Genomic DNA, 56,526 nt, shown 5'->3' on the forward strand with positions numbered 1-56,526 from the left:
CGGCCGGGAAATTTTTCTGAAAGCCCGTGTCGGCGCTGGCATAGTCACCAGCGTCCTTGAACATGAACGGGGAGAACCGCCCATGCTGTACGCGATCCTTTGCTATAATCAGGAAGATGTCGTCGGTGCCTGGAGCAGCGACGAGGAAGCCTGCGTCATGGAAAAACTGGGCCGGGTGCAGGAAGGCTGGGCCCATCAGGGCCGGCTGGGTCCCGTCGCGCGCCTGATGCCGACCAGTTCTGCCACCACCCTGCGCAAGGGCAAGGACCAGCCGCTGGTCATTGACGGGCCGTTCGCGGAAACCAAGGAACAGTTGCTGGGCTTTTACATCGTCGATTGCGAGGGGCTGGAAGAAGCCATCGACAGCGCCAAGGAACTGTCCGCCGCCAATCCTGGCACGGGCTGCTACGAAATCCGGCCCGTCATGCTGTACAATCCATCGGAACCAACGAAATCATGACCGACACGGCCTGGATCAGTGCCGCGCTGGCCGCGGCCCGGCCCCAGGCCATGGGGGCGCTACTGCGCTATTTCCGCGACCTGGACCTAGCCGAGGAGGCATTCCAGGAAGCAGCCCTGCGGGCACTGACATCCTGGCCGAAGAACGGGCCGCCGCGCGATGCGGCGGCCTGGCTGATCATGGTGGCCCGCAATGCCGGCATCGACCGGACCCGCGTTGCGGCCCGGCATGTGGCCCTACCGGAGGATGAGGCGGCGCTTTCCGATCTGTCGGACCATGAGACGGCGATGGCCGAGCGGATAGACGCCGCCGATTACCGCGATGATGTGCTGCGCCTGCTGTTCATTTGCTGCCACCCCGACCTGCCGGCCACGCAGCAGATTGCCCTGGCCCTGCGTATCGTGTCGGGCCTGTCGGTGAAGCAGATTGCCCGGGCCTTCCTGATCGGCGACAGCGCCATGGAACAGCGCATCACCCGCGCCAAGGCGCGCATCGCCGCCAATCCCGTGCCCTTCGAACCGCCGGGCGGGCCGGAACGGGCGGAGCGGCTGTCGACCGTGGCGTCCATGGTCTATCTGGTCTTCAACGAGGGTTATTCGGCCGCGGCCGATGAAAGCCGGGCCCGCGCACCGCTGTGTGATGAGGCGATCCGCCTGGGCCGGCTGCTGCTGCGTCTGTTCCCGACCGTGACAGAGGTGATGGGCCTGCTGTCCTTGATGCTGTTGCAGCATGCGCGCCTGCCTGCCCGTTTCGGTCCCGACGGGTCGGTGATCCTGCTGGAGGATCAGGACCGGGGATTGTGGCGGCGGCCGCAGATCGACGAAGGACTGGCCCTGCTGGACAAGGCCATGCGCCACCGCCGCCCCGGCCCCTATCAATTGCAGGCCGCCATCGCAGCCTTGCATGCCCGCGCGGCCGGACCGGCCGACACCGACTGGACGCAGATCGAGCTTCTGTATGGCGGGCTGGAGCAACTGACCCCGTCGCCCGTCATCACCCTGAACCGGGCCGTGGCTGTATCGAAGGTGCGCGGAGCAACGGAAGCGCTGGCCCTGGTGGAACCGCTGGCCGGCGCCCTGTCGGGGTATTTCCATTTCCATGGGCTGCGCGGGGCGCTGCTGATGCAACTGGGCCGGAACGGGGAAGCGCGCGACGCCTTCGGCCGGGCCATCGCGCTCGCCCACAGTCCGGCGGAGGCGGCGCATATCCGCCAGCATCTGGACCGGTTGCAGGCCGACTGCGGGCCCATGTGAATTTTTCGGGAGTCCCTGTCGGAACGAACCCGCGTCGCCCGTCCTTGGGTTATCGTTCATTCACCAAACCGACCGGAGGAAGCCATGACGGCGCAAACCGATACCGTGCACAACACCACGGGCGTCATTCCCCACCTGATCGTGAACGGGGCCCGCAAGGCCATTGAGTTCTACATCGCCGCCTTTGGCGCCACCAAGATCATGGAAATGCCGGCACAGGATGGCGAGCGGCTGATGCATGCCCAGCTTCTGGTCAATGGCGGCCCGCTGATGCTGTGCGACGATTTCCCGGATTTCTGCGGCGGTCAGGCCACGGAATTCCCCAAACGCGCACCAGTGACCCTGCACATGGCCGTGCCGGACGTGGACGCGACCTTCGCCCAGGCCGTGGCCGCCGGGGCCGAAGCGGTGATGCCACCGGCCGACATGTTCTGGGGCGACCGCTATGGTCAGGTGCGCGACCCGTTCGGCCATCTCTGGTCCCTGTCCACGCCCAGCACGCCGGGCGCCGTGGTCGAGATGTGCGCACCCGGAACGGCCCCGGCGTGACGCCTTGCGACTGACATGATCGTGGCGGAGGATCGGGGCTTCCCTGCCCCGATCCGAGGCCATGACCATGCGCACCCCCGTCATTCTTGCCACCGCCCTGCTTCTGTCCGCGGGCATTGCCGCTGGCGGCTATCTGGCCGGACAACAGACAGCCCGTTTCCGGCTGGCCGACCGGGTGGTCAGCGTCAAGGGGCTGGCGGAACGCGAGGTGCGCGCCGATCTGGCCATCTGGCCGCTGCGCTTCGTGGCCACGGGCAATGAACTGCCGCAGACCCAGGCCAAGATCGTGAAGGACGAGGCTACGGTGCTGGCTTTCCTGGCCCGCTACAACATCAATGCCGACGCCATCGCGTCGCGCGGGGTGGAGGTGGTGGACCTGCTGGCCCAGCAATATCGCCAGGGCCCCGTCGACAGTCGCTATATCGTCACCCGCACCCTGGTGCTGCGCACCAATGATGTCGACGCGGTGGTCAAGGCCAGCCAGAACATGGCAACGCTGCTGGACCAGGGCGTCGTGCTGGCCGGCGATGGCAGCGGGTCGGGCAATGGCCCCACCTTCGCCTTCACCAAGCTGAACGATATCAAGACCGCCATGATCGCGGAGGCGACGAAGAATGCCCGCGCCGCCGCCCAGCAATTCGCGGCCGACAGCGGCACGCATCTGGGCGCCATCCGCCGCGCCAATCAAGGCGTGTTCCAGATCCAGGCCCGCAACGAGGTGCCAGGCAGCTTTGAGGGCAAGGAGGTGGACAAGACCGTCCGCGTCGTGTCCACCGTCGACTGGGAATTGGCCGACTGACCCTGTCCCATTCCTGTAATCGGACCCACGGGACGACGATTGATGGTTGCGGTGCGGCAACCGGATGGTGACAATCGCCGCCAGCCTTTCCCGGAACCCAGGGTCACACACGGGTGCAGCATCATTTCGACCTGACCGGCATCGCCATCGTCACCTCCGTCGCCCTGTTGTGCGGTCTGGTGCTGTCGCGCCTGCGGCAACCGGCCATTGTCGGCTATATCGTGGCCGGCATCGTGCTGGGGCCGGGCGGCTTTGGCCTGGTGGAGACGTCGGACGGCATCCAGACGCTGGCCGAACTGGGCGTGCTGATGCTGCTGTTCCTGGTCGGCATGGAATTGTCGGTGAAGGCATTCCAGGCCGTGTGGAAGCTGGCGCTGGGGGCCGTGGCCTGCCAGATCGGCCTGTCGCTGGCCGTTACCGGGATGGCCGGATTGCTGCTGGGCTGGCCATGGCCGCGCGCCATCGTCATGGGCTTCATCATGGCCCTGTCCGGCACCGCCGTCGCCATCAAGATGCTGGAGGATGTGGGGGAGCTGAAGACGGAGACGGGCCGCGTCACCGTCGGCGTGTTGATCGCGCAGGATCTGGCCTTCGTGCCCCTGCTGCTGATCACCAACGGCATGGGCAGCGGTGGTGGCCTGTCGGTCGCCGTGCTGGCCAAGCTGGGGGCGGCCATGGCGGCCCTGGGCGGGCTGGTCTGGTTCCTGTCCCGTCATGACCGGCTGACCGTCCCCCATGGCGAGTGGTTCAAGCGCAACCAAGAGGTCATTCCCCTGGCGGCACTGGCCTTCTGCTTCACCATGGCGGCGGCCACGGGCGTCGTCGGCCTGTCGGCGGCATTCGGCGCCTTTATCGCCGGCTTCATGCTGGGCAATTCTGACGGCCGCGCCCTGTCGCTGCGGGCCACGCGCCCCATCCAGTCGGTCCTGATCGTCGTCTTCTTCCTGTCCATCGGCCTGATGATCGATCTGGGCTTCGTCTGGCGGAACCTGGCGGAGGTGCTGCTGGTCCTGTTCGCGGTGACGGCGGTGAAGTCGGCCATCAATGTCGCCACCCTGCACCTGCTGGGCGAGCCGTGGGAACGGGCCTTTCCCGCCGGGGTCATCATGGGCGGCCTGGGCGAATTCAGCTTCGTGCTGTCGGCCGCCGGCCTGTCGATCGCCGCCATTGACGCCCAGGCACACCAGCTGGCGGTGACCGTGATCGCGCTGTCCTGGCTGTTCAGCCCCATCTGGCTGGTCAGCGCCCGGCGCTTCCACACCCTGGCCGAAAACGGCATCGGCAGCATGCGGGCCGCCCTGGCCCAGATCTATCGCGGGGAAATCGCCATCATCAACCGGGCGGCCACGGCGGCCCTGCACGCGGCAGCCGTGGCCGTGGATGCGGTCCGGCGGCTGGGGCGCAACAAGCCTTAAACCGTGCCATCGGGATCGAACAGATAGCCGCAGCCGCGGATGGTCCGGATATAGCCGGGATGCGCGGGGTTGATTTCCAGCTTCTTGCGCAGGCGCGTGATACGCACATCAATGGCCCGGTCGAACGGGTCGGCGCGGCGGGTATGGGCCAGGTGCAGCAGATCCTCCCGCGACAGGACCTGATGCGGGCGCTGCACCATGACCAGCAGCAGATCGAATTCCATGGCCGTCAGATCGACGACGCGCTGTTCAGCCTCATGGATCAGGACACGTTCATCCCGTTTCAGCAGCCAGGGGCCGAAGCGCAGATGCAGGTCCTGCCCGGCGCTGCCGACGGCGGTCTTGGCCGGTGCCGTCCGGCGCAGGACGGCCCGGACCCGCGACAGCAGTTCACCCAGATCGAACGGCTTGCAGACATAATCATCGGCGCCACGATCCAGCCCCATGGAACGGTCCTGCGGGCTGCTGGCGCCGGTGACGATGATGATGGAGGGACCGCCGGCCGGCCGTTCACGCAGCCATTGCATGATCTCATAACCGCTGGCATCGGGAAGCCCGATATCCAGGATGACCAGATCCGGCTCCTGCACAGCCAACTGCTGGCGGAAGGTCGCCCAATCCGGGGCCGCGACAACCCGATAACCATGACTGTCCAGGAATCCGGTCAGGAGTTGACGAAGATCGACCTCATCCTCGATGACCGCAATGGTCTGCACCCGATCCATTCCCCAATCCTCGCCACCCGTCATTCGTCCGCGGGGGCCTGATCCCGCCGACAGGCGGGGAACTGCATATGGTTAACAACATTGCAGCTTTTACGGACCAAAGCCCGGCCGCGTCAACGGGCAAGCGGGGAACGGTACGCCAATGGGACAAAAAGACATCGATTACAGCGCAACAAATGCAAACGGCCCGTCATGGGGACGGGCCGTGCCGCACAGGATGTCGAATGGGGCCTGTCCAGGTCAGAGACCGGCCGACGGCGGCAGGGTCAGGCAGTTCTGGCCAGACTTGGCCAGTTGCGCGCAGGCACGGCGGGCCGTCTTTTCATCCAGCCCGACCAGTCGGGCGCGGTAGAGCAAACCCTTAGACGTGGACACTTCCATCACCTGCGGTGTGGCATTGTCCAGCAGCGTGCCGGCCCGCTGTGTGGCTTGGCTGACGGCGCGCTGGCCCAGCGACTTGTCATTATAGGCGCCGACCTGGATGGCCCAGCCCCCGGCCGCACGCGGGGCGGCGGCAACGCTGGCCTGAACCGGGGCGGCATTGGCGGTGCCGACAATGCTGCTGGACACGGCGGCCACCACGCCTTCATCGGCTGCCGGTGCCGGCTTGCGCGCCTTGCCCTTGGCGGGCTTCGACTGGTTGGAAGCCACCAGCATCGGGGCCACCCGCTTGCCGGTGAAGGCATCGTCCAGCAGATCAGCCATGTGATTGTCGCGCCAGGTCCCGGTCTGGCCACCGAACACGACGCCGATCAGTCGCCGTCCGTCACGCACGGCCGATGCGGCCAGATTGAAACCGGAAGCCCGGATATAACCGGTCTTCAGACCGTCCATGCCGTCATAGCGCGTCATCAGACGGTTATGGTTGATATTCACCCCACCCTTGTAGGTGAAGCTGCGGGTCGCGAAGTACGGATAGTATTTCGCGTGGTCATAGATCAGGCTCTGCGCCAATCGGGCAAAATCCCGCGCGGTGGACAGCTGGCCGGCATTGGGCAGGCCCGAGGCATTGCGGAAGGTGGTCCGCGTCATGCCCAGCTGCCGCGCACGCTCCGTCATCATGCGGGCAAAATTCGGCTCGCTGCCGCCCAGGGCTTCGGCCAGGACGACGGCGCAGTCATTGGCCGACTTCGTCACCAGGGCCAGGATGCATTGTTCGGCCGTGATCGTGTCACCCGGCTGCAGACCCAGCTTGCTGGGTTCCATCGAGGAGGCATGGCGCGACACGGGCAAAGTCTGGTTAAGGCGCAGCTTGCCGGCATCCAGGGCATCGAAGGCCAGATGCAGGGTCATCATCTTGGTCATGCTGGCGGGGAAGTTGCGCGTATCCGCGCTGGCTTCGTGCAGCACTTCGCCCGTCTTGGCGTCGATGACGATGGAGGCGTATTTGGCAAGGGCTGCCAGGGGCGAGGCGATGGCGACCAGGGCGGCAAGCGCAGCGGCCGTAACCAGCCGCTTGGAAGAGGTAGCCGATCGCCGCCAGATGGTCGTCAATGCCATGCCCCAATCCCCCTTCGACCTGAAAAACGTCCCGCGTTGTCGCCAAGCTAAAGGCGATGATTATCAATGTCTAGCAGGAAGTCGTTGAGAAATCGCCTTTACCAAAGCCGAATTATGGCCGCATTTCAACAACCTGTCCGATGGAGATACCCGGATAGGATTGTTCAGGCCGCCGCCGACGGCCGTGCCGATATGTCATCCAGCCAGCGACGCACATGCGGATAACGGTCATCGATGCTGATACCACACAGGCGTGGGAAGAAGGTGAGGGTGGTGAAGGCTGTGATGTCGGCAATCGTGAACCGGTCCCCGGCCACGTACCGGGTCAGCGACAGGTCGCGGTCCAGCCGGGCCAGCCGTTTTTCCGCCTGCGGCTTCTGCACCTCCGCATAGGCAGGCACCTGCTGTTCCAGGGCCGCCATCTTGGGGTGGGTATGGCGGAAGACGCCGGCAAAGGGCAGCAGCAGCTCGAACTCCATCCGCCGCTGCCACATCTCGATCAGGGCGCGTTCCTTGGCGTCACGGCCCATCAGATTGGGTTCGGGATGCAGTTCCTCGATATAGCGGCAGATGGCGACGCTTTCGCTGATCACCGTGCCATCGTCCAGTTCCAGGGCCGGCACCCGGCCGCTGGGCACCTTGGCCCGGTAATCGGGGGACAGATGTTCCCCCTTGCCGATGGTGACCGGCACCCGGTCGATCTCCAACCCCTTCTCGGCCAGGAACATGCGCACGCGGCGCGGTGTTGGTGCGATGGCATCGTCGAACAGGCGCATGGTCACCCCCTCCCCGCTCTTATTGCGGATGAACACCCATCATGCCCGTCGGCCGGCCCTCTGCCAATGGCGCAGCGGTGGCGGGATTAAGGCCAATCCGGCCAAAGCAAGGTGATTTCATGACATCGACACCGGGCCGGGAACCCAGCCATCCGCCTGATGTTGGGCTGTTGACGCCGCCCGACACCGGGCGGGCTGGTCCGAGAAGCGAGGAGGCAACAATGAAGACCATCAAGACCGCCCTGACCGCCACGGCCATCACCCTGGCCCTGCCCGTGCTGGCCCTGGCCGCCAGCGCGCCGGACAAGGCATTGGACAATCTCAGCGGCGTGGGCCAGGAGGCCATCGCATTCTATGAAAAGCTGCCGGGCCACAAGGCACTGGCCATCGCCGATGACGGTGCCGTGGGCTACAGTTCCGGCGTGGACAGCAGCGAGGCGCGCGTGGCCGCCCTGGCGCGCTGCGCCGAGGTGTCGGTCGAAACCTGCCGCGTCATCTCCGTCGATGGCCAGGCGGTGGCCGGCGGTACGGCGCTGGGTGAAGTCGCCCGCAACCATATCGACGCCGCCGACCTGAAGGGAGAGGTCCTGGCCGATTACGAAAAGGCGCAGGGGGCCAAGGCCCTGGCCACGTCCGACGACGGCGCCTTTGGCTGGGTCGTGCGCGACAGCGAGGAGGAGGCGCGTGCCGCCGCCCTGCAGCAATGCGAAACCCGCGGCCAGAACTGCCAGATCCAGGCCTCTGCCGCACAGCAGTAAGGGGCGGCATCCTGCGTCAAAGCCAGGGCCGGGTGGCCGATGTCGCCCGGCCCTGTTTATTTTTGTCTGTCCGCGCGCTAAGCCTGTGCAGGAACGGGCGCTGCCATGCCCCGGATGAAGTATTGGAAGAGGGGAACGGACCCATGCGGCGCATCGGTGTGATCGGGGCGGGAGCCTGGGGCACGGCATTGGCCATGGCGGCGGCGCGCGCCGGGGCCGAGGTGGTGTTGCAGGCCCGCGAGGCCGACGTGGTGGAAAGCGTGAACAGCCGGCACGAGAACAGCCTGTTCCTGCCCGGCATCGCGCTGGACCGGGCCATCCGGGCAACGGCGGACTTGTCGGAAGCGGCCGACGCCGACGCCATCCTGCTGGTCACCCCGGCCCAGCATCTGCGCGCCGCCTGCCGCACGCTGAAACCCGACCTGAAGCCGGGCGTGCCGCTGGTCATCTGCGCCAAGGGCATCGAGATCGATACAGGCTGCCTGATGAGCGAGGCGGCGGAGGCGGAACTGGGTGACCATCCGCTGGCGGTGCTGTCCGGCCCCACCTTCGCGGCGGAAGTGGCCAAGGGCCTGCCCACGGCCGTGACGCTGGCCATCCGCGACACAGGGCTGGGCCAGAAGCTGTTGGCTGCCCTGGGCGGGCGCACCTTCCGCCCCTATCTGTCCGACGATCTGATCGGGGCGCAGGTGGGCGGGGCCGTGAAGAATGTGCTGGCCATCGCCTGCGGCATCGTCCATGGCCGCCATCTGGGCGACAATGCCCGCGCCGCCCTGATCACCCGCGGCCTGGCGGAGATCGCCCGCCTGGGCGCACGGCTGGGCGCACGGGCCGAAACGCTGATGGGCCTGTCGGGTCTGGGTGACCTGACCTTGACCTGTTCATCCCTGCAATCGCGCAACATGTCGCTGGGTGCGGCCCTGGGCCAGGGCCGCACGCTGGGGGAGGTGCTGGGCGAGCGGCGGTCGGTGGCCGAAGGCGTCTATACTGCCCGCGCCGTCACCAAACTGGCGGCGGCCAAGGGCGTGGACATGCCGCTGTGCCAGGCGGTCGATGCCCTGCTGAACCATGGCGCGCAGCTGGACGATATCATCGACGCGCTGATGACAAGGCCGTTCAAGACGGAGACGGTTTAAGCGAAGAGAACCGGGGACCCCGGTTCCCATCCCGGCGGCGCCATTTCGAACTTCGAGAATTCGAAGCCCGGGACCACGGTGCAGCCGACCAGGGTCCAGCCCCCCAGACTGGATGCTGCCTGCCAATGGCCGGCCGGGACCAGGATCTGGGGCCGCTGACCGGCGGCCAGATCGGCGCCCAGATACCGGGTTTCGCTTTCCCGCCCATCGGCCGACAGGCGCAACGCCAGGGGCGACCCGGCATGGAAATGCCAAAGTTCGTCCGCGTCCAGCACCCGGTGCCAGTGCGAGCACTCCCCCGCCCGCAGCAGGAAATAGATGGCCGTATGCGCCGCCCTGCCGCCGCCTTGCGCCGCAGCCCGGAAGGTTTCCACATAATGGCCCCCTTCCGGGTGGGGCTTCATGCCCAGCAGGTCGATGATCTGTTCCGGCGTCAACATGTCCATCTTCATTCCGTTGGCGGAAGGGTAGCCAGGAAACTGGTCCGTTTCGATACCGTTTCAAACCAGTGGGCTAGGGCGGAGCGCCCTGTGCGCCAATGTTCATGACCGAAACGGAAATCCAGATAGCCCAGGGCCGCCAGGATGGACAGGCCGCCGATGGTCGGCTGGTCGGCCGGCGGCAGGTCCTTTGCCTCCACCTCCAGCCGGTCCAGGGCGCGCAGCGTGGCCGTGCGCTGCCGGGTATCCCAGTCGGCGGATTGCAGGCTGTGCGGGCGCAGGCTTTCCATCCGGCGCAGCACGGCCGCATCGCAGATACCATCGCCCAGCGCCTGCTGGCGCAGCGCCACCCAGCGATCATGCCCGGCGGGCGGGAACAGTTTGCGGCCGTCATGCAGGCTGTCCAGATATTCGGCGATGACGGGGCTGTCGAACAGCACCAGGCCATCTTCGGTCAGCAGGGTCGGGATCTTGGACAGGGGATTTTCACGCGCGACGGTGCTGTTGGGGGACCAGACATCGGTGGGGCAAAGTTCGATCCGGTCGGCGATGCCGATCTCATAGGCGACCATCAGCACTTTGCGCACGAAGGGGGAGGTCTGGCTGTAATGCAGCTTCATGGGTCAGCTCTGGATTGTCTGGGGGTGGGAAGATGGGACTTCGGCATCAGCCCCGGAAGTCGTCCTTCGCCTTGCGGATGGCGGCGAAGACGGACGTGACAGGCGCTGCGGACAGGCCCAGGCGGGTGGCAATGCCCGGATCGTCGGCGCGCAGGAAGGGATTGGCCGCCACCTCTTCCCCCAGACGCGAGGGCACGGTGGGCAGGCCCTTGGCGCGCAGGCGCCCCACCTCCTCCACCCGCGCCTTCAACGCGTCATTGTCGGGATCGATGGTCAGGGCAAAGCGGCCGTTGGCAGCCGTATATTCATGCCCGCAATGGACCATGGTGTCGCCGGGCAGGGCCCGCAGCTTCAACAAACTGTCCCACATCTGGGCGGGCGTGCCCTCGAACAGGCGGCCGCAGCCCAGCGAGAACAGGGTATCGCCGGAAAAAAGCCGCCGCGCCTGCTCGAAATAGAAGGCGCAATGGCCGCGTGTATGGCCCGGCGTATCGAAAACATGCACCGTCTGGCTGCCCAGCTGGAAGCTGTCGCCGTCGCCATAGGTGGCGTCCATCTCCGGAATGCGGTCCAGCTCCGCCCGTGGGCCGATCAGCATGGCATGGCTGTCGGCCCGCAGGTCGGCATTGCCGCCGATATGGTCGCCATGGTGATGGGTGTTCAGGATATGGGTCAGGCGCCAGCCTCGGGCGGACAGGAAGGTGCGCACCGGCTCCGCCTCTCCCGGATCGACGACGATGGTCAGGCCGTGGGCGGCGTCATGCACGACGTGGATGTAATTGTCGGTCAGCGCCGGGATGACATGCACCTCCACCATGGCCCACCGCCTTTCTCACATCCGCGCCGACAGGATTGGCACGTCATAGGTTGGAATGATGCGATCGGCCGTCACCAGCATCAAAGCCTCTATCCTGGCCTGCGCGATCAACATACGGTCGAACGGGTCATTGTGGTGCGGCGGCAGGGCCGCCGCAGCCAGGGCGTGGGGCATGGTGATGTCCAGCAAAGTCAAACGCTGCGCAGCCAAGGTCTGTGAGAGCTCTGCCAGCGGGAAAACCAGCCGATTGCTTGCCACTTTAATGGCAATCTCCCAGACGCTCGCAATACTGAAATAAAGCTGATTCTCCGGCGCGGCCAACACCTGCCGGAGCGTCAAGGATAGGCGATCAGGGTTGCCCGCCGTCCAAAGCAATATATGCGTATCCAGCAACAGCCTCATGGCCCTTCGCCCCGGAACGCCTTCGCGATTTCCTCCGGCAAGGGATCGTCAAAGTCATCCCGGATCACGATACGGCCAGCCAATTGTCCGAACGAGCGGGGGCCCTGCGCCTGGCTGGCGGCCAACTCACCGGCAGCCGGCAGCAGCCGGGCCACGGGGCGGCCGGCGCGGTAGATGATGATCTCCTCCCCCGCTGCCGCCCGCTCGATCAGGCGGTTCAGGTTGCTGGCGACATCGGCAAGGTTGACGCTATCCATGGCCGCCTCTGGCAGGTGATCGGCTGTGACAACAGAGTGGGTTGTCGGCGGTTTGACGTCAACCGGCGCCGTATCGGCTTGACCGGGGATTGAGAGGAAATCTAAGTAACCCACCTGAATTCAACCTGAATGAGATACCGCCGATGCGTTTGCCCTGGCTGCTGGCCGCCGCCCTGCTGCTCGCCCCGCCAACGATCCAGGCCCAAGACGCGCCGCCCGCCTATCAGATGGAGCGCAGCGCGACCCACAGCATCCGCGACACCGTGTCGGGCCGGACCTATGAGCTGTTCGTGCGGGTGCCGCCAGGCTATGCCGAGCCTAAGAATGCCGGAAAACGCTACCCGGTATTGTACATGACCGACGGCGGCTACACCTTCCTGGTCGCCACCGGGATCAGCGCCCTGGGCCACAGCCAGAAACGGCTGGAGGAATTCATCATTGTCGGCATTGCGAACGCCAAGGGGGAGCCGCCGGCCGACGCGCGGCGCCGCGACCTGACACCCTGGGTCGACACCAGCCTGTCAGGTGTTTCGGGCGGGGCAGCGGCCTATCTGGATTTCCTGGTGAAACAGACCCTGCCGGTGATCGAAGGTGCCTATCGCATCGACCCCACGCGCCGCACCCTGGTGGGGCAGTCCTATGGAAGCCTGTTCGGCCTGTGGGTTCTGTTCACCCAGCCCCAGCATTTCAGCAGCTATATCCTGACCAGCCCGTCCATCTGGTACGCCGACCATGCGCTGTGGAGGCTGGAGACCGACTATGCCAAGACACACAAGGACCTGAAGGCCAGACTTTATATGATGACCGGATCGTTCGAGACGGTGAAGCCGGGATCGAAGGACAGCCGCTATAACCGTGAAAACGACATGGTCGGCGACCAGCAGGAAATGGCAAAGCGCCTGCGCGCCCGAAAATATCCGGGTTTGCAGGTGATATCGGACGTGTCCGCCGGCACTTTCCACGAAACGACCTTCCCTGTCGGGCTGATCCAGGGACTGCAATGGCTGTATCCGGTAAAGTAACGCCGGACGGAAGCACGGTTCCGGGTGCCGCCATGTGCCCGGAACCGCCCTTTCATGCGCCGAACCCGGCTTGTCTGCGCGCGCGCTTATTGGTACCAAGCCCGCCATGACGACCATGCCCGTGAAGATCGCCCCCAGCATCCTGTCCGCTGACTTTGCCCGACTGGGCGAGGAAGTGCGCGCCATTGATGCGGCCGGTGCCGATTACATCCATATCGACGTGATGGACGGGCATTTCGTGCCCAACATCACCATCGGCCCCGGTGTCGTGAAGGCCCTGCGCCCGCACACAGCGAAGATTTTCGACGTGCATCTGATGATCGCACCCGTCGACCCGTTTGTGCAGGCCTTTGCCGACGCCGGCGCGGATATCATCAGCTTCCACCCCGAGGCCGGCCCGCACCCGCACCGCACGGTGCAGCTGATCCGCAGCCTGGGCAAGAAGCCGGGGATCGTGCTTAATCCGCACACGCCCTTGTCCATGGTCGATTACCTGCTGGGCGATGTCGATCTGGTGCTGGTCATGTCGGTCAATCCCGGCTTTGGCGGGCAGAGCTTCATCACCTCGCAACTGCCCAAGATCACGGAACTGCGCCGCCGCATCAATGCGGTGTCAGAGGCCCAGGGCGGCCGCGCCATTGATCTGGAGGTCGATGGCGGCGTGAATGTCGAGACGGCAAAGCTGTGTATCGCGGCCGGTGCCGATGTCCTGGTGGCGGGCACGGCCACTTTCGTCGGCGGGCCATCGGCCTATGCGGCCAATATGCGCGCCCTGCGCGGCCAGAACGGTTGATCGGACACGATGACGGCGGGTGCTGCGCATAAGCGTTTCAAGCCCGGCTCCGGCGGCTGGTACCGCGGCACCGCGCTTTACCAGATGATGGCCCTGTCCGGGCCGGCGCCGGCGCAATTGGGCTTCGTGCCGCCCGACCCCTGGCCCGGTGACGCCCATCGCGGCCAGGAACTGCTGAACAACCGCTTCCGTTTCGCCGGGCAGAGCTTCGCGGGCGAATTGCCGCCCTGGCTGGAGCCGTCGGCCTCGGCGCCCTGGCTGGCGGAGATGCACGGGTTCGACTGGCTGCGGCATCTGCGCGCCACGGGGGGCGACGCCGCCCGCCGGCAGGCCCGCGTGCTGGTCAGCCATTGGCTGGACCTGTTCGGCCGGCGCTGGCACCCCGTGGCCTGGGCCCCGGATCTGGTGGCGACGCGCATCACCGCCTGGATCGGCCAGCATGATTTCTTCCTGGCCAGCGCCGATGACCAGCTGCGGTTGCGCGTGTTCGACAGTCTGGCGCGGCAGGTCCGCTTCCTGGAACATACCGTTCCCGGCCGGCTGAAAGGGGAACCCCTGATCACTGCCATCAAGGGCATGGTCTATGGCGGCCTGTGCCTGCCCGGCCTGTCGCGCGTGACGGAACGCGCCCGCGCCCTGCTGACGCGGGAGTTGCCCAAGCAGGTGCTGCCCGATGGCGGCCATGTCGAACATTCACCGGCCAGCCAGCTTCTGGTGCTGCGCCATCTGATCGATATGCGCGGCTGCTTCCGCGCGGCCCGTGCCGACGTGCCGGAGGCGCTGCAGCACGCCATCGACCGCATGACACCGACCCTGCGTTTCTTCCGCCATGGCGACGGGGGCCTTGCCTTGTTCAACGGCGCGCAGGAAGGCGAAGCGGTGCTGATCGACACGGTCCTGGGCCAGGCCGATGCACGCGGCCGACCGCTGAAATCCACGCCGCATATCGGGTTCGAACGCATCACCGCCGGCCGCACCTGCGTGCTGATGGATGTCGGCGTGCCGCCGGCCCCTGGCCTGGACGAGCATGCCCATGCCGGCACCCTGTCGTTCGAGATGAGCATCGGGCGCGAACGGCTGATCGTGAATTGCGGCGCCCATCCGGGGGACCAGGGTGTGTGGCGCGCAGCGCTGGCGGCGACGGCGGCTCATTCCACGCTGACCATCGACGACATCAACTCCAGCGGCATCAATGACGAGGGCGGGCTGGGCCGCCGGCCGCAGAAGGTGACCTGCCTGCGCCAGGATGCGGAGGAAGGCACGCTGGTCGATGCCCATCATGACGGCTATTTCGACCGGGGCGGCATGATTCATCACCGCCGCCTGTTCCTGGCCGAAAGCGGGGAGGATCTGCGCGGTCAGGACAAGCTGACCGGCACGCCGGGCCATGAATTCACCGTACGCTTCCACCTGCACCCGGGCGTGCGCGTGGCGACGCTGGAGGATGAGGCGGCCTTGCTGCTGCGTCTGCCGTCGGGAGCCTTGTGGAAGTTCCGCGCCAGCGGGGCGGAGATCGAAACCACCGACAGCATCTATCTGGGACAGGGCGCCGAACCGCGGCCGACCACCCAGATCGTGCTGCGCGGCTTCACGCAACTGGGCGAGACCCTGGTCAAATGGGGCCTGCGCCGCGAAGGCAGCGATATAGACAGTTAACGCCGATCAGGTCGGCATTCACCCCGGGCCGGTCCAGATGGATCGGCCCGGTCCTCTTTGCATCCCGTATCATCCGCCAGGATCCACGACCATGAGCATCGATCTCGTCCCCATCCGCCGTGCCATCATCTCCGTCTCTGACAAGACGGGCCTGATCGATCTGGGCAAGGCACTGGCCGCGCGCGGCGTTCACATCCTGTCCACGGGCGGCTCCGCCAAGGCGCTGGCCGATGTCGGCATTGCCGTGACGGAAGTGTCCGACCATACCGGCTTCCCGGAGATGATGGACGGCCGGGTCAAGACCCTGCACCCGAAGATCCATGGCGGCATCCTGGCCCGCCGTGATTTCCCGACCCATACCGAGGCGATGTCCACCCATGACATCCCCGGCATCGATCTGGTCGTCGTGAACCTGTACCCGTTCGAAGCCACCGTGGCCAAGGGCGCGGATTTCGAGACCTGCATCGAGAATATCGATATCGGGGGCCCGTCCCTGATCCGCGGTGCGGCCAAGAACCACGACTTCGTGTCCGTCATCACCGATGCGTCGGACTATGCCGAGCTGCTGGCCCAGCTGGACGCCCATGACGGTCAGACGACCCTGTCCTTCCGCCGCAAACTGGCGGCCAAGGCCTATGCCCGTACCGGTGCCTATGACGCCGCCATCTCCCGCTGGTTCGCCGGTCAGTTGGGCGAGGATTACCCCCAGCGCCTGACCTTTGGCGGCGAACTGCGTCAGACGCTGCGCTATGGCGAGAATCCGCACCAGTCGGCGGCTTTCTACACGAGCGGCGCCCAGCGCCCCGGCATCGCCACGGCCACGCAGTTGCAGGGCAAGGAACTGTCCTACAACAACCTGAACGACACGGATGCGGCGTTCGAGCTGGTGTCGGAATTCGACCGCCCGGCCATCGCCATCATCAAGCATGCCAATCCCTGCGGCGTGGCCGAGGGCGAGAACCTGCTGGACGCCTACACGCGCGCCCTGGCCTGTGACCCCGTGTCGGCCTTTGGCGGCATCATCGCCATGAACCGCACGCTGGACGCCGCCACGGCCGAACAGATTGCCAAGCTGTTCGCCGAAGTGGTGATCGCCCCCGACGCGGACGAAGCGGCCAAGGCCTTCCTGGCGACGAAGAAGAACCTGCGCGTGCTGCTGACCGGGTCCATGCCGAACCCGGCCGAGCCGGGCCTGTCCGTGAAGTCGGTATCCGGCGGCTATCTGGTGCAGACCCGCGACAATGGCCGCATCACCCAGTCCGATCTGAAAGTCGTCACCAAACGCGCACCGACCGAGGCCGAGCTGGCCGACCTGCTGTTCGCCTTCCGCGTGGGCAAGCATGTGAAGTCGAACGCCATCGTCTATGCCAAGGCCGGTGCCACCGTCGGCATCGGCGCCGGCCAGATGAGCCGCGTGGACAGCAGCCGCATCGCCGCGTGGAAGTCCGCCGACGCCGCCAAGGCCGCCGGCCTGAGCGAGGCGGGCACCAAGGGGTCCGTCGTGGCCTCTGACGCCTTCTTCCCCTTTGCCGACGGCCTGCTGGCCGCGGCCGACGCCGGCGTGACGGCTGTGATCCAGCCGGGCGGGTCCATGCGCGACGCGGAAGTCATCGCGGCGGCCGATGAACGCGGCCTAGCCATGGTCTTCACCGGCATGCGCCACTTCCGGCACTGAGCGTCAGGCGGGGCGGCCCTCCGGGTGGGGCCGCCCCGCATTTTCCGTTATCGAACTCAACGGCTGACGTTGAAGATAAAGTGTATATATATGCACGATAAATTTCCAAAATTTGGGACAAAACGATTTTGGGTATTTGTCATAAATGCAAGCCTGATATATTCTATAATAATGGCCATTTATTTTGGCAGCCAAAAGGCATTTTTCGTGTGCTTAGTTATTTTTCTCCCTCTAATTGTCATTTTATTATTTCTTATAGAAAAGGCGAAAAGTAAGTAATACGAAACTCCCTTGATCGTGACCGAGCGAGGGAGTTTTCGTATTCCCTCAAACGCCGGGCGGCGGCATCCGCCGACGCCGCCAAGGCCGCCGGACTGACGGAGGCGGGCACGAAGGGATCAGTCGTGGCGTCCGACTCCTTCTTCCCCTTTGCCGACGGCCTGCTGGCCGCGGCGGATGCCGGCGTGACGGCCGTGATCCAGCCGGGCGGGTCCATGCGCGACGCGGAAGTCATCGCGGCGGCCGATGAACGCGGCCTGGCCATGGTCTTCACCGGCATGCGCCACTTCCGGCACTGAGGAATGGTGCGGGGCGGTCCCATGGGGCCGCCCCCATCCGATCTAGCCGAAACCTATAATATGGCTGTGGATAACCCGGCCTTATTAAAGGTTATGCCTATGCCGCTACGACCCGATCGACGGCCTCGGGTGACTGGTCGATCACTTTCAGCAGGGTTCGGGCGATCGGGTCGGGGGCATAGCGCCCCTGCTCCCAGTTGCGGACGCTGTCCAGCTCCAGACCGAAGCGGGCCGCGAACGCCGCTTGTGTCAGGCCAAGCCGCCCACGGATGGCCTTCACATCCACCTTGTCCGGTGCGCGGCGCCATTCAACTCCGACACCCAACCGCCAAAGGTCCGCAGCGGTAGCAACCGGATCGGCAACCATGGGCAGGCTGACGACAACCGCTTCATCAGCCACCAGCCGATTCAGGATCGTATGGGCCTGGCGCAGGGTCAGCCCCAGATTGCGCAAGGTCTCCGCCACCGTCACGGGCCGATCCAACGGACCCTGCCGCGTCAAAACCGCATGGGCGGATGAGCCGGAAGGCAGCGGGGCGGCGGCCGGGACGGGCACCGGTTGTTCTAATCGCTCCCTGAACGACAAGTTCGTCGACATCGGCAACCTCCATCAACGCATAGCCCAGGGCATTCAAACCGGCGCGCCCCAAAGCCCCCGGCGATAGCCCTTCCACATGCACATTCTGGATGCGCAACCGTCTTCCCTACATCTCCACCAAACCCAGCAGGCGCAGGATTCCAGCCGACATGCGGGCCGTAATCACCCAAACCGGATGCTCAGATAAATGATCCAAGTCGATTTCTATCCTGTCCCAATCAGGCATCGGCGTCCATCATTTTGTACGCGCAGAGCGTATTGGTTACGTCAGGATATACACCCTATAGAACTATATTAATTATGCATTAACAACCAGACCGAGGATCACTCCTGCCTGAATGCCGGCTTCCTTGAAACCTCCCCATCCCCCCTCAAAACCGCGGGATCGCCTCGAACGCCTGCGGCCCGCCATTGCGCATCCAGCCGTGATCAGCGCAGCGATGCAGGGTCGGGAACTGCTTGCCGGGGTTCAGCAGGCCCGCCGGGTCGAAGGCGCATTTCAGGCGGGTCTGCACGGCCAGGTCGGTTTCACTGAACTGAACCGGCATCAGGTCGCGCTTTTCGATGCCCACCCCATGTTCGCCGGTCAGCACGCCGCCCACTTCCACGCACAGGCGCAGGATGGCGGCACCGAACGCCTCCACCTGTGCCAGTTCACCCGGCTTGTTGGCATCGAACAGGATCAGCGGGTGCAGGTTGCCGTCGCCGGCATGGAAAACGTTCGCCACGCGCAGGCCGAATTCCGCCTCCATCGCCGTCATCCGGGCCAGCACCTGGGGCAGTGCCTTGCGCGGGATGGTGCCATCCATGCACATATAGTCCGGGCTGATGCGGCCCACAGCTGGAAAGGCCGCCTTGCGCCCCGCCCAGAAGGCCAGACGTTCCGATTCGGATGTGGACAGGCGCGGCGGACGGCCGCCATGGGCGCTGGTGATGGCGGCCACCTGGGTGATCAGCGCATCCACCTCCGCCGCCGGCCCATCCAGTTCCACGATCAGCAGGGCATCGACATCGCGCGGATAGCCCACCTGCACGAAATCCTCCGCCGCATGGATGGCGGGACGGTCCATCATCTCCATGCCCGCCGGGATGATGCCGGCGGCGATGATGGCAGCCACGCTGTCAGCGGCATCATGGGTGCGGTCGAATCCGACCAGAAGGGCGCGTGCCGTTTCCGGCCGGGGCAGGATGCGCACCGTCACCTCCGTGACGACACCCAGCAGCCCCTCCGACCCCGTCAGCACGCCCAGCAGGTCGTAGTGGGCCGAATCGAGATGCTTGCCGCCCAGGCGCAGCACCTCCCCCGCCATGGTCACAAACTCCACACCCAGCAGGTTGTTGGCGGTGACACCATATTTAAGGCAATGCACGCCGCCGGAATTTTCCGCGACATTGCCGCCGATGGAACAGGCGATCTGCGATGAAGGATCGGGCGCGTAATAGAAGCCGCGCGCGGCCACGGCCTGGCTGATGGCCAGGTTGGTGACGCCGGGCTGGGCCACGACGACACGGTTGTCGTAATCGATCTCCACGATTCGCGACAGTTTCGACAGGACCAGCAGCACCCCGTCGGCCAGTGGCAGGGCACCGCCCGACAGGCCCGTGCCCGCCCCGCGCGGCACGACCTTCACGCCCATCTGGCGACAGATGCGCAAGGATTCGGCCACCTCGCCCGTGTTGCGGGGCAGGACGACCAGCATCGGCATCTGCCGATAGGCCACCAGCGCATCCGTATCATAGGCGCGCAGCGAGGTTTCGTCGGCGATAACGCCGCCGGGCACGGCCGCACGCAGGCGGGCCAGCAATACCGGTCGCTTGGCGAGAATGTCAGGGTCCGGCGGCGGCATGGACGGCATGAAGGGCTTTCCCGATCAGGATCGGGCCGAATCATGCGTCAGCGCGGGCGCGAACGGAACCCCAAACAGCGAAAACCGCGCCCAGGGGCGCGGTTCCTCACATGCCGGGACGAAGCCGCCCCGGCCAATCCAAACACCCTGACCTCAGCCCTGACGGGCCTTGAAACGGGGGTTCAGCTTGTTGATGACGTAGACCCGGCCCTTGCGGCGGATGACGCGGCAAGCCTTGTGACGGGTCTTCATCGACTTCAGCGAATTGACGATCTTCATGATTAAAACTCTGGCGCTGGAGGCGGTTCTTTGCGAGGCGCGGAACATAGTCGCGGCGATGCCCCCTGTCAACCGCATGCACCCATGATGGCGCGCAACCCCCACCCGCATGTGTACTTTGCCCCCTCAGGCGCCGGGCGCCGCCATCCGGCGGCTTGGCTTGCGCGCCATGTGGCGCGGGCCGGCGGTCGCCGACCTTGGTATGTATTTGCCCCCTCAGGCGCCGGGCGCCGCCATCCGGGGGATCAGGTCAGTTCCGCCGGCTTCATGGCATAGAATCGGTAGTAGCGCAGGCCCGATGACAGGGCGGCCAGACGGCGGGCCCACATCTCCACCTCTTCCACCACCGCCAGCTTGGTATCGCGGTCCATGGCCACCGTCTCCAGATGCCGGGCCAGTTCCTGGATGGCGGTCAGGATCAGGCTGCGCTGGATTTCGGAATTATCCTCGGTGATGCGGATGTCCAGGTTCCGTTGGGCCAAGGCGGAAGCATATTGCTCCACCGTCCAGGGGTGGGGCTCCACCGGCTCGTGGTTCATCCAGCCGTCGAAATCGCGCCCACGCGCCTGTTCCCGGTCGATGACATAATCGGTGAACAGCAGCTGCCCGCGCGGCTTCAGGATGGCCTCGATGCTGTCGATCAGCTTGTCCTTGTTGCGGATCGTATAGAAGGTCTCCTTGGAGAAGATGGCATCCACCCGCTTGGTCCAGGCGAAATTCTCCAGGTTTGCCGACTGAACGGGGGCCTGACGTGCCAGTCCGGATTTCTGTGACCGGAACATGCCGGCTTCCGCCAGGACCGGATTCGCCTCCAGCCCCGTGACCCAGGTTCCGTACTGCTTGGCCATGGCGCGGCTGGCGCCGCCCAGACCGGCGCCGATATCCAGCACGCTCATGGCCGGGTTCAGGCCCAGCGGCTTCACGATGGTGGGAATGAACTCGTCCCCGCCGGGGGAGGAGAAGCCCGGCCCCCAGATCTTCTCCACCACCTCGATACGGGTGGCGGTCCATAGCGGTTTGCCGCGACGGTTGAAGTTCTTGCCATCCGCAGACGGCACCTCGCCGGGTGCCGTCACCTCGTCAGAACCGTCATCCCCTTCCCGCCGCGGCAAGTCGATACCTTCCCACCACGCCAGGAATCGCTCCTTCAGCGTCGGGGTTGGGGAAACCGTGTCTTCGGTGGTGCGGGTGGCGGCCATGCGTGCGTGGGGCGCGGACCTTGGTTGACCTTGGTTAAGAGTAGCCTTTCCGCCAGCGGCGGGAAACAGTCTTGGCGTACGAACCGACGCCGAACCTGAAATCCTTTTAGCGCCTTTCTAATAGCCGTTCCAGTGAAGAGCGACCACAAGTTCTGGTATTTTCCAGCAAAAATATGGAAAAATTCGACATAAGCGCGGGCAAAATCAGGTTGCGGTGCCATGCGGTCCTTGCGTGGCGGCGGCCTCAGCCCTGCTATCATTCGGTAACAATCGGCGGCTTTGATAGTGCATCCGCGCGATATCCAGTGTAGGGTCAAGTTGGGATGGCTGCTTGACCGGCTCCTCGCGGATAGGCTTTCCGCGCGGCGCGGAACAGGGTACTGTCCTTGCAGCCGGTCCGCCGGTGAAGTTCCCTACACTATGACAGTCGAGTTCGAGACCACATGTACGAGCGCCGTTCTCCGCAGAGCCCGCAGATCACCCGCCGGAGCGTTACCGCCACGGTCAAATGGTACAACCCCACGAAGGGCTTCGGCTTCGTGACCCTGTCCGACGGGTCGCCCGATGCCTTCCTGCATGCCTCGGTCGTCCAGGCCGTTGGTCATGACGCCCTGGCCGATGGCACGACCATCGTCTGCGATCTGTCGCAGGGTCAGAAGGGTCCGCAGGTCGCCTCCATCCACAGCGTTGACACCTCGACGGCCCAGCCGGCCCGTCGTGGCGGTGGCGACCGCTTTGGTGGCGGCGGTGATCGCTTCGGCGGTGGAGACCGCTTCGGCGGTGACCGCTACGGCGACGCCCCGCGCGCCCCGCGCGTGGCCCGCAGCTTCGACAACGGCCCGACCGAGACCATCGAGGGCGTTGTGAAGTTCTTCAGCGCTGACAAGGGCTTCGGCTTTGTCACCCCCGACGGCGGCGGCAAGGATGTGTTCGTGCACATCACGGCGCTGGAGCGTTCGGGTGTGCGCGCCCTGACCCCGGAGCAGCGCGTGCGTCTGCACACCAGCATGGGTCAGAAGGGCCCGCAGGCCAACCGCGTCGAGATCCTCTGATCTCCTGACCGGTTGCCCTGACGCTCTTGCGTCAAGTGGTTGAAAGGTTTGGCAACGTCATCCCGGCGGATGGCGTTGCCGGACTTTTTTGCCGTTAAGCACCTTCTTTCCAGTCCTTCTGTTGCGTTCGTTTTCCGGTTTCCGCGCTCGAACTCAATTCTGTTGAAAGACTGTCCAGAAGCGGGCCCTCGTGGCCCGCTTTTCGATTCGGGGGGCCCGGGCGCCCCCTGGCGTTGCTGATGGCGGACAGCACACCCTTTTGCCACCGTGCATGCTGTATTTTCCGCCTTCCGCTTGCCATCGGTCTGTTACCGGGCAACCATGGGCCGTCGCCCCTTGCCCGGACAGGTCATGCCGTTCCCCGTTTCCCGATCGATCACTCGCCGGCTGCTGACCGGCCTGCTTTCCGTCTGGCTGGCCCTGCCACCGGCAATGGCCCAGCCCACCCCGGCACCGGAGCCGCCATCGGCACCCCGGCCCAAGGAGCTGGTGACGGCGCAGCGGCACATGGTGGTCGCCGCCAACCCGCTGGCGGCGGAAGCGGGCCGGGAAATGCTGCGCCGGGGCGGCAATGCCGTGGACGCCGCCATTGCCACCCAGCTGGTGCTGGGTCTGGTAGAGCCGCAATCGTCGGGGCTGGGCGGCGGTGCCTTCATGCTGCTGGCGGAACCGGGCGGCAAACTGACCAGCTATGACGGGCGGGAAAAGGCGGGTGCTGCCGTCACCGCCAACCTGCTGATGGGGCCGGACGGCAAGCCCATGGCCTTTCCCGACACGTTGCCGCGCGGGCGTGCCGTGGGCGTGCCGGGGGTGGTGGCCCTGTTGGCGCAGGCCCATGCCGCCCATGGCAAGCTGCCCTGGGCCACCCTGTTCGAACCGGCCATTGCGCTGGCCGATGCCGGCGTGCCGGCGTGGCCCCGAATCGTCACCGTGCTGACCGACTGGCAGAAGATGCTGGGGCGGTCGACCGACCTGACACACTATTATTATCATGATGGCGCCGGCCCGCCGGCGCTGGGGGAACGCATCCCCATGCCGGAACAGGCCCTGACCCTGCGCCTGCTGGCCGCGGCCGGTCCCGACGCCTTCTATCGCGGCCCCATCGCCAAGGCCATCGTCAAGCGGCTGCAGGAAGCTGCCGGCGACAGCGGCACCCCGGTGTTGAGCCTGGAGGATATGGCCACCTACCGGTCGGTGGAGCGGGACGGAATCTGCGTGCCCTACCGGGTCTGGAAAGTCTGCGGCATGGCCCCGCCCTCGTCCGGCGGCATCGCCATCCTGCAGATCCTGGGCATGCTGTCGCAATATGATCTGAAGGCCCTGGGCAAGGATAATCCGCAATCCTGGCACCTGCTGATGGAGGCCAGCCGTCTGGCCCATGCCGATCGTGAAGCCTTTGTCGGGGATCCCGATCAGGTCTCCGTGCCTGTGCGCGGCCTGATCGACCGGGGCTATATTGCCGGCCGGGCCGGGGCCATCGACCCGGTGCAGGCGGCCAAGGGGCCGGTGGCACCCGGCAATCCGCCCTTCCGCACGGGCGCGCTCTACCCTGCTGCGGACGGGCCGGACATCCCCTCCACCTCGCATTTCTCCATCATCGATGATGACGGGCGGGTGGTGTCGATGACGACATCGGTCGAATTCGCCTTCGGGTCAGGGATCATGGCTGCCGGCTTCGTGCTGAACAACCAGTTGACCGACTTCACCTTCATCCCCACCAAGGATGGCAAGCCCGTCGCCAATGCGCCGGGGCCGGGCAAGCGTCCCCGGTCCTCCATGGCGCCCACCATTGTGTTCGACAAGGACGGCAAGCCCATCATCGCCGTGGGCTCACCCGGCGGTACAGCCATCATCGGTTATGTCGTGGAAACGCTGGTCGCCATGCTGGACTGGGACCTGGACCCGCAGGCGGCCGTGAACCTGCCCATCCTGCTGAACCGCAACGGCCCCACCATGGTGGAAAGCACAGCCGCTGCCGACAGCCTGGCCGCCGCCCTGACCGCCATGGGACACCAGGTAAAGCGCGACGGCACCAACAGCGGCATCCACGTCATCCGCGTCACCCCCAAGGGCATTCAGGGTGGCGCCGACCCCCGCCGCGACGGGGCAGCCCTGGGGGATTAAGCCTTCACGCCCGCGAACGGCGCAGCCTTGGCGCCGGGGTCCAGGGGCCAGCGCGGACGGGGCGCGAAGTCCAGCCCGTCCGTCAGGCCCAGCCGCAGCCGTTCCAGCCCGGCCCAGGCGATCATGGCGCCATTGTCGGTACACAGGCCCAGCGGCGGGGCCACGAAATCAAAGCGCTGCCGCCGGCACAGGTCCATCAGCCGGCCGCGCAACACCTGATTGGCCGCGACACCGCCGGCCACGACCAGGGTGCAGCCTTCGGGAAAATCCGCGCGGAACTGCGCCATGGCCCGCTTGCAGCGGTCGATCAGGCTGTCACCCACCGCCTGATGGAAGGATGCGGCCAGATCGGCGCGGTCGGCATCGGTCAGGGTCCCACCCAGCATCTCCACATGCCGGCGTACGGCCGTCTTCAGGCCGGAGAAGCTGAAATCACAGTCGGGCCGGCCCTTCATGGGCACGGGCAGGTCGAAGCGACCGGGATGGGTGGCACTCGCCGCGGCCTTTTCCATCAAAGGCCCGCCAGGATAGCCCAGGCCCATGATCTTGGCCGACTTGTCAAAGGCCTCACCCACCGCATCATCGATGGTGGTGCCCAGACGGCGGAACTTCCCCACCCCTTCCACGGCCAGCAACTGGCAATGCCCGCCCGACACCAGCAGCAGCAGGAAGGGAAAGGCGACCCCGTGGGTCAGGCGCGCCGTCAGGGCGTGGCCCTCCAGATGGTTGACGGCGATGAAGGGCAGACCGGTGACGGCGGCGATGGCCTTGGCCGTCATCACCCCCACCATCACCCCGCCGATCAGGCCGGGCCCGGCCGTCGCTGCCACCCCGTCCAGGTCACCCAGGCCCACACCGGCATCGTCCAGCGCCTGACGCACCAGCCGATCCAGGTGCTGGAGATGGGCGCGGGCGGCGATTTCCGGCACGACGCCACCATAGGGGCGATGATCGTCCAACTGGCTCAACACCACATTGGACAGGACGCGGCCCGGCCCTTCCCCATCGCTTTCCACGATGGCGGCGGCGGTTTCATCACAGCTTGTTTCGATGCCGAGGACTTTCATGGCGCAGAACCTAAGCGTCCGCGTTCGTAACGGCAAGGTTGCCGCGACAACCCAGCCAAGGCCGAATCGGATGGCTCGCGGCGCATTGCGACCTAGACGAGAATGTCATATATCTTTCGCGACCATCCGAGACTGCCCTCGTTCTGAAAGCACCGCCATGATCTCCATAATGAAGGCCCGCGTCGACAATTTGAGGCAGGAGCTTGAAAGCGGAAAGCAGCAGCGCCAGGCCCTGGAACAGCGGCTGCGCGATCTGGATGCCACGATGATGCGGATCAGCGGGGCCATCCAGGTAATAGAAGAATTGATCGCCGAGGAAGAGCAGCGGGGAACCGGCTCCGTGGCCTGATCCGCCTTGACGAAGCGCGCCGACTTCCCCGCGCGCCGAATCCGCGCTAATGAAGGGCCCATGACAGCCCTACTCCGCATCGGCACGCGCGGCAGCCCCCTGGCGCTGGCGCAGGCCCACGAAACAAGCGACCGTCTGGCCGCCGCCTTCCCGGAACTGGCGGGGGAAGGCGCCATCGAGATCGTCACCTTCAAGACGGAGGGCGACCGCATCTTGGACCGCACCTTGAGTGCGGCCGGCGGCAAGGGCCTGTTCACGAAGGAGATCGAGCAGGCATTGCTGGATGGCAACGTCGATCTGGCCGTGCATTCCATGAAGGATGTGCCGACCAGCCTGCCCGATGGCCTGGGCATCATTGCCTATCTGCCGCGTGAAGATCACCGCGACGCCTGGTTCAGCCCCAAGGCCGCCAGCCTGGATGAGCTGCCGGCCGGGTCCCTGGTCGGCACGGCATCCTTGCGTCGGCAGGCCATCGTGCTGATGCGCCGGCCGGACCTGCGCGTGGCGGCCCTGCGCGGCAATGTCCAGACCCGCCTGCGCAAGCTGGAGGAAGGGCATGTGGATGCCACACTGCTGGCCATGGCCGGGCTGAACCGGCTGGGCTTGGCTGACCGCGCCACGGGCGTGCTGTCGGAAGACCAGATGCTGCCCGCGGTGGCCCAGGGTGCCATCGGCATCGAAACCCGCCTGGATGACGACCGCACCAACGGTTGGGTCCGCGCCCTGAATTGCCGCACGACCGAACTGCGGGTGACGGCGGAGCGCGGCGTTCTGGCCACGCTGGACGGGTCGTGCCGCACGCCCATCGCCGCGCTCGCCCTGATCAACGGCGAGGCCTTGTCGCTGAAGGCGCTGGTCATCCGGCCCGACGGGCAGCAATGGTTCACGACGGGCCGCGCCGGTCTGGCCACCGACGCCCTGGCCCTGGGTGTGGATGCGGGGCAGGAACTGAAATCCAAGCTGCCGGCCGCCTTCTTCGCTGGGATCAACCCCGACGGGCCGGTGGTGTGACCGGCGTCCTGGTCACAAGGCCCGAACCCGGTGCGGCGGAGACGGCCGATTCCATCCGGCTGCTGGGCCATCAGCCCGTCCTCGCCCCCATGCTGACCATCGAACCGGTGCCGGGGCCGCCCCTGGACCTGACGGGGTTCGACGGCGTGGCCGTCACCTCGGCCAACGGGGTGCGGGCCCTGGCGGGGCGCAGCATGCGGCGCGACCTGCCACTTTACGCGGTGGGCGCGCGCACGGCGGTCCTGGCCCGCGATCTGGGTTTCGCCGATGTCCACAGTGCCGATGGCGACGTTGCCGACCTGTCGCTACTGCTGACAGGGGCCGGGTTGCGCCGCGTGCTGCATGTGGCCGGGGCCGATCTGGCGGGTGACCTGACCCCGGCGGGCGTGGAAATCACCCGGCTGACCGCCTATCGCGCGGTGGAGGCCACGGCCCTGCCTGACGCGGCGCTGACCGCCCTGCGCAACGGGCAGGTGGCCTATGTGACGCTTTTTTCGCCGCGAACGGCCGCCAGCTTTGTTAGGCTGGCGGAAAAGGCCGGGCTGTCACCGCTGGCAAGCGGCTGGACGGCCCTGTGCCTGTCGGCCGCCGTGGCACAGGCCGCCAACGGTTTCGGTTTTGCCGACCGGCGCATTGCGGCCAGACCGGACGCGGCCAGCCTGCTGGCCCTGCTGCCGGCGGTGAAGGGGAGTTGAGGATGAGTGACGCAGACAAGACCGGCAATACGGGCCCGCGCATGAGCCTGGAGGATCTGGAACGCGACATCGCCGCCAGCAGCCCCCCGCCCTCTCCACCGCCGCCGCCCGCTGCGGCCAGGCCCGCGCCAAACCCGACGCCGGCCCGTCCGGGTGGTGGTGGTGGCGCCCTGCTGGGTGGAACCGCGCTGCTGATCGCGCTGGGCGCGGCCGGCCTGTCGGGCTACGGCTTCTGGCGTCAGCTGACCATGCCCGCGCCCGCCGTCACCGGTGAAGCCGACCTGTCGCCCCTGTCCGACCGCATCGCGGCGGTGGAGACGCAGCAGCAGAAGCTGAAATCCACGCTCGATGCGCTCTCCCGCCGTCAGGACGCGCTGGAGGAGAAGCTGGGTGGGGATATCAATGTTGCCGCGCGGGAGGATATTCCCGCCGGAACCGACAGCGAACCGGTGCCGGCAGCCACCACCGACAATGCCGACCTGACCGATCTGACCGACCGCGTGGCCGCCCTGGAAGCGCGCAGGCAGGCCAAGGTGGATATCGAGCCGCTGACCAACCGCGTCGAAACGCTGGAGGAGGTCACGGCGGAAGTGATCCCGCGCATCACCATGCTGGAAACCCGCCGCCAGATGGGCGCCGTGGGCGAGGCGCTGATCATCGCCGTGGGTCAGTTGCAGTCGGCCCTGATCGCCGGCCGTCCCTATGGCCGCGAATTGCGTGCCGCCCAGTCGCTGGCCGCCAACGACACCGGTCTGCAGGATTTGCTGGCCCCCCTCAGCGCCACGGCCGAAACCGGGCTGGCCGGCGATATCGAGCTGCGGGAGAAGTTCCGTCTGCTGGCGCCGGCCGTGCTGCGCGCCGACCGCGACCGGGAGGGGGCAGATTGGAAGGACCGGGTGCTGGGCCGCCTGTCCAGCGTCATCACCTTCCGCCGCGCCTCGGGTGAGGTGGCGGGCGATGACGCAGACGCCGTGCTGGCCCGGGCCGAAGCGGCCCTGATCGCCAACGACCTGCCCCGCGCGGTTGAGGAGTTGGAGAAGCTGCCCGCCCATGCCGCCGGCCCCGCGGCCGAATGGCTGAAGCTGGCGGAGGCGCGCATGGCCGCCGAAGCCGCAGCCGCCACCCTGGCCGACCTGTCGCTGGCCCGCATGACGGGGGCCGCAGGCACCCAGTCCGGTACCCCGGCGGGCAGCGGCAAGGACGGGGAGGCCCGTTGATGCGCAAGACCCTGATCTGGTTTCTGAAGATCGGCATCCTGATCGCCGCCGCCGTCTGGGTGGCGCAACGGCCGGGCCGTGTGACCATCGAATGGCTGGACCATGTGGCGGAAATGCCGGTGGGCATTGCCGCCTTGCTGGTGCTGCTGGCCGCCTGGATTGCCGCCACGCTGGGCCGGATCTGGCGCATCCTGCGCAATGGCCCCGGCGCCTTCGGCCGCAGCCGCAATGCCCGCCGCCGCGAAGGCGGTTTCCGCGCCCTGTCGCAGGGCTGGGTGGCCGTGGCGGCCGGTGACACCGACATCGCCAGCAAATCGGCCAGGGCCGCAGAAAAGTTGCTGCGTGAACCGTCGCTGACCCTGCCGCTGCTGGCGCGGGTGGCGGAGATGCGGGGCGATACCAAGGCCGCCGCCGGCTATCTGACCGCCATGCTGGCCAAGCCGGCCACGGAACTGGCCGGACGCCGCGCCCTGCTGACCCAGGCCATGGAACGCGGTGACCGCCCGGCCGCCCTGGAACATGCCCGCCGCGCGCTGGAACTGCGGCCCAAGGCCGACTGGCCCGCCAAGGCTCTGGCAGAGCTGGAGGCCGGCGGCGGCAACTGGATGGAAGCCGACGCAGCCCTGGCCAAGGCGCAGAAGCTGAAGGCCCTGGACAAGGAAGATGCCGGCAAGCGCCGCGCCGCCCTGCTGATCGAAGAGGCGCGGCAGGCCCATGCCGCCGGCCGCGCCGAATCGGCCCTGCAATCGGCACAGGCCGCCTTCGACCTGGACCCGTCCCGCGTGCCGGCTGCGGCCCTGCTGGCCCGGCTGTGGGGCAAGGCGGGCAAGCCGGCCAAGGCCACGCGCGTGCTGGAACAGGCCTGGCGTCTGGGTCCGCACCCGGATCTGGCCGCCGCCTGGGGTGAGACGGCAGCCGATCAGCGCCCGCTGTCGCTGGTCAAGCGCTTCGAACAGCTGCTGGCCCTGAAGCCCGGATCAGCCGACGCCCATTTCGCCCTGGGCGAAGCGGCGTTGCAGGCCAAGCTGTGGGGGGTGGCCCGCAGCCATCTGGAAAAGGCCCGCGAACTGGCGCCCAGCACCCGCGTCCTCCGCCGTCTGGCCGATGTGGCGCGGGCGGAAAAGGGCGAAGGGGCGGAGGCCCAGTCCTGGCTGCACCAGGCCATGTCGGCACCCGCCGACCCGCGCTGGCGCTGCACCAGTTGTGGCACCAGCCATAGCGACTGGCATGCTGTCTGCGACCATTGCAAGGCGGTGGACACCATCACCTGGCCGAAGCCCGCGCGGTAAGGCTACGCTCTCCCCTTCCCCACCGGCGGTTCCGCGGGTTACACCCTGTCCATCGCCCCCTGGTGGGAACATCGTTGATGCTGCTGCCCTTTTCCGGCGGGGTCGACACCCTGCTGCTGCTTGTCATCGCCCTGGTTCTGGACGCCTGCATCGGCGATAGCGGACTTTTGCGCCGCTTTCTGCCGGGACCGGCTGATCTGGTGGCGCGACTGGTCATCCTGCTGGACCGGCGGCTGAACCGCATCGACCGCAGCGACGCGGTGCGCCGGGCGCGCGGGTCGCTGGTGGCGCTGCTGCTGCTGCTGCTGGGGCTGCTGGTCGGATTCTGCCTGTCCGTGCTGGTGCGCGTGCTGCCGGCCGGCGGGATCATTGAACTGCTGATCGTCACACGCTGCCTGACCCTGCGCCTGCCCTGGGGCGCCATGGGCCGCACCATCAAGGCCCTGGAAGCGGGCGATGGGGAAGCGGCCCGTCAGGCCGTGGGCCCCCTGACCGACCGCCAGCTGTGGAGCCTGGACGATCATGGTGTCGTGCGGGCGGGTGTGGAGGGGGCGGCGCGCGCCCTGACCCTTGGCGTGGTGGCGCCGGCCTTGTTCTATGCGTTGTTCGGGCTGGCCGGGCTGCTGGGCTGGGCCGCCATTGACGGCACAGCCCGCATCATCGGCCATGATACGGGCCGGCATCAGAATTTCGGCGCCCTGGCCCGGCGGCTGTCTGCCCTGTTCGGCTTGCCCGCGGCCCTGCTGGGGACGCTGGTCATTCTGCTGACGGCCCCCTTCGTTCCGCATGCCAGCATCCGGCAAGGCTGGCGCGACCTGCAAACGGCCAAGGGCCATCCCGCGGGTACCAACGCCCTGCCCGTCGCCGCCTTTGCCGGCGTGCTGGGCCTTTCCGTCGCCGGCCCGCGGCGAGAAGGGGACCGGGTGGTGAAGGAACCCTGGCTGGGGTCAGGCCGCGCCCGGGCCATGGCCCGGGACCTCCGGGCGGCGACAGCACTCTACGCCATCGCCGCCGTCATCGCGGCCGGCCTGATCGTGGCCCTGGGGGTAGTGGCCACCGGCGCCGGCCTCTGACCCCCCGTGCCACGTCCCGCTGATCGGGGCCCGTCACCGGCCCGCCGCCGCTGGACTGCCCTTCATCATTCATATCCGCCGGTCTGTTGGGATCGGTCCGGTTGGATTGTCGCGTCCACCGACTCGGCCCTGTCGCAATGGCGGTCCACACCTTCACCTTCTCACCACCAGCGCATGATCGGGCGCCGGGCGGCCTTGTCGCCACCATAGTGACTGGAGCCGCACATTAAATATTTCAATTTTCATTAATAAAACCGGTGATACCGTTATCCTTAAATCGGACGTTTCCAGTCAGATTTGGGAAATGGCGGAAATCACGAAGCCAGAAGATCAGCCCCAGTACTTGATCTAATGATACAGCAATTTAAATTGAGAAGATTTATTTATGCAAACGATTACACCAGCCAATTTGTAGTCCTGTTTCCTATTTTTCCAGATAACACCCCCTTGACTCCCTCGATACAGAGAAATTAATCGCTTTGCATACGTATGCATCTTCGACAAACCGGCGCGCATGAATTTTTTTACCGGGGCTTTCTCACCAATACTGACAGCCCGGCCGGCTTTGTCTCAGCGCGTGCGCAGACTGACAAGACCGAGGGATACCCGCGCCGAATCAGACCTTCCCGATGCCAATCCAAATGGAGAGACGAGTTGAACAAGTACAGGGCCTGTTTCGTAATCCTGGCGCTGCTCTTCTGTGGCGGGCCGGCAATGGCCGACTGCGCAATCAAGGATCCGCCGACCGTGCCCGACGGAAAGGCGGCAAGCGAGGCGGAGATGGCGACGGCGCAGGCGTCCGTCAAAGGATATCTGACCGAAACGCAGGAGTTCCTGGCCTGTCTGGATAATATCAAGGTCCATGACAATGCCTGGAACCGCAAATACAACGATGCCAGCAGCGCCATGGAAAAGCTGGCGGCCGACTACAACAAGCAACTGAAGGCATTCAAGTCGAAATAAACGGACCTTCCACAGGCGGAAGCCCGATCCCCGCCAAGCCGGCCACGGAGATCGGGTTTCGTCCGTCAGCGCACGACGATGTTCTGCGCGGACTGCACCAGTTCGGCCGCACTGATCTGCTTGGGCGGGTTCTGCAGGCCGGCGGCACAGCCGGGCCGCGCGTCCAGCTGCGCGATCCAGCGCCGCAGGTTGGGCAGATCGTCGATGGCAACCCCCGACCAGTCATGGGTGCGGGCCCAGCACCAGTTGGCGATATCGGCGATAGAGAAATCGCCGGCCAGGAATTCATGGGCCGCCAGATGCCCGTCCAGCACGGTCAGCAGCCGCTTGGTTTCCTTCTGATAGCGGTCGATGGCGGCCGGGATCTTTTCCGGGAAATAGCGGTGGAAGACATTGGCCTGCCCCATCATCGGGCCCACGCCGCCCATCTGGAACATCAGCCATTGCAGCACGCGGCTGCGGCCCTTGGCATCCGTCGGCATCAGGCGACCCGTCTTTTCGGCCAGATAGACCATGATGGCGCCGGATTCGAACACTGTGAAATCCTCTGCCCGGTCGACGATGACGGGGATGCGGCCATTGGGGTTCATGGCCAGGAACCAGGATTCCTTCTGTTCGTTCTTCGACAGCGAAACCACATGCACATTATAGGGCAGGCCCAGTTCCTCCAGCGTGCAGGAGACCTTGTGCCCATTGGGCGTGGCGGCGGTGTAGAGGTCGATCATGGTGGCGTCTCTCCTTCGATCTGGTTTTGCCGATCATGATGCGCCACCCAACGACCGTATGAAATAACTTCGCGTGCCTTGCCCGCCGCATGGCCGGCCTGTACACCGAATGGCGGGAACCAAGGGCTGGACATTCCATGCGGGAAGGAAGGGAAGGGCGGGATTGGACGCCGGTGCCGGTGCATCTGGTCGGCGTGCATCTGCGCCTGTCCTTCTGGCACTATCTGGCCGGCATGGCGGCGCTGGGATTGATGGTTGTGCCCCTGGGCTGGCTGGCAGGCGGGGTGGCGGAGACGGTCACCCTGTCGCTGGGCTGGCCACCCGGATCCCCTGCCATCCGACGGTTGAGCGAGTTGCTGGCCCTGGGCGGGGTGATCCTGCTGCTGGGCGCCCTGGTCAATATCCAGGGCCGGTCGCTGATGAGCCTGGTGGCACCACAGCGGCATCTGGACCTGGGCATGATGGGCCGGTCGGCCGCCACCTATGCCCTTTCCTTCACCCCCGTCCTGGTCATGGCCTGGATGAGCGGGCAACTGACCCTGGGCCATTGGCAGACGGCGCTGGCCCTGCTGCCCGTCATGCTGGTGCTGGTGGCGTTGCAGGCCACGGCGGAGGAAATGGTCTGTCGCGGCTATCTGGCCCAGGGGTTCCAGGTGCTGTTCGGGCATGCCGCCCTGGCCGCCTTGCCCGTGGCCCTGATCTTCATGTCGCTGCACGATACCGGCGGCTGGGACACGGGCTGGGACCGCAAGGCCAATATCATCATGATCAGCCTGGCCTTTTCCTGGCTGACCACCATGGCCGGGCGGCTGGAGCCCGTGATGGGCGCCCATTTCGCGCACAATATCATCGTCTTCACCCTGGCCGCGCGGCCGGAGACGGGGTTGCCGTCGGTCAGCGGCTTTGCCGAGGATCTGCCGCGCGCGCCCTTCAGCCTGAACGGGCTGCTGGCCCAGACCCTGGTTTATGGCGCGGTCTGTGCGAATTACTGGTTCATCGGCCTGCGCACGGGGTTCGTCGCCCAGGGCTGGCGGGGAGGAGAAAAGCGGGATGCATGACAGCACGAACAGGACGCCGCCGACGCCGGTGCTGATGGCCGGCATCGAAACGGGGCAGTCACGCCGTTCCTATCTGTTGGGCACGCTGCTGATTCTGGCCGGCATGATCGGGCTGGGCGTGCTGATCTATGGCGGGGTGACCGCCGCCTGTCGCGGCGCCAATGTCTCCCCCTATCTGACGTCCTACGCGCTGCTTTTGACCAATGCGACCGCCATTCCCGTCCTGGCCGTGCTGGTGCGGCCCTTGTTCGGCATGCGGCTGATGGACCTGATCGCTCCGGGAAGGCGGTTCGACATGGGCATGCTGGCCCGGTCGGCACTGATCTTTGCCTTACCAGCGTTGATAATGGTGGTCTATGGGCTCTGGGCGGGGGACGTGATCCGAACCAGGCTGGCCCTATCGACCTTCCTGATCTGGCTGCCGGCAACGCTGCTGCTGTTCGGTCTGCAATCAGCGGCAGAGGAACTGCTGTTCCGTGGTTATTTGGCCCAGGGCGTGCAGTTATTCTTCCGCCGCACGCTGATCACCGTCCTGCTGACGGCGGTGATGTTCACCCAGGCGCATGAGGGGACGGATATCCGCGCCGTCTGGGCCCAGCGGGCAGAGATCATGGTCACGGCCCTGTTCCTGTCCTGGACGACGGTGCGCTTTGGTCGGCTGGAAGCGGCGATGGGCGTGCATATCGCCAATAATGTGCTGTTTGCCTGCTTCTTCGGCGGGGCGGCGGGCGACATGCTGGACTTCCCCGGCCTGACGGAGCGGGTCGATACCAACCCGCCGGATTTCGAAGGCCTGATGGATGTGCTGGAATTCGCCGCGGTGCAAGCCGCTGCCATCGGCTTCTACTGGCTGGCCGGCGTGCGCACGGGCTTCATCGAACGGGGCCTATCGCCGCGTCAGGCTTGACCCCACAGCCGCCCCGCAGATCAGGGCGATGGCCGTCACCGCCGACAAGGACAGCCGTTCGCCCAGCAGGAACAGCCCGACGACCGCCGACAGGGCCGGCTCCATGGCCATCATGATGCCGAACAAAGCTGTGGAGACATGGCGGAGCGCCACGAATTCCAGGGCATAGGGCAGCAGGGTGGACAGCATGGATACGGCCGCCACCTGGGCCGCCATGCGCGGGTCGGTGACGAACGACCCCACCACGGGCAGGCCGAACGGCGCCGTGAACAGGGACGCGAACAGCAAGGCCAGGGCCAGCCCCGTCATGCCGGGGATCAGCCGTCCCGTCTGCCGGGACAGCAGGATATAGGCGGCCCAGCCACCGGCTGTGATGATGGCGAAGACCAGTCCCAGCGGGTCCAGGTTTTCCGCCCCGCCCAGCGGCGTCAGCAACAGCACCCCGCCCAGCGCCAGCACGGGCCAGAGGAAATCCAGCGGTCGGCGCGAACCGATGACGGCCACGGCCAGCGGCCCCATGAATTCGATGGCAACCGACACGCCCAGCGGCAGGCGCGCCAGGGCCAGATAGAAATTGGCATTCATCAGGGCCAGCGCCGCGCCCAGCCCAGCAGCCGCAGCCCATTGCGCCCGTGTCAGGCCGCGCCAGTTTGGCCGCACGATGACCAGCAGGATCAGTGCCGCCAGGGCATTGCGCAGGAAGGCCAGCGCCAGGATGTCGTGCCCCTGCGCCACATCCTTGGCCAGCCCGCCCCCCAGCGGCGGCATGGATACGGACAGGACCAGCAGCAGCGGCGCGAACAGCGCCAACCGGTCGGCGGAACGCGCCGGCGCGTTCATGGCAGCAGCCCCAGGCCCATGTCCCAGAACCCCGCCTCCAGCCGGCTGGCAGCGTCGAAGGTACGCGACAGGTCGGCAAAGCGGGCGTCGCCGCCGCGGGTGGCCGACAATCGGTCCAGCAGCGCCACCTGGGCCGCCGCCACGGCGCGGTATTCAGGATCGGCATACATCGCGATCCAGTCGGCATAGGGATTGCCGGAGAGGGTGGTGGCCGGGTCGGCCAGCAGATTGGCCGCGATTTCGGCATAGCCGACAATGCAGGGGGCCAGTGCCACATGCAGGTCCAGCAGATCCCCCGCCAGCCCGCGTTCCAGCACGAAGCGCGTATAGGCGAGCGTGCCTTGCGCCTCCGCCGTGGCCTGCATGGCCGCTTCGTCCAGGCCCCAGCCAGCGCAATATTTCACATGCAGGCCCATTTCCAGATCCAGGATGGCCGCCATGGACTTTGCCGCCGCCCGCATGTCGGCCAGATTATCGGCCTTGAAGGCGGCCAGCGCGTAGGCGCGGGCGAAATGGATCAGGAACAGGTAATCCTGCACCAGATAATGCCGGAAACATTCCTCCGGCAAGGTGCCGTCACCCATGCCGGCCACGAAGCCGTGACGGACATAGCGATCCCAGGACGGCCGGGACGCGGCACGCAGCCGGTCGAACAGACCACCCGGCGACGCCAGGTCCGGCAGGCTTTCGCAGCCGGAATTCATGGTATTACTTGGCGCCCGGCAGCTTGACCGTCAGCCCGTCCAGTTCCGGGGTGATGCGGATCTGGCAGCCCAGGCGGGAGGTCTTGGTCAGACCGAAGGCCAGATCCAGCATGTCCTCCTCGTCCTCGTGCGCGTCGGGCAGCAGGTCGTACCATTCCGGCGTGACGATGACATGGCAGGTGGAACAGGCCAGCGAGCCCTCACATGCCCCTTCCAGGTCGATATCGTGGCGGCGGGCTACTTCCAGGATCGACAGGCCGACGGGGGCATCCACCTCGCGGCGGGTGCCGTCGGTCTCAATGAAAACCATCTTCGGCATTGCGCCAAAACTCCGCTTGAACCAGGAAAACCGGCGATGTGTTACAAAGCCGCCGGGCCCGCGTAAAGCGTCGTTTCAGCAAGTCCGGGCGGCGTTGGGCAGGCGCCGGCGTCAGCCGGCCGCCGCCCCCATGGGCTTGGCCAGCGCCACGTCCAGGTAATCATCAACGATCCGGCCCAGATCGTCGGCCTTTTCATTGAAGAAATGGTTGGCCCCTTCGACCCGGCGATAATCGATCTTGATGTCCTTCTGCGAGGACAGCTTGTTGACCAGACGGGTGACCGAAGCCTCCGGCACAATCTCGTCCCGATCGCCATGCACGATCAGGCCGGAGGCCGGGCACGGGGCCAGGAAGCTGAAATCGAACATGTTGGCCGGCGGGGCGATGGACAGGAACCCGTCCAGTTCCGGCCGGCGCATCAGCAACTGCATCCCGATCCAGGCGCCAAAGCTGAACCCCCCGATCCAGCAGGAAGAGGCGTTGGGATTGTAGGTCTGCAGCCAGTCCAGCGCGGAGGCGGCATCGGACAGCTCCCCCTCCCCCCGGTCATAGGTGCCCTGGCTGCGGCCCACGCCGCGGAAGTTGAAGCGCAGGGCCGAGAAGCCGCGCTTCGTGAAGGCGTGGAACATCGTGTAGACGATGCGGTTGTTCATCGTTCCGCCATGCTGCGGATGCGGATGCAGCAGCAGCGCCACGGGCGCGTTCGGCACCTTGCTGTGGGAATAGCGACCTTCAAGCCGGCCCGCCGGGCCGTTCATGATCACATCAGGCATTGGTTCACCGATCCCGGTCAGTCATGCGTGTGGCGCGTCGGCAGGCGGGGGACATTGCCCATATAACGACCCGGACCCTTGCGGTTCCGGTGGAGGCGCGATTCTTGACCGTCCATCCCTGTCATTCTATAGGAAGCCTCAAGGCGGGAAGTGGGCCGTCGAACCGCGCCGCAAGGCACGTCCCGCCGTCCACAGGATCGCCCCAACGCGTTGACCGCGCAGGAACGGGGGCGGACTATACCACAGCGCCCATATTCGTGTTCAAGCGTCTTCACACGATCGTTCAAGCCTTTGGCGGAAAATAAGCCGATGCCGGCCCCCCTCTACCTTGACTGGAACGCCACCGCCCCCCTGCGGCCCGCCGCGCGCGATGCCATCATCGCCGCGCTGGACGTGACCGGAAACCCCTCCTCCGTCCATGGATTCGGCCGCAAGGCCCGGCGGTTGGTCGAAGATGCGCGCGAACAGGTGGCGGCCCTGGCCGGCGCACCACCTGCCTGGATTACCTTCACCGGCGGCGGGACGGAGGCGAACAACCAGGCCCTGGCGCTGGCGGCCCGTCATGGTCGCCGCCTGCTGCTGGGCGCCACCGAACACCCTTCCGTGCTGGAATGCGCGCCCAGCGCCACCCTCCTGCCCGTCGGCGCCGACGGTTTGATCGACCTGGCGGCCCTGGAAGCGGCACTGAGCGCCGAACCGCGCCCGACCCTGGTCAGCGTCCAGGCGGTGAACAGCGAGACGGGGATCATTCAGCCCTTGGCCGCCATCGCCGCCATCGTGCATCGCCATAACGGCTGGCTGCACAGCGACGCGGTGCAGGCCTCGGGCCGCATTCCCTTCGACATGGTGTCCATGGGCCTGGATCTGGCCACCCTGTCGGCGCACAAGATCGGCGGGCCGCAGGGGGTAGGGGCGCTGGTCGCCGCGCCGTCCGTGCCGCTGGCCCCGCGGCTGCGTGGCGGCGGGCAGGAACGGCGCATGCGGGCCGGCACGGAGAACGTGGCCGGCATCGCCGGTTTCGGCGCCGCCGCCCAAGCCGCGCGCGAAGGGCTGTATGCCTATGCCGGCATCGCCCGGCTGCGTGACCGGCTGGAAGGGGCGGTGCGCGACGCCGCCCCGCATGTACGCATCGTCGGGGCCGACAGTCCGCGCGTGGCCAATACCGCCTGTCTGTCCCTACCCGGCGTTCCCGCCAACAGCCAGTTGATGGGTTTCGATCTGGCCGGCATCGCCGTGTCGGCGGGGTCCGCCTGTTCATCGGGCAAGGTCAAAGCCTCCCCCGTGCTGGGCGCCATGGGTTACGGAGAGGATGTGGCCGGGTCGGCCATCCGCGTCAGCCTGGGCTGGGACAGCAGTGACGCCGATGTCGACCGGTTCCTCGCCACCTATATTCCTCTGGCGAACCGCCACCGCCCCGCTGCCTGAAGGTCGATCTTGGACGAAGCCCTTTCCTGCTGGCACTGCGCCGGCACCGTCGCCGCCCGCGCCCTGTTCTGCCATGCCTGCGGGTCGATCCAGCCGCCAGGGCCGACCGATCCCTTCACCCGCCTGGGGCTGGCCGCGACGTTCGAGCTGGAAATGGCAACCATCGACCGGCAACTGGCCGGCTTCACCCGCATCCTGGCGCCCGAACGGTTCCAGGCGAAGGGGGAGATGGCCCAGGCCCATGCCGCCGCCCACCGCGACACGCTGAACAGCGCCGCCGTCGCCCTGCGCGACCCGGCGGCGCGCGCCCGCGCCCTGCTGGATCTGGCGGAAATCGCCCCACCCCCGCCGACCGGGGGTGGTGCATGGGAGATCGGCATCGCCGTCGCCCCCGATGCCGCATCGCGCGCCCGGGCCGTGGAAGCGGTGAAGACCGACATGCAGGCCGAACTGCGCCTGCTGCTGGATGCCTTCCGCCTGTCCGACCTGCATCTGGCCGCCACCCGTCTGACCAGGATCGAAACGATGGCGCGGGCGCTGGAGGCGGCGCGGCGACTGGGGTAAGGCTACAGCCCCTTCGGCGCCGGCCCGCCCAGGGCCCAGTCCAGCAATTGCACCGTATGCAGGATGGGCAGCGTCGTGCCGCTGCCGATCTGGGTGATGCAGCCGATATTGCCGGCCGCCACCACATCGGGCTGTGTCCCCTCGATCGCGGCCACCTTGCGTGTGCGCAATTCACCGGCCATTTCCGGCTGCAACAGGTTGTAGGTGCCGGCCGACCCGCAGCAGAGATGCCCGTCCGGCACGTCCAGCACCGTAAATCCGGCGGCCCGTAGCAGGTCGCGCGGGGCGTCCTTCACCCGCTGCCCATGCTGCAATGAACAAGCGGCGTGATAGGCCACGCGCAAGGGCCGGGGCGGTTTGGTGCCGGGCGGCAGGCCCAATTGCACCAGCACCTCCGTCACATCCCGCGCCAGGGCGGCGATGCGGGCCGCTGGTTCGGCCAGATCGGCATCATCGCGGAACATGTGGCCGTAATCCTTCACCGTCGTGCCGCAGCCGCTGGCCGTGACGATAATGGCGTCCAGGCCGGCCCCTTCCACCTCCGCCATCCAGGCGCGGATATTGGCGGCGGCGAAGGCGTGGCCGTCATGGCCCATATGGTGGGTCAGCGCCCCGCAGCAGCCCAGCCCCTTCGCCACCACCACTTCCACCCCCAGCCGGGTCAGCAGACGGATGGCCGCGTCGTTGATGGCGGGGTCGATGGCGGGCTGCACACAACCGGGCAGCAGGCCCACGCGCATCCGCCGCCGCCCCTGCGCCGGGAAAAGTGCCGGCCCCTCCTGGGCCGTCCGCCCATGGATACGGTCGGGCGCCAGGTCCAGCATGCCGCGCAGGTCGCGCGGCAGCAGCGCCCGGAACGGCCTGGCCAGCCGCGCCAGCCCCATGGCCGCGCGGAACCGCCCCGGATAGGGCAGGGTCAGGCGCAGGGCCAGCCGCTTCAGCCGCACGGGAAGCGAGCGCGAGCCCGTGCGTTCGATATGGGCGCGGGCATGATCGACCAGATGCATGTAATGCACGCCTGACGGGCAGGTGGTCATGCAGGACAGGCAGGAAAGACAGCGGTCGATATGGTGGGTTTCCACCGGCCCCGCCGCCCTGCCGCTTTCCAGCATGTCCTTGATCAGATAGATGCGGCCGCGTGGGCTGTCGCGTTCATCGCCCGTCACCTGATAAGTGGGACAGGTGGCCGTGCAGAAGCCGCAATGCACGCAAGCCCGCAGGATCTTTTCCGCTTCCGCCGTGCCGCTGTCGACCAACTGATCCAGGGTGAAATGGGTCTGCATGGATCAGAACCCCATCCGGCCGGGGTTCAGGATGCCGTGCGGATCGAACTGCGCCTTCACACGGCTGTGCAGGGTGGCCAGGGCCGGGGCCGGCGGGTGGAACACGGGCACGGTCGCCTTCACGGCGTCGGATGCCCGCATCAGGGTGGCGTGACCATCGCCCCCCACCGCCCCACGCACGATGGCGGCCCCGGCATCGGGCAGGCCCGCCGGCACCCCCAGCCAGATCAGCCCGCCGCCCCAGTCCAGCCAGCCATGGACGCGGGGGATTTGTGCCTGCACGGCGTTCAGCACATCCATGCCGGCCATGGGCGGCACCGACAGGCGCCAGACATCCAGATCGGGCCGTTCCGCCAGCGGCAGCGCGTCGCGCAGCCGCGTCCAGATCACCGCCGTCTCCTGCGGGTCCAGCACGGCCATGGCGGCGCGGCCCTCCAGCAGCCTTTCCAGCGAGGACAGCCGGGTCGCCACCGACAATTCCACCCCATCCAGGCGCAACAGCACACAGGGCGTGCGGTCGGGCAGCAGCCCGTCCATGGGCAGGGTGGCTTGTGTCCAGGCAGCCGCCCCCACCTCCGCCGCGCAGGCCAGCGCATCGGCCAGGACCCGGCTGGCATCGGCCCCGTCGATACCGGCCAGCACCAGGGTGCGCGAAACGGGCGGGGCCGGCAGCACCTTGACCACGATCTCCGTCATGACGCCCAGCGTGCCATGGGCGCCGGTCAGCAGCTTGGGCAGGTCGAAGCCGGTGACATTCTTCACCACCTTGCCGCCCGACCGGAACAGCTCCCCCACGCCCGACAGGGCCGTCATGCCCAGCACATGATCACGGGCGGCCCCGGCGCGCAGCCGCCCCGGCCCCGACAGGCCGCAGGCGATGACGCCGCCCAGCGTCCCCCGACCCGCCGGCCCGCCATAAAGCGGCCCCAGGTCCGGCGGGTCGAAGGCCAGACATTGGCCCTTCGCGGTCAGGGTCGCCCGAATTTCTGCCATCGGCGCACCGGGTTCGGCCACCAGGATCAGTTCGGCCGGTTCGTAGTCGATGATACGATCGAAACCCGCCAGCGACAGATCGGTGCCGGCAACGGCATGGCCCAGCCCCCGCTTGCTGTCTGCGCCCGCGATGCGCAAAGGCTGGCCGGCACGCACGGCGTCGATCAGGTCGGAAAGGCTGTGGCCCATCGCTGGCCGCCTGCTGCTGTTAGGGCTGCGGCATTCTTGTCCCGGCGGCGGCGCGCGCGCAACGCCAATCCCTTGTGAACACACACCGGCCATTGTCAGTGCTCCTGCACGGAAGCTTGACCATCAATCCTATATCGGATATTTTCCGACCTTCGCTTCGATAGGAGCCTTGATGTCCGGGATTGTCGTCATCCGCTGACCCGCCTTATTGGCCGGTCAGTCTTCGCATAAGACCATGCCCCGCCGCGCGTGCCGCCGGTGGCCGTGTGTGGCTGCGTCAGCCCCTCTGCTGAACGGACGACGACAAATCCATCATGAACATCTCAAAGCCGGAGCAGCGGACGCTGCACGCGCTGGCCCAGGGTGGCCGCATCAACCTGATCCGTAACGAAGCCGATTATCACGACATCCAGGCTGTGGAATGCCTGACGCGGGAGGGCTGGCTGCTGGTGGACTGCACCCTGTCGGTCTTCCGCAGGCTGAAGGCCCGCCGCCTGATTTCCTCGCGCGAGGGCGGGCCGTACCGCATCACTCGCGATGGTCTGGCGGCGGTCCGGCCGCAGTTGGACAACCGTTGAAACGAAAACCCCGGCATCGTTGCCGGTGCCGGGGTTCGCATAACTCACATGTTCGGGTAGTTCGGCCCCCCGCCGCCTTCCGGCACGGTCCAGGTGATGTTCTGCAGCGGGTCCTTAATGTCGCAGGTCTTGCAGTGCACGCAGTTCTGCGCGTTGATCACGAAGCGCGGGTTCGACCCATCATCGTCGCGCATCACCTCATACACGCCGGCCGGGCAGTAACGCTGCGCCGGTTCGTCGTAATTGGGCAGGTTATGCTCGATCGGGATGGTCGGGTCCTTCAGCTTCAGATGCGCCGGCTGGTTTTCCTCGTGGTTGGTGTTGGAAATGAACACCGAGGACAGGCGGTCGAAGCTGATGACGCCATCGGGCTTGGGGTACTTGATCTTGCGGGCCATGGTGGCCGGCTTCAGGCTTTCATGGTCGGCCTTGGTGTGGTGCAGGGTATAGGGCAGGAACTTGCCCAGGCCCAGATCATGCGCCCACATCTGAAGGCCGCCATGCAGGTTGCCCAGCATCAGCCCGGCCTTCAGGCCCGGCTTGACGTTGCGGACCTTGAACAGGTCCTCATGCACCCAGCTTTCCTTCCACGACTTTTCATAGGCCGACAGGGTGTCCCCCGAACCGACGCCGCCGGCCAGCTTCTCGAACGCTGCCTCTGCCGCCAGCATGCCGGTCTTCATGGCATTGTGCGTACCCTTGATGCGGGGCACGTTGACGAAGCCGGCGGAACAGCCGATCAGGGCGCCGCCGGGGAAGGTCAGCTTCGGCACCGACTGCAACCCGCCCTCGTTGATGGCGCGCGCGCCATAGGACAGGCGCTTGCCGCCTTCCAGATATTTGCGCACGAACGGGTGCTGCTTGAAGCGCTGGAATTCCTCGAACGGCGACAGATGCGGATTGGCATAATCCAGATTGACCACGAACCCGATGGAGACCTGATTGTCTTCCAGATGGTACATCCAGGAACCGCCGGCCGTGCTGCTGTCCAGCGGCCAGCCCTGGGTGTGCATGACCAGACCCTGCTGGTGCTTTTCCGGGTCGATCTGCCACAGTTCCTTGATGCCGATGCCGTATTTCTGCACATCGCAATCGGAGCGGAGATTGAACGTCTCCATCAGTTGCTTGGACAGGTTGCCGCGCACGCCTTCGGCGAAGAAAGTGTACTTGCCGTGCAGTTCCATGCCGGGGGTGTAATTGTGGGTGGGCTGGCCATCCTTGCCGATGCCCATGTCGCCGGTGGCGACACCCTTCACGCTGCCATCCTCGTTGAACAGCACCTCGGCCGCCGCGAAGCCGGGATAGATCTCCACCCCCAGCTCTTCGGCCTGCCCCGCCAGCCAGCGGCACAGATTGCCCAGGCTGATGGCATAGTTGCCGTCATTATGCATCAGCGGCGGCAGCAGGAAGTTCGGCACGCGGATGCCGCCCTTGTCCGACAGGATATAGAACCGGTCATCGGTCACGGGCGTGTTCAGCGGCGCGCCCTTTTCCTTCCAGTCCGGGATCAGCTCGTTCAGCGCCTTGGGGTCGATGACATTGCCCGACAGGATGTGGGCGCCGACTTCCGATCCCTTTTCCAGGACGCAGACGCTGACTTCCTGGCCCTTTTCGGCGGCCAGTTGCTTTAGTCGGATCGCCGCGGACAGGCCCGACGGCCCCGCGCCAACGATCACGACATCATATTCCATCGATTCGCGTTCCATACCCCGTCCCACCGCTTGTTCCAGCCCGCCCGACGATCGTTCGTTCCGTTTTCCGGACAGGCACGATCCAGACAGCGCAGGGCTGCCGGCCCTTCCAGCGGGGCCGATCCTCTACGATGCTGTTAAAACAGCATAGGCCGATGGTAGGGTCAAACCATGATTGGGATTACAGAATCCGTGGCCGCCCTGCGATTCCTGCTGGACGCAGGCGTGGATGAAGCCATCAGCGACATGCCGACGGACTGGTCGGCCGTGGCCGCGCGTGCGCGACCCCAAGGCGCCGTAGCGTCACCTGCCCGGCCCGCCGCCCCCCCGGCCACCGCGCCATCCCCCACCTCCGGGGCCGGGCCGGCAAAAGCTGCACAACAGCTCAAAAACGAGAGCATGCCTCCCCTGGGCGCGCAGGAGGCCGGGCAGTCGGCCCGCGCGGCGGCGGCGGCGGCCCACGACCTGGACTCGCTGAAGGCGGCCCTGGCCGCATTCGACGGCTGCACCCTGAAGCAGACAGCGACCAATCTGGTATTCGGGATGGGCAGCCGGCAGGCACGCATCATGCTGATCGGGGAAGCACCGGGGGAGAATGAGGATCGGCAGGGCCTGCCCTTTGTCGGGCCGGCGGGGCAACTGCTGGACCGCATGCTGGGCGCCATCGGGCTGGACCGGCATGCCGAGGACCCGGCCAAATCCGTCTATATCACCAACATGCTGCCCTGGCGCCCACCCGGCAACCGCAGCCCGACCGACAGCGAGATCGCGGCCTGCCTGCCCTTCATGGTGCGGCATATCGAACTGCTGGCTCCCGACATCCTGATCTTCGCGGGCGGCATCAGCGCCAAGGCCATGCTGAACCGGACGGAGGGCATCACCCGCCTGCGCGGCCGCTGGTTCGATTACAGCAGCAGCGGGCTGAAAAAGCCGGTCGTGGCCATGCCCATGCTTCATCCCGCCTATCTCTTGCGCAATCCCGACGCCAAGCGGGAAGCGTGGAAGGATCTGCTGGCCCTGCGGCTGCGGCTGGACGGGGTGGGCCAGGGCTGACCGGCCCCATGCCTTTCACCACCGTCACCGCGGCGACAGCCGCGCCTTGACCCCCGCCCATTCGCGGTCGGTGATGGAGAAGTAGACACTGTGCCGCATGCTGCCGTCGCTACGGATGACATGGTTGCGGAACGTCCCCTCTTCCACCGCCCCGATGCCGGCCAGTGCGGTGCGGGACTGGGTGTTGAAACTGTCGGTCTTGAACTCCACCCGAATACACCCCCAGCTCTCGAAAGCGTGGGTCAGCATCAACAGCTTGGCCGCCCGGTTCAGGCCGGAGCGCTGGAATGCCGGGGCCAGCCATGTATAGCCGATCTCCACATGCCGGTTCGCCCGGTCGATAGCCAGAAAACGGGTGGAGCCGGCGACGCGGCCGCTGGCCTGATCAATGGTGACGAAGGGCAGCATGCGCTCCGCTGCCTGTTCCGCCAGGGCCAGATCGATCCAGGCCGCCATCTCGTCCCGGCTGCGCACCGGCGTGGGGTACCAGCGCCAGACCACCTCATCCAGCCCGATCGCGCACAACGCATCCAGATGGCCGGGCCGCAAAGGTTCCAGCCGGGCCACAGGACCCGACAGGGTGACGGGGTCGGTAGCAATGGGAGCGGCGGGGAAAGCAGGATATTCGCGGACGAACATGGGAGCGCACACCGGCAGCGGTTGGGTTGGCCCGAACAGTCGCTACCCCCCGGGCCGCCCGTCAATTCCGGTCTTATCACCAGGACAAGATAGGGTCAGCCGCCCGGGTCAGTAATCCCACTCGAACTGTATGCCGACCTTGCTTTCGGTGCCGACCTCGCCCCGCGCCTTGATATGCTGGGTGATGCCATATTCGACCGTGGCCTTGGACTGGCCCGTGCCCAGTTCCTGTTCGACGCCGATATAGATGTTGTCGCCGATATAGCGGCCGGCGGCAACGGTGCCGGCCCCCGTGCCATCCTCGCTGCCGCGGAATTCCAGCCGGTCGACGCCCAGCGAGCGCTTGATATTATCGACAAAGCCCGGCCCGCCGCCGAATAGGCCCGACAATTGCGCCGCTGACTGTGCCAGCTGCACCGCCTCCAGCGCCGACAACTGCCCCGCCCCGCGGTTGAACAGCAGCCGGGCCAGCACCTCATCCTCCGGATAGACGGGCTCCGACGACAGTTTCACCGACGGTTTCGATGGATGGCCCGTGATGTCGACAATGGCCGTCAGGTCGCCGCGCTGGGTCCGCGCCTCCACATCTAAAGCCGGGTCGAAGGTGCCGTCGCCCAGGAAGGTGACATTGGCCCGCGACAGGGCAAAGGTCTGGCCCAGCACCCCCATCTCGCCCTTGACCAGGGAGACATTGCCCGACAGCAGCGGCGTCGCATCCGTGCCGCGCAGCTTCAGCGATGCCTTCAGTTCCGCATCCAGCCCGCGCCCGGCGACATAGACCTGATTGGGTGCCTCCACGTCGATGTTGAAGCGGATGACCAGGACGTCGGGCTGGGTCGGCTGGGTCTTGGGGTCGGCGCTGCTGACGGCACCGGGTGGGGGGCTGCGACGCGGCTGGTTGATCTCCACCACCTTCAATTCGACCACGGTGGGCGGCAGCTTGTCCGGGATGCGGATATGGGCGCTGGCGATATCGACGCGGCCGGCCAGGGTCACATCGTCGGGCGTGCCCGTGACACTGATATCGGCGCCGGCCACGGCTTCGACCATGTCGATATTGGCCAGCTTCGCCTTGGTCGCGCGCAGGCGCAGGTCGACCTGCCGGTCGCCCAGTTCGGGCCGGAAGCCGAAGGTGCCTTCCAGCGTCACCTTGCCGCCGCCGGGCGTCTGGCCCTCGAACCGCTGGATGGCCAGCCCGTGCGGATCGCCCGTCAGCACGGCCTGGATGTCGGTGACCTGCGTGCCCCAGCGCTGGTTCTCATACCGCGCCTTGTCCAGCGTCACCGTACCCGTCAGGTCGCGATGGGCCAGCGTGCCGCCCAGGGTCAGGTCCAGCACCATCTGTCCGCCCAGCCGGTCACCCGACGTTGCCAGCAGATCGTTCAACCGGCGCAGGGCCAGATTGCCTTCCAGCCGGCCGCTGACGGGCTTGTCATCGGGCAGGACGATGTTGGTGGCGCTGCCCTGCATTTCCAGCGGCAGGTCGGCACGCACCGACAGGCCCACGCCCTGCCCGGCGCTGTCCACGCGTAGATCCAGCCCCATCCGCCCGCCGCGCCATTGCCCCGTCAGGACAGCCGTCAGGGGCGACGGCCCCTTGGGGGACGGCGGGGCGAAGGCGAAATCCGACAGTTTCACCGACAGGGCGGCGCGCGGGTCGGCCACGCTGCCCGACAGGGTGGCCGTGCCATCCAGGCGTCCGTACAGGGTCAGGGTCGGCTCGATCATCCGCACCCAGTTCAGGGGAACCCGCGACAGGGCCAGTTGCCCGCCCAGCCCCTTGCGCGACAGGTCGGCCGTCAGATCGATGCGGGCGTCGCCGGCCAACAGGGCCAGATTGTCCACCCCCACCACCCCGTCGCCGTAGGACAGGCCGGCGGGCCGGTCCAGATGGAAATCCGTGTCCGCATAGGTGCCGGCCAGCCGCGACAGGCCCAGGCGCGTCACCCCGTCGGCCGAGCCCGCCGACAATTGACCGGCCAGCGACAGGCGCAGGGGCGCCTGCCCGCGCTTGCCCGACAGGTCGAAGCTGATGGCGGCCGCCGACAGGGGACCGCTGATCCCGCCCTTCACATTTTCCAGGTCCAGCGTACCGAAATCCACGCCCGTCAGGGTGAAGCCGGCTTCCCAGGCGGGCTGCCTGCCCTTGCCGTCCAGCCGGGCCGTCAGCCCGATCTTCGCAATCTTCTGCCCATGCCAGCGGCGCCAGATTTCCTTGAAATCGGCGCGGACATCGGCCGATTGCTTCCCCTTGTCGGCCGTCAGGTCGATGCCGACGCGGCCATTGCCCCAGACCTCGTCCCCCACGATGAAGGCCAGGATGCCCAGATCCGGCACCGTGCCATCCAGCCGCCCCGTCGCCAGCCCCGTAGCCCGATCCCAGGTGACGGCACCATCGAACCGGTTCAGACCGATGACGGCCTCCAGATCGGGTACGGACAGTTTCGATCCCGTCATGGACAGGCTGGTCTTCACGCCGATGCGCTGCCCGTTCAGGCTGGCCGCCAGCACCAGATGGCCCTTCGGGGCAGCCGGCAGTCCGGCCAATTGCGCGTCGATACGGCTGTCCTTCAGATGCAGCCCGTCCAGCACCAGGTCGGTGCCTACGGCTTCCAGCACCAGCGTATCGGCCGCCATGCTGCGCAGCTGCACCGTCACCGCGCCCGCCATCTCCGCCCCCAGCGCCGGGGTCAGGGGCGACAGGTCGGGAATGTCCAGCGTGGCGTCGGCCGACAATGTGCCCGCGCCGAACCGCCCCTGGCCCGACAGTTTCACATGCGGACCGGTCAGGGTCAGCCGGTTCAGGATGGCGGGCGTGCCCAGCGACAGGTCGGCCGTCAGGTCGGTACGGCCGGCAAGCAGGGCGTCGGCAGCGGCGATGCCGGTGCCCAGCCCTTCCACCTGGCCCTTCAGTGCCAGCGACGGCACGCCTGCCGCCAGACGGACATCGCCCTCCAGCGCCAGGGCGCCGCGCAGCGGCCGGCCGGCCAGCCCAGAGAGAGGCGCCAGATCGCGGGCGGCCAGCGTCACGGCCAGTTGCCCGTCGCGACCCCAGCCGGCCAGATCCCCCTTGGCGCCGGCCTGGATGCCGTTGCCGGCCAGGCCGGCTTCCGACAGGGCGATGCGCCCTCGTGCCAGGGTCACCAGGGCCTGGGCGGACAAGGTGGCGTGCGGTCCCGTCAGGTCGGCCAGCGGACCGACCGTCCCGTCCAGGGCGATATCGGCCCTGGTGTCGATCGTGCGCAGGCCCTTGCCGGCCTTGGCCGTCAATTTCAGACCCAGGCTTTTCGCGGCCAGATCGGCGATGGCGGGATTGTCGGCCGTCAGATCAGCCACCAGTTGCGGCGCGTCGGGCGTGCCGGTCAGGGTCAGGCTGCCGCGCGCCGCGGTGAAGCGGGCCGGTGCCGTCAGCGGCAGCAGCAGGGCGCTGTCCGGCACCTCCACCCAAGCGCCGATATTGACGGCGCGGGTCTTCAGATCATAGGCACCGCCCCCCACCAGCCGGCCCACGGCTGCCTGCACCGACACCCCGTCCAGCGCCAGCTGCACGCCCGGATCGATCAGACCGCCGGCGCCCACGCGCAGGTCCGGCCCCAGCAGCGGGCGGATATCGGCCGGAACCAGCGCCTGGACATTGCCTGACAGGTCCAGGCCGAAGGTCAGCTTTCCATCCACGGGGCGGATACGGAATTCGGCCTTGGCGTCGGCGGCAGCGCCGGCCTTGGCCGTGGCCGTCCCGGTCCAGTCGGTCAGCGGCCCTTCACCCTTCAGGGTCAGGGTCACGGGCGGGCGGCCGGGAATGTCCAGCAGTTCGGCCAGCAGGCCATTGCCCTGTTCCAGCGCTTCGGCCGACAGGGTCAGGCGCCGGCCCGGCCGGTAATCGGCCGACAGGGTCAGGGTGCCCGGCCGGTCATCGATGCGCGCCACATCCAGGGCGCCCGATCCGCCCAGGGCGCCGGCCGGCAACTGCGCCCGGCCCGACAGTTTCAGCACGGCCGGGCTGCCGCCCAGCAGATCGGCCCCCAGCGTCACTTTGTCCAGCGCCAGCGTGTCCACCGTTACCGCCACGGGCAGGCGGATAGGGCCCGCCTTGTCGTCCGGATTGTCGGGCGTGGGCAGGGGTTCGCGCGCCACGGTGACGGCGGCGGCCCCCAGGTCGGTCACCTTGACCGTGCCCATCAGCAACGCCCAGGGGTTCCAGGCCAGCCGTGCCTGATCGACCGTCAGCCACACGCCCTGATCGTCGGCCAGGGTGACGCGGCCCAGGCGCAGGTCGAACAGCGACCCGTCCGCCCCGGTCAGCGCCAGACCCGGCACCGCATCGCGCAGCCGGGCCAGCGCAAAATCACGCCCCGACGGGGTGGCCAGCCAGATGCCGGCCGACACGGCCAGCAGCAGGACCAGCGCCACCAGACCCGACAGGCCGGCGGCGATCCAGATCAGCACCGCACGCAGGGGGCTGGCCGGGGCAGCGGGGGCATTGGCTTGCGGTTCCATCTCCACCCCCTCAGAATGCCTGGCCGATGGAGATGTAGAACTGGAACGCCTTGTCACCCGACCGGCGGTTCAGCGGCACGGCCACATCCAGGCGGATGGGGCCGATGGGCGTGTAGTAGCGCCCGCCGATGCCGGCCGCATATTGCAGGGTTTCGCCCAGCTTGGGATATTCGGTCGAGTAGACATTGCCGGCATCGAAGAAGGGCACGATGCCGATATCGTCCGTCACCTTCACACGCAGCTCGGCCGACATTTCCAGGATCGACACGCCGCCCGTGGGCGTGCCCGTGCTGTCGCGCGGGCCCACATCCTGATAGCCATAGCCGCGGATCGAGCCGCCGCCGCCTGCGAAGAAACGCTTGTCGGCCGGCACGTCCAGCAGGCCGCCACCGACCACCGCGCCATAGACACCGCGCAGCGCGCCCACATAGTCGCCATTGCCCATGAAGTCGAAATAGGTGCTGGCGCCCACCCGCGCCATGGCGAAACTGTTGCTGTCGCCCAAGGCGGCCAGATAAGGCGTGACCGCCCCCGACAGGCGGAAGCCCTTGGTGGGGTTCAGCAGATCGTCGGTGCGATCCCAGCTCAGCGCGATGGGGATGCCGATCAGGGTATTCTTCGTGGTCTGCACATTCTCCCTGATGCGCGACTGCTCGGCCGTCACACCCAGGCTGGCCTTCATGCCCTTACCCAGCTTGCGCTCCACGGCCCCGGTCAGCACCAGCGCCTGCCGGCGATAGGCGTCGGGCCGTTCCGACAGGGCCTGGGCCGACAGGTTCAGTGACTGGTTGCGCGACAGGAAGTCCGGCTGCTGATAGGTACCGGCCAGGCGATAGTCGAAATCGCTGGCGCTGGTCTCCCCGCGCCGGGCGATGCCAGCGACATTGGAATCCACACGCAGCTTTTCGCCATTGCCCATCAGGTTGCGGTCGCCCCAATAGGCATTGGCGCCAAACCCGTCCGTGGTGCCGTAATCGGCGCCGAAGCCCACGAAATTCATGGCCCGTTCGGCCACGTCGATCAGCACGGGGGCCTGATCGTCCGCCGTCGGCTGGTCGGCCAGCCGCATGCGGACGGAGGAGAAGACACCCAGGTCCGCCAGGGCCTGGCGTCCATCCTCCATGGTGGCCGGGTGATAGGGATCGCCGTCGCGCCAGGGCAGGCGGCGGCGGGCGGCGCGCAGCGACACCTCGTCCAGGCCGGCGAACGTCACCTGACCGAAACTGACCTTCGGCCCCGGATCGACGGTGAAGGTGACATCCATGCCCTGCTTGGCGTGGTCGACCACCAGCTTGCGGTCGACCAGCCTGGCATAGGCGTAACCCTTCTCCGCAAAGCGGGGCAGGATGCGGCCTTCGGCATCGGTGATGGCGGGGCCGCGCGCCACGGCACCAAGGGGCAGGCCCAGCGCCTGAGCCGACGGCACCTCGATGGGCAAGGGGGCCCCGTCCAGACCGGCGATGGTCACGCCGGTGACCTTGTAGGCCGCCCCCGGATCGACGCGGACCAGCACCTTGGCCGGGCTGCCATCGACCTCAATCTCTGTCTCCACCAGCGCGTCGTAATAGCCTTCCGAGCGCAGGGCGGCCCGGAACCGGCCCAGATCGGCATCGGCCCGGCGGCCCAGCCCGATGGGCGTGGGCGGGGGGCTTTCCTGCAACAGAACCAAGCTGGACACTTCACCCAACAGGCGCGACAGCTCCGGCTTGCCGTCCAGCCCCTGGATTTCCACCACATAGGGCGTGTCCTGGGCATGGGCACCCGTCGTGACCGCCAGGGCCACTGCCACCATCACCACCCATTTCCGCGCCGCGGCCTTCGCCATATCCTCCCCCGGTTGCCGCCATGGTGGCACGGTTGGGCGCGGGCTTTCCAGGGGGAAGGCCTGGGTAGGCGATGTGACAATCGTGGTAGACCCATACCAAGGTGACGGCGCGCAAACGCAGGGCAGCCCCACAATCCGCGCCCTAGCGGTGTGGCCGCACCACGATTATATTGCGCCGCGAGATGAAGCCCGGCCACCCCGGACCCTGCCTATGCGGGCAGACGAAGGGGAGGCCGGGCGTTTTTCATGCGCGAACCCCGGCCTGTCGGATTGGCATTTGGGCGGCGCGCACCAGGACAGGCACGCAGGACCGTTCCCATGCAATTGCGCAACATCGCCATCATCGCCCACGTCGACCACGGCAAGACCACTCTGGTGGACATGCTGTTGAAGCAGTCCGGCACCTTCCGCGAAAACCAGCAGGTCGCTGAACGCGCCATGGACAGCAACGACCTGGAGCGTGAGCGCGGTATCACGATCCTGGCCAAGTGCACGTCCGTTGTCTGGAACGACGTGCGCATCAACATCGTCGACACGCCGGGCCACGCCGATTTCGGCGGCGAGGTGGAGCGTATCCTGAACATGGTGGACGGTGTCTGCCTGCTGGTCGACAGCGCGGAAGGCCCGCTGCCGCAGACCAAGTTCGTGCTGGGCAAGGCCCTGAAGCTGGGCATGCGCCCCATGGTCGTCGTCAACAAGATCGACCGCCAGGACGCCCGCCCCGACGAAGTGCATAACGAGATTTTCGACCTGTTCGCTTCGCTGGACGCCAGCGACGAGCAGCTGGACTTCCCGACCCTGTTCGCCTCGGGCCGCAATGGCTGGGCCGTCGTCAACCTGGATGACGAGCGCAAGGATCTGACCCCGCTGTTCGAACTGATCGTCAACCATGTGCCGGCCCCCAAGGTCGACAGTGTGGACGCGCCGTTCACCATGCTGGCCACGACCCTGGAAGCCAACCCCTATCTGGGCCGCATCCTGACGGGCCGCATCCAGTCCGGCCGCATCAAGACCAACATGTCGATCAAGGCTCTGTCGCGCGACGGCAAGCTGATCGAACAGGGTCGCGCGTCGAAGGTTCTGGCCTTCCGCGGTCTGGAGCGCGTGCCGGTGGACGAGGCGCAGGCGGGTGACATCGTCGCCATCGCCGGTCTGGTGAAGACCACGGTCGCCGACAGCATCGTCGACATGAGCGTGGAAGACGCCCTGCCCGCCCAGCCGATTGATCCGCCGACGCTGGCCATGACCTTCTCGGTCAATGACAGCCCGCTGGCCGGTCGCGAAGGCGACAAGGTCACCAGCCGCATGATCCGCGACCGCCTGATGCGTGAAGCCGAAGGCAACGTGGCCCTGCGCATCCGCGAAACGGAAAGCGCCGATGCGTTCGAAGTGGCCGGCCGTGGTGAGTTGCAGCTGGGCATTCTGATCGAGACGATGCGCCGCGAGGGCTTCGAGCTGTCGATCAGCCGTCCGCGCGTGGTCATGAAGACCGACACCAACGGCCAGCGTCTGGAACCGATCGAAGAAGTCGTCGTCGACGTGGACGAGGAATTCTCCGGCGTCGTCGTTCAGAAGCTGAACGAGCGCAAGGGCGAAATGCTGGAGATGAAGCCGTCGGGCGCCGGTAAGGTCCGTCTGGTGTTCCACGTTCCGTCGCGCGGCCTGATCGGCTATCAGGGCGAATTCCTGACCGACACGCGCGGCACGGGCGTCATCAACCGCCTGTTCCATGATTATGCCCCGTACAAGGGCCCGATCCCCGGCCGCCGCAATGGCGTGCTGATCTCCAATTCCGATGGCGAGGCCGTGGCCTATGCCCTGTGGAACCTGGAAGATCGCGGCCCGATGATGATCGAGCCCGGCTGGAAGGTCTATGAAGGCATGATCATCGGTGAGCACACCCGCGACAATGACCTGGAGGTCAATGTCCTGAAGGGTAAGAAGCTGACCAACATCCGCACCACCAGCAAGGATGAAGCCGTCGTTCTGACGCCGCCCATCCGCATGGCCCTGGAAAAGGCCCTGTCCTACATCCAGGACGACGAGTTGGTCGAAGTCACGCCGAAGTCGATCCGTCTGCGCAAGAAGCTGCTGGACCCCAACGCCCGCAAGCGCGCCGACCGGGCGGCCGAGGCGAGTTGATCACCGCTTCCGGTTTCGCTGGAATGAAAAAAGGGGGAGGCCTGGAAACGGGCCTCCCCCTTTTCTTATGCCGTGCAAGAACTGTTTCCGGCCAACCGAAAACAGCCTCAAGGCGCCTTGCAACTGTCGGGCGTACTGACTGGTGCCGGGCATTTTGCCTCTTTCAAGCACGCGGCGAGCTCGACGCTCTTATTTCCGTTTCTTGCCATCCAGGTGTGGTCAAGTCCGACGACCCTGAGTTTGCAGTCCTTCAGCGCCAACGTGCCCGGTGCGACCAAGGCCAGCGCCTCGGCTGCCTTGGTCGTGCACTCCCCCCAATCTCCATCGGCATTCGCCTTACCGTCCCTACGGTTCGGCGTCAGGCAGTTCTGACCGATCAGGAATTTCTGGAAGTCGGTGACCAGGGCAGTAGGAGCCGGCGTAGACTGGGTCTGTGGCGCTGACTGGGTGACAGCCGGTCCCGGCACGGCGTTGACGGTCAGTTGGAATGTGACGGCACCGCCCCCCAGATCACTGACGGCAACCATATAGCTGCCGGGTGCCTTGGCGGGGTCCTTCACGACCACGGAGACGACGCCGCTGATATCGCTGCGCAGTTCCAGCACCGAATCCGGCGGCACCATGCCCAGCCAACGCGGCGGAGAATAAGGCGCCTTGCCGCCACTGATGCGGGCATCCACCCGTGCTCCCGCCGTTGCCGGCAACGCCATCGGCGTATCGGGCACAACAGCCAGCGCTGGGGTCGCCTTCGTCAAGCCGGCAGTGCATTTCTCCACCAGGTCATCTGATGGGGGCTCGGTGACCGACTGGGTGAATAGTTCCAGCCTTGATGCGATCAGTTCCACATTATCGACGCCCTGCTGCAATTGCAGATCCGGCATTGCGGAAGACGCATGAACCGTGGTGGCAGGCACCTTTGGGCCTTTGTCAGGGATCTTGGCGACGGTGGGCACGGCAGCACCGACAATGTTCAGCACATCCTCCACGCGGGGCGTGGCCTTGACCAGCGCAATATCAACCGCGGCCTGGACCGCTTGGATGCTGCCCATCAGTCGGCCGGACGCCCGACTGACAATGTCCAGCGCAGCCTGCGCACGGACCGCCGATTGCTCCGCCGCCCGTACCCGCGTGAGATACTGGTCGTAAAACTGGTAGTCTGCCTTTCCTCCCGCTTCATCGACCCTGAGCGATGCCATCTTCGATGAGATCCTAGCCTTCAGAGACTTGGAATCGTCATTAAGGAGTCTGATGTCTGTTGAGACCTGTGTTATCCGGGAAGTGCCTGCACTGCCCGCCATCTGCGCATTCAAGGGTTCATAGACAGCGAGAACACAACTTACAGCATTTGCCCCAACGGCAAAGATCATCTGTTGATCGACATTTCCGGTAAGCTGCGACGCACCGTACAGACCGACACCACCTGCAGCAAGCGCCGGAATGGCATGCGACCCTTTTGAAATTGCCCCCAGAAACCCAGCCACGCTGGCCATGGAAATCAACGCAATCCCCACACCTGTATTTATATAATGTTGCTCTATTAAATTATCTCTATACCCCTCTCTTAGCTCATTTGCATATAATACAGCATTCGTCAGTGTTGGACTTGTTTTGTACAATATATCATCTTTATCTACCGTACTGTATGGGTTACCCACGGAGCATGAAGCCAGGAACGACACCGCAACGCAGGCAGCGACGCTGCGCTTCATATTTTCTGCCGTAGACATATGACACCCCATGCAATTGGATGGAATTTTATTCATATATCACGTATAAAATCATGATACAATTAACCATAATTCTACCAGCCAAAAACCGATAACGGATGGAGGCATACATGTTTGTTCCAGAGCAGATCACACGATCTTATCCAAGAATTTCAAAATATATAGAAGCTCAGATTCCATTCATAATAAAAAAGAGTAA

At 66.3% G+C, this 56,526-nt stretch carries 53 protein-coding genes and 1 pseudogene (1 of these 54 only partly in view); 29 read left to right on the top strand and 25 right to left on the bottom strand.

Translation table 11 applies throughout. The features are described 5' to 3' along the window. Positions 1–82 precede the first annotated feature (82 nt). The 5 genes from ACODTW_RS18100 (at position 83) to ACODTW_RS18120 (ending at position 4,476) form a co-directional block, all read left to right on the top strand. Positions 83–460, top strand: coding sequence for a YciI family protein (locus ACODTW_RS18100; RefSeq protein ID WP_488947460.1), 378 nt, complete (start codon positions 83–85; stop codon positions 458–460). Then, a complete protein-coding gene (locus tag ACODTW_RS18105) occupies positions 457–1,713 on the top strand; it encodes an RNA polymerase sigma factor (RefSeq protein WP_488947461.1) in 1,257 nt (418 codons plus the stop codon). Before ACODTW_RS18100 ends, ACODTW_RS18105 begins: the two co-directional genes overlap by 4 nt. Positions 1,714–1,797: 84 nt before the next feature. Beyond that, the gene (locus ACODTW_RS18110) at positions 1,798–2,262 is read left to right on the top strand and encodes a VOC family protein (RefSeq protein WP_488947462.1); all 465 of its coding nucleotides are present in this window, start codon (positions 1,798–1,800) and stop codon (positions 2,260–2,262) included. Between the two features lie 61 nt (positions 2,263–2,323). Then, entirely contained in the window at positions 2,324–3,061 is a 738-nt protein-coding gene (locus ACODTW_RS18115; protein WP_488947463.1) for an SIMPL domain-containing protein, read from the top strand. A gap of 113 nt (positions 3,062–3,174) precedes the next feature. Further along, positions 3,175–4,476, top strand: a complete 1,302-nt coding sequence (locus ACODTW_RS18120; protein ID WP_488947464.1) for a cation:proton antiporter — start codon at positions 3,175–3,177, stop codon at positions 4,474–4,476. Here the strand turns inward: ACODTW_RS18120 and ACODTW_RS18125 are convergent. The 3 genes from ACODTW_RS18125 to ACODTW_RS18135 all read right to left on the bottom strand — a co-directional run bounded on the left by ACODTW_RS18125 (position 4,473) and on the right by ACODTW_RS18135 (position 7,513). Beyond that, a complete protein-coding gene (locus ACODTW_RS18125) occupies positions 4,473–5,201 on the bottom strand; it encodes a response regulator transcription factor (protein WP_488947465.1) in 729 nt (242 codons plus the stop codon). The genes ACODTW_RS18120 and ACODTW_RS18125 overlap by 4 nt on opposite strands. Before the next feature lie 240 nt (positions 5,202–5,441). Further along, positions 5,442–6,701, bottom strand: a complete 1,260-nt coding sequence (locus tag ACODTW_RS18130; protein WP_488947466.1) for a serine hydrolase — start codon at positions 6,699–6,701, stop codon at positions 5,442–5,444. 164 nt (positions 6,702–6,865) lie between these two features. Next, positions 6,866–7,513, bottom strand: coding sequence for a glutathione S-transferase family protein (locus ACODTW_RS18135; RefSeq protein WP_488947467.1), 648 nt, complete (start codon positions 7,511–7,513; stop codon positions 6,866–6,868). A 185-nt stretch (positions 7,514–7,698) separates the two neighbouring features. Here ACODTW_RS18135 and ACODTW_RS18140 point away from each other — a divergent pair, with 185 nt between their 5' ends. Both ACODTW_RS18140 and ACODTW_RS18145 read left to right on the top strand, forming a co-directional pair. Next, complete coding sequence (locus tag ACODTW_RS18140) at positions 7,699–8,235, top strand: DUF4189 domain-containing protein (RefSeq protein ID WP_488947468.1); 537 nt, start codon at positions 7,699–7,701, stop codon at positions 8,233–8,235. Positions 8,236–8,378: 143 nt separating this feature from the next. Then, entirely contained in the window at positions 8,379–9,371 is a 993-nt protein-coding gene (locus ACODTW_RS18145; RefSeq protein ID WP_488947469.1) for an NAD(P)H-dependent glycerol-3-phosphate dehydrogenase, read from the top strand. Here the strand turns inward: ACODTW_RS18145 and ACODTW_RS18150 are convergent. From ACODTW_RS18150 to ACODTW_RS18170, 5 genes are read right to left on the bottom strand one after another with little or no spacing between them, the layout of a single operon-like run. Then, positions 9,368–9,817 (bottom strand): cupin domain-containing protein, encoded by a 450-nt coding sequence (locus tag ACODTW_RS18150; protein WP_488947470.1) that lies wholly within the window; start codon positions 9,815–9,817, stop codon positions 9,368–9,370. The two genes, ACODTW_RS18145 and ACODTW_RS18150, sit on opposite strands and share 4 nt — an antisense overlap. A gap of 2 nt (positions 9,818–9,819) precedes the next feature. Then, positions 9,820–10,431, bottom strand: a complete 612-nt coding sequence (locus ACODTW_RS18155) for a glutathione S-transferase N-terminal domain-containing protein (protein WP_488947471.1) — start codon at positions 10,429–10,431, stop codon at positions 9,820–9,822. Positions 10,432–10,477: 46 nt separating this feature from the next. Further along, positions 10,478–11,248, bottom strand: coding sequence for a hydroxyacylglutathione hydrolase (gloB, locus tag ACODTW_RS18160; RefSeq protein WP_488947472.1), 771 nt, complete (start codon positions 11,246–11,248; stop codon positions 10,478–10,480). A gap of 15 nt (positions 11,249–11,263) precedes the next feature. Then, positions 11,264–11,650: a type II toxin-antitoxin system VapC family toxin gene (locus tag ACODTW_RS18165; RefSeq protein ID WP_488947473.1), complete on the bottom strand. Its 387-nt coding sequence runs from the start codon at positions 11,648–11,650 to the stop codon at positions 11,264–11,266. Further along, positions 11,647–11,907: a type II toxin-antitoxin system Phd/YefM family antitoxin gene (locus ACODTW_RS18170; protein ID WP_488947474.1), complete on the bottom strand. Its 261-nt coding sequence runs from the start codon at positions 11,905–11,907 to the stop codon at positions 11,647–11,649. The genes ACODTW_RS18165 and ACODTW_RS18170 overlap by 4 nt, the downstream gene beginning before the upstream one ends. 143 nt (positions 11,908–12,050) lie before the next feature. Between ACODTW_RS18170 and ACODTW_RS18175 the strand changes: the two genes are divergently transcribed. From ACODTW_RS18175 to purH (ACODTW_RS18195), 5 genes and pseudogenes are all read left to right on the top strand, one after another. Next, positions 12,051–12,929, top strand: a complete 879-nt coding sequence (locus ACODTW_RS18175; protein WP_488947475.1) for an alpha/beta hydrolase — start codon at positions 12,051–12,053, stop codon at positions 12,927–12,929. Between the two features lie 106 nt (positions 12,930–13,035). Then, a complete protein-coding gene (gene rpe, locus ACODTW_RS18180; RefSeq protein WP_488947476.1) occupies positions 13,036–13,722 on the top strand; it encodes a ribulose-phosphate 3-epimerase in 687 nt (228 codons plus the stop codon). Positions 13,723–13,731: 9 nt separating this feature from the next. Next, positions 13,732–15,378 carry a heparinase II/III family protein gene (locus ACODTW_RS18185; protein ID WP_488947477.1) on the top strand — a complete coding sequence of 549 codons (1,647 nt, stop codon included), beginning with the start codon at positions 13,732–13,734 and terminating at the stop codon, positions 15,376–15,378. Between the two features lie 91 nt (positions 15,379–15,469). Next, positions 15,470–17,053, top strand: a complete 1,584-nt coding sequence (gene purH, locus ACODTW_RS18190) for a bifunctional phosphoribosylaminoimidazolecarboxamide formyltransferase/IMP cyclohydrolase (RefSeq protein WP_488947478.1) — start codon at positions 15,470–15,472, stop codon at positions 17,051–17,053. 353 nt (positions 17,054–17,406) lie between these two features. Continuing rightward, positions 17,407–17,631 (top strand): annotated as a pseudogene (purH, locus tag ACODTW_RS18195) (bifunctional phosphoribosylaminoimidazolecarboxamide formyltransferase/IMP cyclohydrolase); the annotation flags it as partial. A 97-nt stretch (positions 17,632–17,728) separates the two neighbouring features. On the opposite strand, the gene ACODTW_RS18200 reads toward purH (ACODTW_RS18195), so the two are convergent. The 4 genes from ACODTW_RS18200 to ACODTW_RS18215 all read right to left on the bottom strand — a co-directional run bounded on the left by ACODTW_RS18200 (position 17,729) and on the right by ACODTW_RS18215 (position 21,554). Then, entirely contained in the window at positions 17,729–18,229 is a 501-nt protein-coding gene (locus ACODTW_RS18200; RefSeq protein ID WP_488947479.1) for a helix-turn-helix domain-containing protein, read from the bottom strand. Positions 18,230–18,600: 371 nt separating this feature from the next. After that, complete coding sequence (locus ACODTW_RS18205) at positions 18,601–20,076, bottom strand: FAD-linked oxidase C-terminal domain-containing protein (RefSeq protein ID WP_488947514.1); 1,476 nt, start codon at positions 20,074–20,076, stop codon at positions 18,601–18,603. Between the two features lie 153 nt (positions 20,077–20,229). Next, entirely contained in the window at positions 20,230–20,355 is a 126-nt protein-coding gene (gene ykgO, locus ACODTW_RS18210; protein WP_029014073.1) for a type B 50S ribosomal protein L36, read from the bottom strand. A gap of 245 nt (positions 20,356–20,600) precedes the next feature. After that, entirely contained in the window at positions 20,601–21,554 is a 954-nt protein-coding gene (locus ACODTW_RS18215; protein WP_488947480.1) for a methyltransferase domain-containing protein, read from the bottom strand. A 443-nt stretch (positions 21,555–21,997) separates the two neighbouring features. Here ACODTW_RS18215 and ACODTW_RS18220 point away from each other — a divergent pair, with 443 nt between their 5' ends. Together ACODTW_RS18220 and ggt are read left to right on the top strand one after the other, a co-directional pair. Beyond that, a complete protein-coding gene (locus tag ACODTW_RS18220) occupies positions 21,998–22,606 on the top strand; it encodes a cold-shock protein (RefSeq protein WP_488947481.1) in 609 nt (202 codons plus the stop codon). A 351-nt stretch (positions 22,607–22,957) separates the two neighbouring features. Further along, positions 22,958–24,730 carry a gamma-glutamyltransferase gene (gene ggt, locus ACODTW_RS18225; RefSeq protein ID WP_488947482.1) on the top strand — a complete coding sequence of 591 codons (1,773 nt, stop codon included), beginning with the start codon at positions 22,958–22,960 and terminating at the stop codon, positions 24,728–24,730. Here the strand turns inward: ggt and tsaD are convergent. Beyond that, positions 24,727–25,797, bottom strand: a complete 1,071-nt coding sequence (gene tsaD, locus ACODTW_RS18230; protein WP_488947483.1) for a tRNA (adenosine(37)-N6)-threonylcarbamoyltransferase complex transferase subunit TsaD — start codon at positions 25,795–25,797, stop codon at positions 24,727–24,729. The two genes, ggt and tsaD, sit on opposite strands and share 4 nt — an antisense overlap. Positions 25,798–25,966: 169 nt before the next feature. Between tsaD and ACODTW_RS18235 the strand changes: the two genes are divergently transcribed. From ACODTW_RS18235 to ACODTW_RS18265, 7 genes are all read left to right on the top strand, one after another. Next, a complete protein-coding gene (locus tag ACODTW_RS18235) occupies positions 25,967–26,146 on the top strand; it encodes a hypothetical protein (protein ID WP_488947484.1) in 180 nt (59 codons plus the stop codon). Between the two features lie 60 nt (positions 26,147–26,206). Beyond that, on the top strand, positions 26,207–27,157 hold the full coding sequence (hemC, locus tag ACODTW_RS18240) for a hydroxymethylbilane synthase (protein ID WP_488947485.1): 951 nt from the start codon (positions 26,207–26,209) through the stop codon (positions 27,155–27,157). After that, positions 27,154–27,852, top strand: a complete 699-nt coding sequence (locus ACODTW_RS18245; protein WP_488947486.1) for a uroporphyrinogen-III synthase — start codon at positions 27,154–27,156, stop codon at positions 27,850–27,852. The genes hemC and ACODTW_RS18245 overlap by 4 nt, the downstream gene beginning before the upstream one ends. Positions 27,853–27,854: 2 nt before the next feature. After that, on the top strand, positions 27,855–29,069 hold the full coding sequence (locus ACODTW_RS18250; protein ID WP_488947487.1) for a COG4223 family protein: 1,215 nt from the start codon (positions 27,855–27,857) through the stop codon (positions 29,067–29,069). Next, positions 29,069–30,358: a heme biosynthesis protein HemY gene (locus ACODTW_RS18255; RefSeq protein ID WP_488947488.1), complete on the top strand. Its 1,290-nt coding sequence runs from the start codon at positions 29,069–29,071 to the stop codon at positions 30,356–30,358. Before ACODTW_RS18250 ends, ACODTW_RS18255 begins: the two co-directional genes overlap by 1 nt. Positions 30,359–30,435: 77 nt before the next feature. Next, positions 30,436–31,431, top strand: coding sequence for a cobalamin biosynthesis protein CobD/CbiB (locus ACODTW_RS18260; RefSeq protein ID WP_488947489.1), 996 nt, complete (start codon positions 30,436–30,438; stop codon positions 31,429–31,431). A 747-nt stretch (positions 31,432–32,178) separates the two neighbouring features. Further along, positions 32,179–32,394, top strand: a complete 216-nt coding sequence (locus ACODTW_RS18265) for a hypothetical protein (RefSeq protein WP_488947490.1) — start codon at positions 32,179–32,181, stop codon at positions 32,392–32,394. 65 nt (positions 32,395–32,459) lie between these two features. Here the strand turns inward: ACODTW_RS18265 and ACODTW_RS18270 are convergent, their stop codons facing one another. Next, complete coding sequence (locus ACODTW_RS18270; RefSeq protein WP_488947491.1) at positions 32,460–33,119, bottom strand: glutathione S-transferase family protein; 660 nt, start codon at positions 33,117–33,119, stop codon at positions 32,460–32,462. A gap of 137 nt (positions 33,120–33,256) precedes the next feature. Between ACODTW_RS18270 and ACODTW_RS18275 the strand changes: the two genes are divergently transcribed. Both ACODTW_RS18275 and ACODTW_RS18280 read left to right on the top strand, forming a co-directional pair. Beyond that, complete coding sequence (locus tag ACODTW_RS18275; protein WP_488947492.1) at positions 33,257–34,177, top strand: CPBP family intramembrane glutamic endopeptidase; 921 nt, start codon at positions 33,257–33,259, stop codon at positions 34,175–34,177. Beyond that, a complete protein-coding gene (locus ACODTW_RS18280) occupies positions 34,170–35,084 on the top strand; it encodes a CPBP family intramembrane glutamic endopeptidase (RefSeq protein ID WP_488947493.1) in 915 nt (304 codons plus the stop codon). Before ACODTW_RS18275 ends, ACODTW_RS18280 begins: the two co-directional genes overlap by 8 nt. Here ACODTW_RS18280 and ACODTW_RS18285 read toward each other — a convergent pair. The 4 genes from ACODTW_RS18285 to ACODTW_RS18300 form a co-directional block, all read right to left on the bottom strand. Then, the gene (locus tag ACODTW_RS18285) at positions 35,064–35,924 is read right to left on the bottom strand and encodes an EamA family transporter (protein WP_488947494.1); all 861 of its coding nucleotides are present in this window, start codon (positions 35,922–35,924) and stop codon (positions 35,064–35,066) included. The genes ACODTW_RS18280 and ACODTW_RS18285 overlap by 21 nt on opposite strands. Further along, positions 35,921–36,628 carry a thiaminase II gene (tenA, locus tag ACODTW_RS18290; RefSeq protein WP_488947495.1) on the bottom strand — a complete coding sequence of 236 codons (708 nt, stop codon included), beginning with the start codon at positions 36,626–36,628 and terminating at the stop codon, positions 35,921–35,923. The genes ACODTW_RS18285 and tenA overlap by 4 nt, the downstream gene beginning before the upstream one ends. Positions 36,629–36,632: 4 nt before the next feature. Further along, positions 36,633–36,947, bottom strand: coding sequence for a ferredoxin family 2Fe-2S iron-sulfur cluster binding protein (locus ACODTW_RS18295; protein WP_488947496.1), 315 nt, complete (start codon positions 36,945–36,947; stop codon positions 36,633–36,635). A gap of 111 nt (positions 36,948–37,058) precedes the next feature. Continuing rightward, positions 37,059–37,721 carry an alpha/beta hydrolase gene (locus tag ACODTW_RS18300; protein WP_488947497.1) on the bottom strand — a complete coding sequence of 221 codons (663 nt, stop codon included), beginning with the start codon at positions 37,719–37,721 and terminating at the stop codon, positions 37,059–37,061. 309 nt (positions 37,722–38,030) lie between these two features. On the opposite strand from ACODTW_RS18300, the gene ACODTW_RS18305 reads away from it, so the two are divergent. Continuing rightward, positions 38,031–39,146: a cysteine desulfurase family protein gene (locus ACODTW_RS18305; protein WP_488947498.1), complete on the top strand. Its 1,116-nt coding sequence runs from the start codon at positions 38,031–38,033 to the stop codon at positions 39,144–39,146. Positions 39,147–39,155: 9 nt separating this feature from the next. Continuing rightward, positions 39,156–39,710, top strand: a complete 555-nt coding sequence (locus tag ACODTW_RS18310; protein WP_488947499.1) for a molecular chaperone DnaJ — start codon at positions 39,156–39,158, stop codon at positions 39,708–39,710. 2 nt (positions 39,711–39,712) lie between these two features. On the opposite strand, the gene glcF is transcribed toward ACODTW_RS18310, so the two are convergent. Then, positions 39,713–40,993: a glycolate oxidase subunit GlcF gene (glcF, locus tag ACODTW_RS18315; protein ID WP_488947500.1), complete on the bottom strand. Its 1,281-nt coding sequence runs from the start codon at positions 40,991–40,993 to the stop codon at positions 39,713–39,715. Positions 40,994–40,996: 3 nt separating this feature from the next. Continuing rightward, the gene (gene glcE, locus ACODTW_RS18320; RefSeq protein ID WP_488947501.1) at positions 40,997–42,175 is read right to left on the bottom strand and encodes a glycolate oxidase subunit GlcE; all 1,179 of its coding nucleotides are present in this window, start codon (positions 42,173–42,175) and stop codon (positions 40,997–40,999) included. Positions 42,176–42,489: 314 nt separating this feature from the next. On the opposite strand from glcE, the gene ACODTW_RS18325 reads away from it, so the two are divergent. Then, a complete protein-coding gene (locus ACODTW_RS18325; RefSeq protein ID WP_488947502.1) occupies positions 42,490–42,753 on the top strand; it encodes a YjhX family toxin in 264 nt (87 codons plus the stop codon). Positions 42,754–42,797: 44 nt separating this feature from the next. On the opposite strand, the gene ACODTW_RS18330 is transcribed toward ACODTW_RS18325, so the two are convergent. Then, positions 42,798–44,459 carry an electron transfer flavoprotein-ubiquinone oxidoreductase gene (locus ACODTW_RS18330; RefSeq protein WP_488947503.1) on the bottom strand — a complete coding sequence of 554 codons (1,662 nt, stop codon included), beginning with the start codon at positions 44,457–44,459 and terminating at the stop codon, positions 42,798–42,800. A gap of 156 nt (positions 44,460–44,615) precedes the next feature. Between ACODTW_RS18330 and ACODTW_RS18335 the strand changes: the two genes are divergently transcribed. Then, on the top strand, positions 44,616–45,497 hold the full coding sequence (locus ACODTW_RS18335) for a uracil-DNA glycosylase (protein ID WP_488947504.1): 882 nt from the start codon (positions 44,616–44,618) through the stop codon (positions 45,495–45,497). 24 nt (positions 45,498–45,521) lie between these two features. On the opposite strand, the gene ACODTW_RS18340 is transcribed toward ACODTW_RS18335, so the two are convergent. The 3 genes from ACODTW_RS18340 to ACODTW_RS18350 all read right to left on the bottom strand — a co-directional run bounded on the left by ACODTW_RS18340 (position 45,522) and on the right by ACODTW_RS18350 (position 52,458). Next, positions 45,522–46,136 carry a GNAT family N-acetyltransferase gene (locus ACODTW_RS18340; protein WP_488947505.1) on the bottom strand — a complete coding sequence of 205 codons (615 nt, stop codon included), beginning with the start codon at positions 46,134–46,136 and terminating at the stop codon, positions 45,522–45,524. 108 nt (positions 46,137–46,244) lie between these two features. Next, positions 46,245–50,633 carry a translocation/assembly module TamB domain-containing protein gene (locus tag ACODTW_RS18345; protein WP_488947506.1) on the bottom strand — a complete coding sequence of 1,463 codons (4,389 nt, stop codon included), beginning with the start codon at positions 50,631–50,633 and terminating at the stop codon, positions 46,245–46,247. Between the two features lie 10 nt (positions 50,634–50,643). Next, a complete protein-coding gene (locus ACODTW_RS18350) occupies positions 50,644–52,458 on the bottom strand; it encodes an autotransporter assembly complex protein TamA (RefSeq protein ID WP_488947507.1) in 1,815 nt (604 codons plus the stop codon). A 318-nt stretch (positions 52,459–52,776) separates the two neighbouring features. Between ACODTW_RS18350 and typA the strand changes: the two genes are divergently transcribed. Continuing rightward, positions 52,777–54,600, top strand: a complete 1,824-nt coding sequence (gene typA / locus ACODTW_RS18355) for a translational GTPase TypA (RefSeq protein WP_488947508.1) — start codon at positions 52,777–52,779, stop codon at positions 54,598–54,600. A gap of 107 nt (positions 54,601–54,707) precedes the next feature. Here typA and ACODTW_RS18360 read toward each other — a convergent pair whose 3' ends face one another. After that, positions 54,708–56,309 (bottom strand): hypothetical protein, encoded by a 1,602-nt coding sequence (locus ACODTW_RS18360; protein WP_488947509.1) that lies wholly within the window; start codon positions 56,307–56,309, stop codon positions 54,708–54,710. 128 nt (positions 56,310–56,437) lie between these two features. Between ACODTW_RS18360 and ACODTW_RS18365 the strand changes: the two genes are divergently transcribed. Then, positions 56,438–56,526: the beginning of a hypothetical protein gene (locus ACODTW_RS18365; protein WP_488947510.1), read on the top strand. The gene runs 937 nt beyond the window's last position; the window shows 89 of its 1,026 coding nt (coding positions 1–89); its start codon is at positions 56,438–56,440; its stop codon lies off the right edge, out of view.

Source organism: Niveispirillum sp. FG148, assembly GCF_057809655.1.

Bases quoted from the DNA above. Each gene is read 5' to 3' on its own strand.
- ACODTW_RS18125 (WP_488947465.1), bottom strand. From the start codon at position 5,201: ATGGATCGGGTGCAGACCATTGCGGTCATCGAGGATGAGGTCGATCTT.
- ACODTW_RS18340 (WP_488947505.1), bottom strand. From the start codon at position 46,136: ATGTTCGTCCGCGAATATCCTGCTTTCCCCGCCGCTCCCATTGCTACC.
- ACODTW_RS18270 (WP_488947491.1), bottom strand. From the start codon at position 33,119: ATGATCGACCTCTACACCGCCGCCACGCCCAATGGGCACAAGGTCTCC.
- ACODTW_RS18295 (WP_488947496.1), bottom strand. From the start codon at position 36,947: ATGCCGAAGATGGTTTTCATTGAGACCGACGGCACCCGCCGCGAGGTG.
- ACODTW_RS18175 (WP_488947475.1), top strand. From the start codon at position 12,051: ATGCGTTTGCCCTGGCTGCTGGCCGCCGCCCTGCTGCTCGCCCCGCCA.
- ACODTW_RS18275 (WP_488947492.1), top strand. From the start codon at position 33,257: ATGCGGGAAGGAAGGGAAGGGCGGGATTGGACGCCGGTGCCGGTGCAT.
- typA (WP_488947508.1), top strand. From the start codon at position 52,777: ATGCAATTGCGCAACATCGCCATCATCGCCCACGTCGACCACGGCAAG.
- rpe (WP_488947476.1), top strand. From the start codon at position 13,036: ATGACGACCATGCCCGTGAAGATCGCCCCCAGCATCCTGTCCGCTGAC.
- ACODTW_RS18220 (WP_488947481.1), top strand. From the start codon at position 21,998: ATGTACGAGCGCCGTTCTCCGCAGAGCCCGCAGATCACCCGCCGGAGC.
- ACODTW_RS18185 (WP_488947477.1), top strand. From the start codon at position 13,732: ATGACGGCGGGTGCTGCGCATAAGCGTTTCAAGCCCGGCTCCGGCGGC.
- ACODTW_RS18215 (WP_488947480.1), bottom strand. From the start codon at position 21,554: ATGGCCGCCACCCGCACCACCGAAGACACGGTTTCCCCAACCCCGACG.
- gloB (WP_488947472.1), bottom strand. From the start codon at position 11,248: ATGGTGGAGGTGCATGTCATCCCGGCGCTGACCGACAATTACATCCAC.
- purH (WP_488947478.1), top strand. From the start codon at position 15,470: ATGAGCATCGATCTCGTCCCCATCCGCCGTGCCATCATCTCCGTCTCT.
- tenA (WP_488947495.1), bottom strand. From the start codon at position 36,628: ATGAATTCCGGCTGCGAAAGCCTGCCGGACCTGGCGTCGCCGGGTGGT.
- ACODTW_RS18325 (WP_488947502.1), top strand. From the start codon at position 42,490: ATGAACATCTCAAAGCCGGAGCAGCGGACGCTGCACGCGCTGGCCCAG.
- ACODTW_RS18145 (WP_488947469.1), top strand. From the start codon at position 8,379: ATGCGGCGCATCGGTGTGATCGGGGCGGGAGCCTGGGGCACGGCATTG.
- ACODTW_RS18140 (WP_488947468.1), top strand. From the start codon at position 7,699: ATGAAGACCATCAAGACCGCCCTGACCGCCACGGCCATCACCCTGGCC.
- ACODTW_RS18235 (WP_488947484.1), top strand. From the start codon at position 25,967: ATGAAGGCCCGCGTCGACAATTTGAGGCAGGAGCTTGAAAGCGGAAAG.
- ACODTW_RS18280 (WP_488947493.1), top strand. From the start codon at position 34,170: ATGCATGACAGCACGAACAGGACGCCGCCGACGCCGGTGCTGATGGCC.
- ACODTW_RS18130 (WP_488947466.1), bottom strand. From the start codon at position 6,701: ATGGCATTGACGACCATCTGGCGGCGATCGGCTACCTCTTCCAAGCGG.
- ACODTW_RS18350 (WP_488947507.1), bottom strand. From the start codon at position 52,458: ATGGCGAAGGCCGCGGCGCGGAAATGGGTGGTGATGGTGGCAGTGGCC.
- tsaD (WP_488947483.1), bottom strand. From the start codon at position 25,797: ATGAAAGTCCTCGGCATCGAAACAAGCTGTGATGAAACCGCCGCCGCC.
- ACODTW_RS18170 (WP_488947474.1), bottom strand. From the start codon at position 11,907: ATGGATAGCGTCAACCTTGCCGATGTCGCCAGCAACCTGAACCGCCTG.
- ACODTW_RS18260 (WP_488947489.1), top strand. From the start codon at position 30,436: ATGCTGCTGCCCTTTTCCGGCGGGGTCGACACCCTGCTGCTGCTTGTC.
- ACODTW_RS18100 (WP_488947460.1), top strand. From the start codon at position 83: ATGCTGTACGCGATCCTTTGCTATAATCAGGAAGATGTCGTCGGTGCC.
- ACODTW_RS18115 (WP_488947463.1), top strand. From the start codon at position 2,324: ATGACCATGCGCACCCCCGTCATTCTTGCCACCGCCCTGCTTCTGTCC.
- ACODTW_RS18200 (WP_488947479.1), bottom strand. From the start codon at position 18,229: ATGTCGACGAACTTGTCGTTCAGGGAGCGATTAGAACAACCGGTGCCC.
- hemC (WP_488947485.1), top strand. From the start codon at position 26,207: ATGACAGCCCTACTCCGCATCGGCACGCGCGGCAGCCCCCTGGCGCTG.
- ACODTW_RS18345 (WP_488947506.1), bottom strand. From the start codon at position 50,633: ATGGAACCGCAAGCCAATGCCCCCGCTGCCCCGGCCAGCCCCCTGCGT.
- ggt (WP_488947482.1), top strand. From the start codon at position 22,958: ATGCCGTTCCCCGTTTCCCGATCGATCACTCGCCGGCTGCTGACCGGC.
- ACODTW_RS18305 (WP_488947498.1), top strand. From the start codon at position 38,031: ATGCCGGCCCCCCTCTACCTTGACTGGAACGCCACCGCCCCCCTGCGG.
- ACODTW_RS18105 (WP_488947461.1), top strand. From the start codon at position 457: ATGACCGACACGGCCTGGATCAGTGCCGCGCTGGCCGCGGCCCGGCCC.
- ACODTW_RS18335 (WP_488947504.1), top strand. From the start codon at position 44,616: ATGATTGGGATTACAGAATCCGTGGCCGCCCTGCGATTCCTGCTGGAC.
- ACODTW_RS18360 (WP_488947509.1), bottom strand. From the start codon at position 56,309: ATGAAGCGCAGCGTCGCTGCCTGCGTTGCGGTGTCGTTCCTGGCTTCA.
- ACODTW_RS18330 (WP_488947503.1), bottom strand. From the start codon at position 44,459: ATGGAACGCGAATCGATGGAATATGATGTCGTGATCGTTGGCGCGGGG.
- ACODTW_RS18110 (WP_488947462.1), top strand. From the start codon at position 1,798: ATGACGGCGCAAACCGATACCGTGCACAACACCACGGGCGTCATTCCC.
- ACODTW_RS18255 (WP_488947488.1), top strand. From the start codon at position 29,069: ATGCGCAAGACCCTGATCTGGTTTCTGAAGATCGGCATCCTGATCGCC.
- ykgO (WP_029014073.1), bottom strand. From the start codon at position 20,355: ATGAAGATCGTCAATTCGCTGAAGTCGATGAAGACCCGTCACAAGGCT.
- glcE (WP_488947501.1), bottom strand. From the start codon at position 42,175: ATGGGCCACAGCCTTTCCGACCTGATCGACGCCGTGCGTGCCGGCCAG.
- ACODTW_RS18155 (WP_488947471.1), bottom strand. From the start codon at position 10,431: ATGAAGCTGCATTACAGCCAGACCTCCCCCTTCGTGCGCAAAGTGCTG.
- glcF (WP_488947500.1), bottom strand. From the start codon at position 40,993: ATGCAGACCCATTTCACCCTGGATCAGTTGGTCGACAGCGGCACGGCG.
- ACODTW_RS18165 (WP_488947473.1), bottom strand. From the start codon at position 11,650: ATGAGGCTGTTGCTGGATACGCATATATTGCTTTGGACGGCGGGCAAC.
- ACODTW_RS18150 (WP_488947470.1), bottom strand. From the start codon at position 9,817: ATGGACATGTTGACGCCGGAACAGATCATCGACCTGCTGGGCATGAAG.
- ACODTW_RS18285 (WP_488947494.1), bottom strand. From the start codon at position 35,924: ATGAACGCGCCGGCGCGTTCCGCCGACCGGTTGGCGCTGTTCGCGCCG.
- ACODTW_RS18250 (WP_488947487.1), top strand. From the start codon at position 27,855: ATGAGTGACGCAGACAAGACCGGCAATACGGGCCCGCGCATGAGCCTG.
- ACODTW_RS18205 (WP_488947514.1), bottom strand. From the start codon at position 20,076: ATGCCGCCGCCGGACCCTGACATTCTCGCCAAGCGACCGGTATTGCTG.
- ACODTW_RS18300 (WP_488947497.1), bottom strand. From the start codon at position 37,721: ATGCCTGATGTGATCATGAACGGCCCGGCGGGCCGGCTTGAAGGTCGC.